This window comes from Actinomadura sp. 3N407 (genome assembly GCF_052245875.1).
Classification (GTDB): Bacteria; Actinomycetota; Actinomycetes; order Streptosporangiales; family Streptosporangiaceae; genus Spirillospora.
Window position 1 is genome coordinate 164524 of the sequence record NZ_JBQQBP010000016.1, and the last position, 52926, is coordinate 217449.

Below are 52926 nucleotides of genomic sequence, written 5' to 3' on the forward strand. Positions count from 1 at the left end.
GCTGACGACGGCGCTGCACGAGTCGGACTTCGTGCTGACCGACATCGACCCCGACTACGTGGTGCTGGGCGAGACCCGCACCTACAGCTTCTCCCAGATCACCCGGGCGATCCGGCTGATCGAGGCCGGCGCGCGGTTCGTGGCGACCAACCCCGACCCGGTCGGCCCGTCCCCGGAGGGGTCGCTGCCCGCGTGCGGCGCGGTCGCCGCCATGATCACCCGCGCGACGGGCGTGGAGCCCTACTTCATCGGCAAGCCCAACCCGCTGATGATGCGGACGGCGCTGAACAGGGTCGGCGGGCACAGCGAGAGCACCGCGATGGTCGGCGACCGCATGGACACCGACATCGTCGCCGGCGTCGAGGCCGGTCTGGAGACGATCCTGGTGCTGACCGGCGTGACCCGCAAGGACGAGATCGCCCGGTTCCCGTTCCGCCCGAACCGCGTCGTGCCCTCGATCGCCGACCTCATCGACCTGGTCTGACCCGGCGGCGGGCGGGTCAGCCGAGGGCGCCGAGGGCGGTCATCAGGCCCAGGGCGTCGGAGACGACCCAGTACTCGGCGAACCGGCGGTCCCGCGCGCGGAAGATGTCCTGGCCGCGGAACGACACCGGTGTGCCGGGCGCGGCGGTGGCGCCGGGGACACCGCCGCGGTAGGCGCCGTGGAAGCTCCATGCGGCGGCGACCATGCCGTCGCCGACGACGGGACCGGCGTCCAGCGCGGTGCGGACGCCGGTGAAGTACTCGTGGGAGCGGCGGACCTGGTCGGCGGCCTCCTGCGGGCCGTGGACCTCCAGGTTCGGCCAGTGCCCGGTGAAGTCCGGGGTGAGGATCTGCGCGGCCACGTCGAAGTCGCCGCCCCACACCTCGAACAGCCACCGGCGGTACAGTTCCTCCAGCGTGTCCGTCACGTCACGCTGCGTGCCCGCGGCGGGCCGGTGTCAAACGGCCCGCGCCGGACCGGCCGCGCCGGACGGCCCGGCACCGCCTACACTCGGTGCCGACCATGCGCATGATCAGGCAGGCGGGCTCCCGCGAGCTGGAGATCCGCAAGTCCCGTTTCGTCTGCACCCTCGCCCGCGCCGCCGGCGAGGCCGAGGCGGCGGCGTTCCTGGCCCGGCACCGGCGGGCGCACCGCGACGCCACCCACAACTGCACCGCCTACGTGGTCGGCGAGCACGGCGAGATCGCCAAGAGCAGCGACGACGGCGAACCGGCCGGGACGGCGGGCATCCCGATGCTGGAGGTGCTGACGCGGCGCGGGCTGACCGGCACCGTCGCGGTCGTCACCCGCTACTTCGGCGGCGTCAAGCTCGGCGCGGGCGGCCTGGCCCGCGCCTACGCGCAGGCCGTCGCCGGCACCGTCGACGCGGTCGGGGTGGTGGAGCTGCGCCCGGTGGTGACGGTCACCGTGGGCGTCGACCACGCGCTCGCGGGCCGGTTCCTCGGCGACCTGCACGGCCGCGGCGTGCGGCCCGGCGACGTCCGCTACGGGGAGGGCGTGGAGGCCGACGTCACCGTCCCGGTCCCGGACCTGGACGACTTCGAGGCGTGGGCCGCGCAGGTCACCGCCGGGCGCGCGTCGCTGCGGCGCGGCGCGCCCGGATACGTCGAGGTTCCGGTCTCCCCGTAGCGGGCCGGGCCGCCGGGTCAGCCGGCGAGGTGTTCGGCGAGCGCGGACTCGCTGCGCCGCTCGGCGGTCGCCACGATCGGCGAGCGGCAAGACACGCTGTCTCGGCAGAGACGCACGGTGTCGGAAACTTGTGACAGTGGTGTAGCGTTCCGCGCGATGACCAGGAGCATGATCCTGCGCGACCATGTGCGTGCGGGGATTCTCGATGTGGCCGCCACGGTGCTGGCCGAGCGGGGCGAGTCGGCGAGCATGACCGACATCGCGCAGGCCGCCGGGGTGGCGCGGGCGACACTGTACCGCTACTTCCCCAACCGGGAGGCGCTGCTGTACGCGCTGTACGAGGCGGCGCTGTCGGAGCTGACCGAGCGGCTCGCCGACGCGCGGCTGGACGCGGTGCCGATCGAGGAGGCCGTGGCCCGGATGACGCGCGCGACGATCGCGGCGACGAGCCGGTACCGGGCGCTCGGGCTGTTCGACTCCTCGCCCAGGGAGGCGCGGCGCGTCGAGCGGCAGCTCGCGGTTCCGCTGCGGGCGGTGTTCGAGCGCGGCGCCGCCTGCGGGGCCTTCCGCCGCGACCTGCCCGTCCACACGCTGGCCGAGCTGTACTTCAGCCTGCTGGAGGGCGTGGTGTCGCGGGTCATCCGGCACCGGCTGAGCGTGGAGGAGGCCAGCGCGTCGGCCACCACGCTGTTCCTGTCGGGCGCGCTCGCCCCGCCGCCGTCCCCCTGAGCCACCCGGCGGGCCGGGCGGGGCGGGTCAGGGGGTGCGGGCGCGGAGGCGGCGGAGCATGCGGGCGTCGGTGAAGCCGACGGCGCGGGCGGCGGCGTCGGCGGTGGCGCCCTGGCCGATGAGGTGCCCGGCGCGTTCCAGCCGCAGTTCCTGCTGGTACCGCAGCGGGGTCAGCCCGGTGGCGGCGGTGAAGCGGCGGGTGAGGGTGCGTTCGCTGACGCCCGCCGCGGCGGCCAGGGCCGCCAGCGGCAGGGGGCGGGTGTAGCCGGCGTCGATGAGGTCCTGGGCGCGGTGGACGGCGTCGCTGAGGTGGCCGCGGTGCCGGAGCATGATCCCGGCCTGGGGTTCGTCGCCGTTGCGGCGCGCGTACACGACCATGGCGCGGGCGGCGCGGGCGGCGGCGCCGGGGCCGTGCCGGGCGGCCAGCAGGTGCAGCGCCAGGTCGATGCCGCTGGCGATGCCGGCGGAGGTGACGACGCGGCCGTCGGTGACGTACAGGACGTCGGGGACGACGGTGGCGCGGGGGTGGCGGCGGGCCAGGGCGTCCTGCAGCTCGTGGTGGGTGGTGCAGCGGCGGCCGTCCAGGAGCCCGGCGTGGGCGAGGGCGAACGCGCCGGCGCAGACGCTGGCGACCAGCCCGCCGGCGGCGTGGTGGGCGGCCAGCAGGCGGGCGGCGCCGCGCGAGACGGGCGGGGCGTGCGGCCCGCCGCGGCCCCACCGCCATCCGGGGACCATGACGATGTCGCCGGCGGTCAGGCGCGGCCAGGCGGCGGGGGCCCGCAGGGGCAGGCCCTGGGCGGTGACGACGCCCAGCGTCCCGGCGTCTTCGGTCCCGGTGCCCTCCGCGTGCGCGTCTCCCGGCTCGGCGCCGGGGTGGTCGGCGATGTAGGACAGCCGGTAGGGCAGGCCGTCGTCGGCGGCGGTGGAGAACACCTGGGCGGGCCCGGCCAGGTCGAGCAGGTGCACTCCGGGGACGAGCAGGAAGGCGATCCGGGTCACGATCCGGTCAGCTTACAGCGCCCACCGCGCCGGGGGCGAGGTCGTCGAGGGAGGCGATGTCGGCGAACCGTCCGGCCAGGGCGTACTCGGTGCGGGCGATGATCTGGTCGACGGGCAGGGTGGCGGGGTCGGCCAGGACGTCGGCCAGGGGCCGCCCGGGCGGGGCGTCGCGGTGGGGGATGGGGAAGGTCGCGGTGGCGTCGGTGACGAAGGTGACCCGGTAGCCGAGGTCGGCGGCCAGGCGCGCGGTGGTCTCGCAGCACTGCTCGGTCTGGATGCCGCAGATGACCAGTTCCCGGACGCCGTGCTCGGTGAGCAGCCGCTGCAGCGCGGTGGTGGTGAAGGCGTTGCGGGAGGTCTTGGTCAGGACGGGCTCGCCCGCGGCCGGGGTGAGGCCGTCCATGAGGCGGACGTGGCCGAGGTCGGGGTCGAACGCGCCGCCGGTGCCGGGCTCGGCGTGCAGGATCCACACGACCAGGTCGCCGGCGGCGCGGGCGGCCGCGGCGAGGCGGGCGGCGCGGGCGTCGATGTCGGGGGCCGACACGGCCCGCCAGTTCGGGCGGCGGCGGAAGGACTCCTGGACGTCGATGACGAGGAGTGCCCGGCTGATGCCGGTGTCGTGGTTCATGTCCGTGATGCTGCCCGGGCGCGGCGGCGTCCGGCAGGCATCATCGCGGCGCGATGCGGAACGATCCGGTCACCGGACCCCACCTCGCGGAAAGGATCTTGGATGGGGGAGGGAGGGGCGGTTCTGGCCGGGCATCCCGGTATGGCGGGCCCCCGGGCGGCGGGGTCCGCACGGTTCGCGGGGGACCGGTGCGCGGGGCTCAGGGGGGATGCGGCATGGGCGGGCACGACGCGGGCGGGGGCGGCGCCGGGGAGCCGGGGGTGACCCTCGGGGTCGAGGAGGAGTTCCTGCTGGTCGACCCGCGGTCGGGGGTGTGCGTCCCGCACGCGGAACGGGTCCTGGCGGGGGCGGAACCGCACCCGTGGCGCGCGTCGGGCGCCGCGTTCCACGCCGAGCTGCTCACCTCGCAGGTGGAGGCGGCGACCGGGGTGTGCCGGGACCTCGCGGACCTGCGGGCGCAGCTGCGCGGCGGGCGGGCGCGGCTCGCCGGCGCCGCGCGCGCGGCCGGCGCGCGGCTGGTGTCGGCGGGGACGCCGGTGCTGGACGGGCGGCCGCCGCCGGTGGCGGCCGGCGACCGGTTCGCCGCGATCACGGCGGCGTACGGGGAGGTCGTGGAGGACTATCAGGCGTGCGGCTGCCACGTCCACGTGGGCGTCGCGGACCGGGAGACGGCGGTGGCGGTGGTGAACCATCTGCGGCCGTGGCTGGCGGTGCTGGTGGCGCTGTCGGCGAACTCCCCGTTCGACCACGGCCGCGCCAGCCGCTACGCCTGCCGCCGGATCGTGGAGATGACGCGGTTCCCGGGCGCGGGGACACCGCCGTTCTCGGCGTCGGCGGCCGAGTACGACGGGCGCGTCGCGGCGCTGGTGGAGGCGGGCGTCCTGGTCGACGAGGCGATGAGTTTCTGGCTGGCGCGGCCGTCGCCGCGGTGGCCGACGGTGGAGGTGCGCGCGGCGGACGCGGCGGCGACCGCCGACGAGGCGGTGCTGCAGGCGGCGCTGGTGCGGGGGCTGGTCGGCGCGGCGCTGCGGGACCTGGCCGGCGGGCGGGAGGCCCCGCCCGTGGACGGGCAGGTGTGCGCGGCGGCGCTGTGGAACGCGGCGCGGCACGGGATGGACGGCCCCGCGCTGGACCCGTTCACCCGGCGGGCGGTGCCGGCGTGGCGGCGGGGCGAGGACCTGCTCGCCCGCGTCGGCCCGGCGCTGGCCGGGACCGGGGACCTGGACACCGTGTTCACGCTGGTGGAGGGCGTCCGCCGCGCCGGGACGGGCGCCGACCGGCAGCGCCGCGCGGCCGGGCGGGGCGGCCCCCGCGCCGCGGTGGACCTGCTGGCCCGGCAGACCGAGTCCGGCGGGCTCGCGGGCGGCGCCCCGGACGTCCCGGCGGACGGGCCGGGCCGGGCCGCCGGAGCGGCACCGGGGGAGGAACCGGGCGTATGGGACGCGTGTGAGCGGGTACCGCTGCTGGACATCCCCCGCACCACGGAGGACACATGACCGTTCTGCAATCCCCCGGGCACGTCCCTCAACCGGCGCCTCAGCGGCCCCCTCGGGCGCCCCTCCGACCGGCGCGCCAGGCGGTGCCGGTGCTGCCCGCCGCGCGCGGGCCCCTGTCGCGGGCGGTCGTGGAGGCACTGGCGGCCGGCCCGCCGCCCGGCCCCGCGCGGGGCCGGGCACCGGCCGCGCACGCGGTGCGGCGGGCCGGGTCCGCCGACCCGTACGGCGAGGATCTGCAGCTGGCGCTGCACACCTGTTTCGAGCTGCACTACCGCGGGTTCGCCGGGGTGGACCCGGACTGGGAGTGGGATCCGGGGCTGCTGCGGCTGCGCGGGGTGATGGAGCGGGCCTTCCTGGCGGCGCTGCGCCGGGACACGGCGGGACGCCCCGGCGGGACCGGCGTGCAGGACGCGCTGGCGGAGCTGCTGACCGAGCCGGTCGGCGCACGCGGCGTCACCCACCATCTGCGCGACGACGGGCAGTGGTGGCAGCTGCTGGAGCACGCGGCGCTCCGGTCGGTGTACCACCTGAAGGAGGCCGACCCGCACGCGTGGGTCGTGCCCAGGCTGCGGGGCCGCGCCAAGACGGCGCTGGCCGCGGTGGAGCACGACGAGTTCGGCGGCGGCCGCCCGGAGATGATCCACCAGGGCCTGTACGCCGACCTGCTGGACGATCTGGGCCTGGACCCCTCCTACGGCGCGTACGTGGACGCGGCGCCGGCGGTGATGCTGGCGACGGTGAACATGATGTCGCTGTTCGGGCTGCGGCGGTCGCTGCGGGGCGCGCTGGTCGGCCATTTCGCCGCCGCGGAGATCACCACGGCGCCGTCCGCGCGGCGGATGGCGCGGGCGCTGGAGCGGCTGGGGGCCGGGCCGCGGGCCGTCCTGTTCTACACCGAGCACATCGAGGCCGACGCCGTCCACGAGCAGGTCCTGCGCCACGACGTGATCGGCGGGCTGCTGGAGGACGAGCCCGGCCTGGCGGGGGACGTGGTGCTGGGGGTGCGCGCGACGGGCCTGCTGGAGGACCGCCTGGCCGCGCATCTGCTGGGGTCCTGGTCCGGGCGGCCGCCGCGGTCGTCGCTGCGCCGTCCGCTGCCGGGCTCGCCGGGCGGTTCCGTGGCCGCGGACGAGAGGGGCCGGTGATGCTGCTGCTCAGGCCGCCGGGCGTGTACCGCCCGCAGTCCGACACGCGGCTGCTGGCGGGAGCGCTGCGCAGCGCGCGGATCCCCGCGGGCGCGCGGGTGCTGGAACTGGGCACCGGGACGGGCGCGGTGGCGATGACCGCCGCGCGGAACGGCTGCGAGGTCGTGGCGGTCGACGTGTCGGCGCAGGCGGTGCTGGCGGCGCGGGTGAACGCGCTCGTGCGGGGCCTGCCGGTCCGGGTGCTGCGCGGCGACCTGTTCGCGCCGGTGGCGGGCGAGGTGTTCGACGTGATCGTCGCCAACCCCCCGTACGTGGCGGGCGACGCCGACCCCGCGTCGGCGCGGGGGCGGGCCCGCGCGTGGGAGGCGGGGCCGGGCGGCCGCGTGCTGCTGGACCGGATCTGCGCCGCGGCGCCGCGGCACCTGACGCCGTCGGGGACGCTGCTGGTGGTGCATTCGGCGCTGAACGGGGTGGCGGCGACGCTGGTGGCGCTGCGGCGCGCCGGGATGCGGGCGTCGGTGGTGGCGCGGCGGCGCGAACCGCTGGGCCCGGTGATGCGCGGACGGGCCGCCGAACTGCGGGCGCGGGGGCTGCTGCGTCCCGGGCAGCATTACGAGGACCTCGTGGTGGTGCGCGCCGACCGGGTCGAGGGCGTTGCGCGGCACGCGGCGTGCGCGGAAAGCGACGGACACGACGGGCACGACGGGCACGAGGGACTGCGGGAACGTGGGGGCCATGGCCGCCGCGCGGCCTGACCGCGCCGCCGCCGGGCGGCCTGAGCAGGCGGCGCCGCCAGACGGAGGCGGGCGGGACCGGCGGCGGGTCAGGATGGTGCCGGGCGGGCCGGTGCTGGTGGAGGGCCCGGTCGAGGTGGTCCTGCAGGACGGGAGGACGGTCGTGTCGGACCGTTTCCTGGTGGCGCTGTGCATGTGCCGGCGCAGCCGCGCCTACCCGTTCTGCGACACCAGCCACCGCCGCCGCGTCCGCGCGGACGATCCAGACAGGCCGAATGAGTCGGACAGGCCGGACGGTCCGGACGGTGAGCGTCCACGTGGCGGCGACGGAGGGCGCGGGGAGGGCCGCTGAGCGATCCCCCGGGTCCTCCCGTTCCTCCCGGCTCTCCCGGTCCGTCCGTTGCTCCCGGTCCTCTGGGTCGCCGCTCCGGTCGCCTGCGGCCCCGGCGGGCCGGTTCAGCCGCCGAGGCTTTCGAGGGCGACGTCCAGGCGCTGGGCGAGGCGTTCGATCTGCTCCTCGTTGGCGCCGGTGTCGAGTTCGGCGATCACCGCGTCCCGGGTGGTGATGACCAGCGTCTCCTCGGGCCCGCCGTCGCGGGACGGGTCGGCCGGGACGACGGTGGCCTTGCCGGCGACGACGACGAGCGCGGCGTCGCGGTCGGCGGAGGCCAGCAGAGCGTGCAGGTGGTCGGGAGTGATCGTCGGCATGGTGACCTCCGGGTTCGTGTCCGGCGCTGGTGAATGTCCCGTGTGGGCGGATGTGCGGGCGCGGTCAGGGTTTTCGGCCGATGCCGGTGACGAACTCGCGGGCGCGCATCGGCCCACCGGTCTCGGGCGACAGCGGCGGGGTGTCGCGCCCGGCCCCGGTCCGCAGCCCTTCCAGGAACTCCTCGATGGCCTCGCGGGCGGTGTGCCGGGGCGTCCAGCCCAGCTCGTCGCGGGCCCGCGACACGTCCATGATCGGGATCTCCAGGGCCAGGTCGAACAAACCGGGGGAGGCGGGCACCAGGTGCAGGGTCCACGCGGCGGCCAGCGCGGCCCGCACGCCGCGCGCCGGGAGCCGGACGGTGCGGGCGCCGAGGATGTCGGCGAGTTCGGCGGCGTCCAGGACGGGTTCGGCGGCGATGTTGAACGCGCCGCGGGCCTTACCGGTCGCGGCGAGCCGGAACGCCTCACCGGCGTCGGCCGAGTGAAGCGCCTGCAGCCGCAGCCCGGGCAGGTCCGGGACGGCGGGGACGAGGTCGCGACGGGCGAGCCGGCCGGGCAGCAGCGGCCCGGCGAACAGGCGCCGCTGCTCCGACGCGGTCTGGCGTTCGAAGATGAACCCGGGCCGGATCCGCACGACACGGCACCCGGGGTTGCGGGCCTCGAACACGTCCAGGAGCCGCTCGACGTAGGCCTTCTCGCGGCTGTAGGCGGCGCCGGGCCAGCCGTGCGTGGGCCAGGACTCGTCGACGGCCCGGTCCTTGGGGCCGGGGGAGTAGGCGCCGACCGACGAGGAGTACACCAGGTTGGGCACACCGGCCTCGGCGGCGGCGTCGAACACGCGGGAGCTGCCGACCACGTTGGCGTCCCACGTCACCGCCGGGCGGTGGGTGGGCTGGAACAGCCAGGCCAGGTGCACCACGACGTCGGCGCCGCGCATCAGCGGGACCAGGTCGCTGTCGGTGACGTCGGCCTCGGCCCACTCGACCTTGCCGGTATCGGCGCCGGTCCCGGCCGGGTCGGCGTCGCGGCCGGGTTCGCGGCGGGCCAGGCCGGTGATGGCGGTGACGTCCGGGTCCGCGGCGAGGGCGCGGACGGTGCTGGTGCCGATGTTGCCGGTGGCGCCGGTGACGACGACGCGCATGGCGGCCTCCCCCCTGGTCGGCCGTCCCTGCGGGGCCGTTCCCGCAGGTGGACGGGACCGCCCCATTCCCGCCCCGGGCCGATCTATGCCGCCGCGCCGGTCCCGCCCGCCCCGGGGGCGGGTCAGGCGGGACGCGGGTCGCCCGGGCGGCAGTGCAGGCACGGCCGGTACCCGGCGGCCTCCGCGGCGGCCAGGTCACCGAACCCGCGCCGGTGCCCCGGCGTGATCCGGCGCGCGTCGGCGCAGGTGGGGTAGCACACGATCCCGGTGGTGTCGCTGCCGACCAGCCGCACGCCGCGCCGCGCCAGGTCGGTGACCTCGTCGACGTCGACGTCCTCGGCGCGCAGCAGCCGCTCCTTGGCGCCGGCGCCGAACACGTAGTCGCCGAGCGTCCCGTCCGAGCGGGTGACGCGATGGCAGGGGATCAGCAGCGGGACGGGGTTGCGGCCCAGCGCCGACCCGACCGCGCGGACCGCCCTGGGCCGCCCGGCCCGCCGCGCCACCCACGCGTACGGGCGGATCTGCCCGCGCGGGATCTGCGCGGCGGCGCGCAGCACGGCGGCCTCGAACTCGCTGAGGCCGCGCAGGTCCAGCCGCAGGCCGCCCAGCCGCCCGGTGCGCAGCGCGGGCACCAGCCCGGCGGGCGGCGCGGCGGCGGGCAGCAGCGGCCGCCCGAACCGGGCACGGAACGCGGCGGCGAACTCCCGCTCGTCCATGCCGGCGCGCAGGTAGGCGACGCCGTGGTCGGTGAAGGCGACCTGCAGGCCGGGCGGCGGGCCGGGCAGCGGCCCGGGGACGTGGACGCGGCGGGCCGCGATGCGGTCCAGCAGGTCCGGGGGCGCGTCGGCGGCCAGCCCGGCCAGTTCGGCCGCCAGCCCGCCCGGGCCGGGTGCCTCGCCGGTGGGGTCGTTGCGGGTCATCTGGTGCCCCCCTTCTCCTGCTGCGGATCATGTTCTGCGGGGTCCGGGCCCGCGCCGCCGCGGAGTTCGCGGAGGCGGGCCAGGCCCCGGGAGATGTGCGATTTGACGGTGCCCTCGGGCATGCCGAGGACGGCGGCGATCTCGGCGACGGGCAGGTCGGTGACGTGCCGCAGCACGACGGCGGCGCGCTGGTCACCCGACAGCCGCGCCAGCAGCGCCCCGAGCTCACGCCCGGTCTCGCGGCGCGCCGCGGCGTCCTCCACGCCCTCCCCGGGGTCGGGCGGGTCGGGGACGTCGTCGATCGGGCCCGGCGGCGGACGCCGCGCCGCCGACCGCAGGCTGTTGCGCCACACGTTGGTCAGGATCGTCAGCAGCCACGCCCGCGGCCGCAGCCCGGCGATCCGTTCCTCCCCGTAGCCGCACAGCGCCCGGTAGGCGCGCAGGAACGCCTCCGCGGACAGATCCTCGGCCTCGGCCCACCGCCCGCACAGCCGCAGCGCGGTGGAGAACACCGCCCCCCGGTACGCCTCGTACAGGACCGCGAACCCGTCGTCCAGATCACGCGACAGCGCCGCGACGACCCGTGCGCCCGCCGCGTCGCCGGTGCCCGCGGCGCCGCCCGGGGGAGGGGAGAGAGCTTCGTCCGTAACCGTCACATCCGTTCAACACCGCCGCGTCCCGCCCGGTTGCGGTCCCGCGCCGGGCCCGGCGGCCGTGAGGCCGTTCAGCCGAGCCATCCGGGACGGATCATGCCCGTCTCGTAGGCCAGCACCACCAGCTGCGCCCTGTCCCGCGCCCCCAGCTTGGCCAGGATGCGGCTCACGTGGGTCTTGGCGGTCGCGGGCGACAGCACCAGCCGCCCGGCGATCTCGTCGTTGGACAGCCCGGCCGCGACCAGCCCCAGCACCTCGCGCTCCCGGTCGGTGAGGGAGTTCAGCTCCACGGCGGGCGGCGGCGCGGTGATCCGGGACGCGAACTCGGCGATGAGCCGCCGCGTCACGGTCGGCGCCAGCAGCGCGTCGCCGCGCGCCACGACCCGCACCCCGTGGATCAGCTCGGGCGGCTCGGTGTCCTTGACCAGGAACCCGCTGGCCCCGGCCTTGATCGCGCCGTAGACATAGTCGTCCAGGTCGAACGTCGTCAAGATCACGACCCGGACGGCGTCGAGCCGCGGGTCGGTGATGATGCGGCGGGTGGCCTCCAGCCCGTCCAGGACGGGCATCCGGATGTCCATCAGCACCACGTCGGGCCGCAGCTCCGACGCCTTGCGCACCGCCTGGTCCCCGTCCCCGGCCTCGGCGACGATCTCGATGTCGTCCTCGCCCTCCAGGATCGACCGGAAACCCGCCCGCACCAGCGTCTGGTCGTCGGCCAGCATCACCCGGATCACGCGATCCCCTCCCTCTGCTCCCGCTCATCGTCCCCATCGTCACGGCCGTCCAGCGGCAGCCGCGCCCACACCCGGAACCCGCCCGCCGTCCCCGCCCCCGCCGCCCCCGCCGAACCCGCCGTCTCCGTCCGCGTCGACCTGCCGCAGCACGCCCAGCACCCCGCGCAGCTCCCGCAGCGTCTCCTTGCTCGCGGACTTGATCGCCTCCAGCGCCGCGTACGCGCGGTCCGGATCGTCACGGCGGTACAGCGCCGCCCCCGCCTGCACGTTGATCAGCGAGATCTGGTGCGCCAGCACGTCGTGCAGCTCCCGCGCGATCCGCAGCCGCTCGGCGATCGCGCGGCGCCGCGCCTCGGCCTCCCGGTCCCGCTCGGCCTCGGCGGCGCGCCGCTCGGCCGCCTCGGCCCGGTCGCGACGGCTGCGCACGTACTGCCCCACGGCCACGGTGACCAGCAGCACGAGCGACAGCGACGCCACACCCCGCGCGTCCACGATCGCCTCGGGGTCGCCGCCGCCACCGCCCCGGAACAGCGACGCGCCCAGGAACCCGGCGTTCACCACGATCACCGCGCCCAGCGACACCACCAGCCGGCACTCCACCGCCGCGGTGAACAGCGCCACCCACAGCACCAGCCCGACCGGCCCGTCCGGATACCCCATCGGGTAGTACAGCGGCGGCGTGACCACCCCGATCACCAGCACCGCCACCGGATGCCGCCGCCGCGCCGCCAGCGCGAGCGTGGACACCACGATCAGCGCGACCCCGCCCGGCCACAGCGCACGGTCCCCGGGCTTGCCGGCCGACACGGTCAGCACCAGCGTCACCGCCATCGCGGCGACCGCCAGGACGGCGTCGGCGGCCTGGCCGCGCGGCCACCACGGCGCACGGACCGCCGCGCGGGCCGCGCGCACGGCACCGCGCACCCGGCGGGGAGGGGTCGCTGTCACGGGCCAACCGTAGTTCAGCCGCGCCCCCTCCCACACCACACCCCAAGATCATCGCAGCGGCGGCCGATCGCCGCGGCCCCCGCCCGCACCCCTGACTTTCGTCAGTAACACCGCAGTTCACCGGCTTGTAGCGTGGAGCGCGTGAACGACACGGCGTCCCCACGCCCCGCCTCCCGCCCCGCCACCGGCCCGCGGCGCGCCGGTGCCGCGGCGGCGGCCCGGGCCCGCGCCGCCGGCGCCGCCGCCGCGCGGACCGCCCGGCCCGGGACGCTGCGCGAGGCCGTCCGCCGCCCGCACCGGCCCGCGCTGGTCAAGGACGTCCTGCTGTACGCGGCCCTGGCCTTCCCCATCACCGTCGACATGATCTCGCCGCTGCAGCCCACGCTGGCGTCGTGGTGGCTGCTGGTCGGCGGCCTCGCGGTCCTGGCCGCCGCCATCGCGGTGTGCCGCACCTGGCCCACGGCGGCCCTGCTCACCTCCATCGCGCTGATCCTGCTGCACGGCAACTTCGTGTTCGCCATGCCGGTGCTGTCCTACCTGACCGGCAGGCGGACCACCCGCGCGCAGCCGCTGCTGTGGGTGTTCACCACCGTGTTCGTGGCCGGGACGGCCCTGTCCGTCGCCCGCGGCCTGGCCGTCACCGCCTGGTTCCCCTCCACGGTCTGGCTGGTGCTGCTGGGCGTCCTGCCCTGGCTGGTCGGCCGCTACTGGCGCCAGTACCAGGAACTCCTGCACGCCGGATGGGAACGCGCCGAACACCTGGAACACGAGCAGCGCATCATCGCCGAACGCGAACGGCTCCGCGAACGCGCCCGCATCGCCCAGGACATGCACGACTCCCTCGGCCACGAACTCGCCCTCATCGCCGTCCGCGCCGGCGCCCTGCAGGTCGCGCCCGGCCTGGACGACCGGCACCGCGACGCCGCCGCGCAACTGCGCGCCGGCGCGGCCGAGGCCACCGAACACCTCCGCGAGATCATCGGCGTGCTCCGCGAGGACACCGCCCCCGGCGTCCCCTTCCCGGACGAGACCGCCCCCGGCGAGCCCGGCCTCGCGGAGAGCGGCCTCTGGGAGGGCGGGCCGGACGGGACCGCGCCGGTCCGGCCCGCCCGCGAGAGCATCCCCGACCTCGTCGAACGCGCCCGCGCCTCCGGCGTCCCCGTCCGCCTCACCGGCACCGCCGCGGACCTGCCGGACCTGCCGCCGATGGTCGCGCTCGCCGCCCACCGCGTCGTCCAGGAGGCCGTCACCAACGCCGCCAAGCACGCACCCGGCGCCGCCGTCACCGTGCACCTGACCCACCCCGAACCCCGCGAAACCGCCGAGCCGGGGGAGCGGGCCGGGCCGCGCGGCGCGGTGACGGTCACGGTCACCAACGACGCCCCGCCCGGAGGGCCGCCGCTGCTGCCCTCCGGCGGCCGCGGCCTGACCGGCCTCACCGAACGGGTCCGCCTCCTCGGCGGCACCCTGCACGCGGGCCCCACCCCCGCGGGCGGCTTCGAGGTCACCGCCGACCTGCCCCGGACCCCGCCCACCGGCCGCCCCATCGGCCGCCCCACCGGCCCGCCCGCCACCGTCACCACCGCGCCCAGGCCCGCCTCCAGGCCCGCGTCCACGGCCGCGACGGCACTGCGCGCCGCCCTCGGCCTCACCGTCCCCCCGCCGGGGGAGTGGCCCTCCGAATCGGCCCGCCACCTGGCCCGCGAACGCCGCCAGGTCCGCCGCGGCCTCATCACCGCGATCGCCGTCCCCGCCGCGCTCATGACCGCCATCGGCGCCCTCATGGCCGGCTACTACATCTACGCCACCCTCAACTCCGTCCTGCCACCCGCCGACTACGCCGCACTGCGCGTCGGCACCCCCCAGGACCGCGTCCGGGACACCCTCCCGCCGATGGAGACGATGGGCGCCGGAATCGTCCGCGACACCGTCCCCGAACCCGCCCACGCCGACTGCCGCTACTACCGGCCCGACGCCGACCTGCTCGGCATCTCCCGCATCTACCGCCTCTGCTTCACCGGCGGCCGGCTCACCGAAAAAAACGCCTACGACACCGGCCGGCTCAGCAACCAGCACCGCCAACGACAGGAGAACCCGTGATCCGGGCACTGCTCGCCGACGACGAGGCCATGATCCGCGCCGGCGTCCGGGCGATCCTGACCGCCGACCCCGGCATCGACGTCGTCGCCGAGGCCGCCGACGGGCACGAGGCCGTCGAACTCACCCTCCGGCACCGCCCCGACGTCACCCTCCTGGACATCCGCATGCCCCGCCTCGACGGCCTCGCCGCCGCCGCCGAACTGCGCCGCGCCGCCCCCGCCACCGGCGTCATCATGCTCACCACGTTCGGCGAGGACGAATACATCGCCCGGGCCCTGTCCGGCGGCGCCAGCGGCTTCCTCCTCAAATCCGGCGACCCCCGCGAACTCATCGCCGGCGTCCGCGCCGTCGCCGGCGGCGCCGCCTACCTGTCCCCGAAGGTCGCCCACCGCGTCATCACCGAACTCGGCGGCGGCCGCCTGTCCGGCGGCGCCCGCGCCCGCCGCCGCACCGCCGGCCTCACCCCCCGCGAACGCGACGTCCTGGCCCTGCTGGGCGCCGGGCTGTCCAACGCCGAGATCGCCGCCCGCCTCCACGTCGTCGAAGGCACCGTCAAGGCCTACGTCAGCGCGATCCTGACCCGCCTGGACGTTCGCAACCGCGTCCAGGCCGCCGTCATCGCCTACGAGGCCGGCCTCGTCGACGCCACCGACGACACCCCCTGACACCCCTGCAGGGCAGGGGCGGGACGGTCAGTGATGGACACCGAAATTGAACGACGCCGTACCCAGACGCGCGTTCACCGCCAGCCACAACGGCAGCAGCTGCTCCACCGCACGCGCCGTCGACAGCGGCCCCAGATCCACGATCCGCTCCGCCGCCCAGCCCAGATCACCCAGCAGCCCGCCCGTCACCTTCTTGGCGTCCTCATCGTCACCCGACACGAACACCTGATGCCCGCCCGGCACCGACGACGGCGCCACCATCACCGTGTTGTTCATCGTGTTCAGCGTCTTCACCACCCGCGCCCCCGGAAACGCCCGCTGAATCCGCTCCGCCAGGCTCAGCCCGTCCGGCGCCAGCACCACCGGCGGGAACCCACCGGAGAAATCCAGCGGGTTCGCCACGTCCACCAGCGTCCTGCCCGCCAGATCCCCCGCCGCGCCCAGCGCCTCCAGCGACACCGCACCGTTGGTGGCGTTCACCACCACCTCCGCGTCACGGCACACACCCGCGAAATCGCCGTGCCGGCCGCCGTGCGCCGCCGCCCACTCCACGGCCCGCCGGTTGTCCACCGTCCGCGACCCGAGCCCCACATCGTGCCCGGCGCCCGCCAGCGCGCCCGCCAGAGCCCGCCCCACATCGCCCGTGCCCAGAACCGCGATCCTCATCCCGCCCCCGCAATCCGCTCAACGCCCCGTACAGGCGCCCGTACGGCCCATCGTCGGTGCCCGCGCGGCAGCCCGTCCAATAGCCGCTGTGATAACCGGCGGCTATGACCCCGCACCGCCACCACACGACCCCGCACACGACGACGGGCCGCCCCGCAGCGGCGCCCAGAAGAACACCACCCGGGACGGCCCGCCCCGACAACGAACACGGCCGACTCCACCCCCGGCTAAGGCAGCCGACCACCCCTGCGGGTCACACCGCCCATCACGTCCGGCATCGTCACCGACGCCTCGTCCACCGGCCGCGCCGCACCCTCCGCACGCCCCGCCACCGGCTCCACCCCCACACGCGGACCCGGCACGACCGGCGCCGCAGACTGCGCGGCACCGACGTCCACACCCGGACCACCGGCCGCCACCGGCCCCGCCCCCAGCAACACCGCACCCAACGTCACACCCCGCAGCGAATCCACCACCGGACGCAACACCGCCACCAGCACCAGCGCCACCACCGGAGCCGCCACCACACCCAGCACGAAACCCGCCGCCACATCATGCGGATAATGCACGCCCACGAACACCCGCGAGAACGCCATCAGCGCCGCCAGCGGCAGCACCAGCGGCGCCATCGCCCGCCACGCCACCACGATCGCCGCAGCCGACGCCGCCGCGATCGTCGCGTGATTACTCGGGAACGACCAGTCACCCGGCGACGGGCACGCCGCGATGTGCACCGCCCCCCGCACCGCCCGGCACGGCCGCTCCTCCTCGATGAAGGTCTTGGAAACCTCACTCACCAGATACGCCGCCACCACCGCGAACGGCGCCGCCAGCGCCAGCCCCATCGCCCGCGCGTTCCCCGCCCGGGCCCGCCACCAGCCCGCCACGAACAACACCGCGAACAGCAGCAGCCCCGCGTCCGTCCCCACCTCCGCCGCCGTATGCACCCACGACGGAGTGCCCTCCGCGAACTCGGTGATGTCCCGGTACAGATCGGCGCTGAATTCCGGCGCTCCCATGCTCTCCCTCACGATCGAAGACGGCCCGGCCCGACACCCTTGAGACACCGCGCGTTCCGCCGAAGTTCACCCTATGGCCACACGCCCGTGAACTCCGCCGCTTCCGCCGATCACACGCCCCGCATCGGACCCACCCGCTCCGCCCGCCCGGCCCGCTCCGCGTCGCGCCCGTCCGGCGGTGACCCCTGCGCTCCCGCACGGCGCCGCCCCCGCACGAACCGGATCCCCTCGACCACCGCCGTCACCGACAACGCCAGCCCGATCCCCACCGCCACGCCCTTCAACGGATCATGCTCGAACGCCACCCCGCCGACATAACCCAGCACCGCCCCGTACAACCCCCACGACACCGCCGCCACCGCCGCGAACAACGAGAACGACCGAAGCCGGAACCCCACAGCCCCCATCGTCAGCGTCACCGCCGTCCGCCCACCCGGCACATACCGCGCCACCACCAAGATCAGCCCACCGCGCTCGGCCATCGTCCGCCGCGCCCACCCGAACGCCGCATACCGCCGCGTCCCCGGCCGCAGCCCCCGCATCAGCCGCCCACCCGACCCGCGCCCCAGCAGAAACGACACGTGATCCCCGACGAACGCCCCCAACGCCGCCACGACCACCACCAGCACCAGATCCGGCCGCCCCGACGCCGCATACACCCCCGCCGTGATCACCATGCTCTCGCTCGGCACCACCGGGAAGAACGCGTCCAACGCCGCCACCGCGAACAGCGCCAGATAAAACCACGGCGACGTCACCGCCGTGTCCACCACACCCATGACCGCATCCATGTCCATGAACCCGACGCTAGAAAAACACCACCCGCCCGCGAATCCGCCGGACGACCACCACCACCCCCGACCTTCGACAGGGTCCCCACCACGTCCTGCGAACGATGTACACCCGGTTCCTCACCACGAAGGACGCCCCGCACAACCCTGGACACACGCCACCGACAAGGGGAACCGACCATGGACCAGCAACCCGCCCACGACCGGATCCGCGCCTCCGACCACGACCGCGACACCACCGAATACGGCCGCCGACTCGAACAAGCCCTCACCGCCACCACCCACGGCGACCTGCACCGCCTCACCGCCGACCTGCCCGCCCCGACACGCGGACCCGGCACGGCCAGCGCCGCAGACCGCACGCCACCGAACGCGCCCCAGCGGCACCGCGGCCCGGAACGCTCCCGGAAAACGACTCGCGTCCACCGCCGCCCGTCCACCACACTGCACACCTTGTGGGACACCTGCACATCTTCGACATGGACGGCACCCTCCTGACCGGCACCACCGCCAACCTCGAAGTCGCCCGGCACCTCGGCACCCTCACCGAACTCCACGACCTCGAGGCCCGCTTCGCCGACGGCACCCTCGACACCCGCGGCTTCTCCCGCGAAATACACCGCCTCTGGCGCGACCTCACCCCCGCCATCGTCGCCACCGCCTACACCGCCGCCACCTGGCTCACCGGCATCGCCGACGTCTGCGCCGACATCCGCGCCCGCGGCGAACACTCCGCCGTCATCACCATGTCGCCCGACTTCTTCGCCCACCACCTCCTCGACCTCGGCTTCGACGACGTCATCGCCTCCCGCTTCCCCCCGATGCCCTTCACCGGCACCCTCGACCCCGCCGGCATCCTCACCCCCGCCGACAAGGTCAACATCACCGAGGAACTACGCACCCGCCACGGCCTCACCCCCGCACAATGCACCGCCTACGGCGACTCCATGTCCGACGCGCCCCTGTTCCGCCACCTCACCAACACCGTCGCCGTCAACGCCGACCACCACCTCGCCGACCTCGCCGCCATCGACTACCGCGGCACCGACCTCACCGAGGCCTACACCCTCGCCCGCACCCTCCAACCCACCTGACCACCAGGGGAGGGGAGACCACGCCGCATGAGAGGCGACGACCAGCGGCACTGATCAACGGTCGCGGTGACCGGCCCACCGGCGACCCGGGCCCCGGCGACGGCCGCGACGGCATGGACGGCGGCAACGCCCGGCCGGACGCGCCCTCACCCGCCCCGGCGGCCCTCCACCGACCCCAGCAGCGGATGCACCCGCATCGCCGCCTCCAACTCACCGGGCAACTCATCCCGGTAACGCCCCAGCGTCGACAGATCCGCATGCCCCAGCACCCGCCGCACCGCGTCCATGTCCGTCGCCGCCGCCAGCAGATGCGTCGCCGTCGTATGCCGCAGCCCATGCGGCGTCACACTCCGCCGCCGCCCCGGCTCCACCCGCGCGAGGACCCGATCGATCACCGCCTGCACATCACCGCGCGCCAGCCGCCGCCCCCGCCACGACAACAGCAACGCCTTCGGCTCGCGCCCCCGGTCCAGCAGCCCCCGCCCCTCCGCCAGATACGCGTCCAGCACCTCCACCACCAGACCGGGCAGCGGCACATCCCGCGTCCGCCCGCCCTTACCGAAGATCCGCCAATACCGCGTCCCCCCGTTGACGAAGAAGTCCTCCGCGTTCGCCGCCGTCAGCTCCGACACCCGGGGACCCACCGCCGCCAGCAGCAACACGATCAGCCCGTCCCGCAACTCCGTCCGCTGATCCACCCGCCGCCCCGGCACCACCGGCCCCGCATCCGCCAGCCCCCGCGCCGCCCCCAGCAACCCCTCCGCCTGCTCCACCGTCAACGCCCGCCGCTGCGCCCGCAACCCACCCCGCTGCCGGGGACGCACCGTCACCGCCTGCATCGGATTCAGCTGCACCCACCCCGCCACCAGCGCATACTTGAAGAACGCCGACACCGACCGCCGGAAACGCGCCTGCGAGGCCGCACTCTGCACCGCACCACCCCGCGGCTCCGCGCCCCCCGGCTCCACCGCGCCCCGCCGCCGCCCGTCAGGCTTACGCGCGAACCCCAGCAGCACCTCATCGACGTCCTCGCCCGTCAGATCGTCCAGAACCCGGTCCCCGCCCGCCAGCGCCGCGAACGTCACCACGTCCCGCACGTACACCTCCGCCGTCTTCGGCGTCAGCGCACCCGTCGAGGTCTTCGCACGCACCATCTCCCCGTAACGGTCGACGCTCTCGGCAACGGTCAGGCGCTGAACATCAGAGGGACGCACGCACCGGACGCTACCTCCCGCCACCGACAGAACCCGCCGTAAGATCGACCACGATGACGGACAGGGCGCTCTTCGAGCAGGTCGGCGAGATAATCCGAGGATCCACCCCACCCGGCCTCGGAACCCCGCACGTCCAGGTACGCCACAACGGCGTCAAAGCCTGGTTCGGCGACCCCGCACCCCAGCGCGAACACTACGAAGCGCAGATCATCCCCGCCGACATCGCCCCGGGCACCCGCACCCAGGCCATCGAGATCGGATTCCACGCCGAACACCGCGACGAACCCGACAACGAGGCCGCCCTCGCCCGCCTCCTCACCACCGAGACCGCCTGGCGCGCCGAACTCGGCGACGACCCCGTCACCGGCGTCTTCCTCGGCCGCGGCACCTGGCGCCGCATCTCCGAAACCTGGCCCGACCCCGACCTCGGCGAACCCGACGTCCCCTTCGACATCGGCGTCCGCCTCGTCGACTACATCCGCGCCCTCGAACCCCACCGACGCCACCGGGTATGACCACGGCACAGGCCGCCGAACAGGGGAGAGGCCGGTGCTCATCGGAACGTCGGGGTGGCAGTACGCCGACTGGCGCGGCGTCCTCTACCCGCCCGGCCTGCCGCAGCGACGCTGGCTGCCGCACTACGGCGACGTCTTCACCACCGTGGAGAACAACAACGCCTTCTACCGCCTGCCCACCCGCGAGACCTTCGAACTGTGGCGCGCCGCCACCCCGCCCGGGTTCGTCATGGCGGTCAAGGCCAGCCGCTACCTCACCCACATGAAACGCCTCAACGACCCCGCCGAACCCCTCGCGCGCCTCATGAACGCCGCCGCCGGCCTCGGCCCCAAGCTGGGCCCCGTCCTGCTGCAGCTCCCGCCGACCCTGCGCGCCGAACCCGGCCGCCTCACCGCCTGCCTGCGCGAGTTTCCCGACGGTGTCCGCGTCGCCGTCGAACCCCGCCACCCCTCATGGTGGACCGACGAGACCCGCCGCGTCCTGGAACACCACGGCGCCGCCCTGACCTGGACCGACCGGCTCGGCCACCCCCAGACACCCCTCTGGCGGACCACCGACTGGCTCTACCTGCGCCTCCACGAGGGCCCGGCGGAGCCTTGGCCCCACTACGACGACGCAACCCTCCGGACCTGGGCGGACGAACTCGCCGCCACGGACGACGCCTACGTCTACTTCAACAACGACCCCGGCGGCGCCGCCGTCCGCAACGCCCTCCGCTTCGCCGACCTCACCGCCCGGCCGTGAACCGGGGGAGAGGGGTCAGCCGCGCGGCGCGTACATGATCACGGCCACTCCGGCCAGGCAGATCAGCGCCCCGGCGATGTCCCAGCGGTCGGGACGGAAACCGTCCACGACCACGCCCCAGGCCAGGGAGCCCGCCACGAACACGCCGCCGTAGGCCGCAAGGATCCGCCCGAAGTCGGGGGAGGGCTGGAACGTGGCCGCGAACCCGTAGGCGCCCAATGCGAGGACCCCGGCGGCGATCCACAGTGGTCCGCGCTGCTCCCGCCATCCCTGCCACACCAGCCACGCTCCGCCGATCTCGGCCAGCGCGGCCAGCACGAACAATCCGACGGACCGAAGCACGCTCATGCGCCTCACCCTACGAACCGGGCCGGCGGGCCCGGACGCGAGGCACACGCGCGAACACGCCAATTCGTATAAACCACGCATACCGGACAGAAGCTGAATTCTGTCCGGTTAGACGATCCTTTCCGCCGCGGGCGCGCATTCGCTCACGACGCCCGGCGGTCAATACTCGGACCGTGCCCGATCTTCTCCGTCCGCCGCGCCTCGTGCGGCCGACCACGAGAGTCCGCGAGTCGTTCCTGGCCGGGGAGTGGGCGGACCATCTGGCCAGCGGCGACCCCGCCGCCTGGCTGGAGCCCGCCGGCAGGGACTTCGAGACGTTCGTCGCCGAGCGCCGCCGCGTCCAGCGCCGATGGGGCGTCCCGTGCACGACCTTCTGGTACGTGTCCGGCCGGCATTATCTCGGCACGCTGCTCGTGCGGCACCGCCTGACGCCCGAGCTCGCCGAGGTCGGCGGCCACGTCGGCTACCACGTCGTCCCGGCTTGGCGGCGGCAGGGTCACGCCTCGCGGATGCTGGCCGCCGGGCTCGTGGAATGCCGCCGTCTCTGCCTGGAACGCGTCCTGCTGACGTGCGCCGCCGGCAACGAGCCGTCGCGCCGCGTGATCCTTTCGAACGGCGGCGTCCACGACGGCCGGGCCCGCGGCGAAGACCGTTTCTGGATCGACCTCGGCGAAGCCGACACCGCGAACCGCGCACATGACACGTGAACGAGGCGTTTTCCCGGCCGATTCGCCCCGCTTCCAGCCGGCCCAATCGTTGGTCGATAATGTACATTATGTTAAGTAAGGATGGCCTCAGTGCCCCGCGCCCGCGCCGCCTGGTCCCGAGATCGTCCGCAAGCAGACCGACGCTTGCGGCGCCGGCCTTCGCCTGTCCGCCGCTCGTAACGCCGCTCGGCTTGCCGGCAAGAGCCCCGGCTCCACACCAGCGGATCACTGACGATGACTGGGCGCTCAGCGACGAGACGCGTTCGTCCCATGGCGACACGGCGCTGACTTCGGTTCGGCGCGGGAACCGGTGTCGCGTCCGGTGCGATCGTGTGATGATCGTGTGCGGACATCTGAGGTGGGGCGGTGTGGCTTCCGTGATTCCCGAGGGTTTCGTTCGTGCGCTGGACGGTTTCGAGTCGGTGCTCGCCGCGACGCCGCCGGACAGGTGGCTGTCGCCGTCGCCGTGTGAGGGCTGGTGCGCGATCGACGTCGCCGGGCACGTCACCGCGGGGCTGCTGGTGGTCGAGTTGCGCGCCGCCGGTCGGCCGCTCCCCCGGGACGATCCGGACTGGCGCGAGGTGGCGGGTGAGGATCCGTTGGCGTCCTGGCGCGAGGTGCGGGCCCGGATGACGGCCGAGCTGGTGCCCGATGCGCTGGCGCGCCGGATCCGGATGGCCGTCGGGCTGGAGATGACGGTGCGCGAGTGGCTGGAGCAGTATCCGCTGGAGTTGCTGGTCCACACGTGGGATCTGGCGCAGGCCACCGGGCAGTCGGTGGTGTTCGACGCGGATCTGGTGGGTCCGGCGCTGGAGACGGCGCGGCGGATGGCGCCGGCTGGCCGTGAGCGGGGAATGCTCGGTGCCGAGCGTCCCCTCCCGGACGGCGCCAGTGATCAGGCGCGGCTGCTGGCGTTGTTCGGCCGTGATCCTTTCGGCGGCTGACGTCCCGGCCGCTCCCCCGGCCCGTGGAATCGGGGGTGCGGTGGGCTGGGCGATGTGGTTATGGTGCGGGTATGGCCCGACGACATTGATCTTCGCCTGAGGCGGGGCTCGCGCGCAGGCTGTATGTCTACGCGTTCCTCGAGGATTTCGTTCTTCTGTACCCGGTGTACGCGGTGCTGTTCGCCGACACCGGGTTGTCTCCTGCTGCGATTTCTTCGCTGTTCGTGATCTGGTCGGTCACGACGTTCTTGCTGGAGTTGCCGTCCGGTTTGTGGGCGGATGTGTTCTCGCGCCGGTTGCTGCTGGTGGCCGCTCCTCTGCTGGCGGGTGCGGGTTTCGGGCTGTGGGTGGCGTTTCCTTCGTATCCGGCGTTCGCCGCGGGTTTCGTGTTGTGGGGTGTGGGGTCGGCGCTGCGTTCGGGGTCGAAACAGGCGCTGGTGTACGAGGAGCTGGAGCGTGCGGGCGCGGCGGGGGCGTATTCGCGGTTGATCGGGCGGTCGGAGGCGGTGTCGCTGCTGGCGGTGGTGGCGGCGTCGGCGGTGGCGGCTCCGGTGCTGGCGGGTGGGGGTTACCGGGCGGCGGGTGTCGCGAGTGTGGCGGTGTGCGTGCTGTGTGCGGTGGCGGGGTGGTTCCTGCCGGAGTCGCGGGGTGCCGGTCGCCGCGGGGGCGGGGACGGGGCGTCGCTGGCTTCGGTGGTCGGTGAGGGGTGGGCGCAGGTGCGCGGGGAGCCGGCGGTGCGGTGGGCGCTGGTTCTGGTGATGGTGGTGGAGGGTGTGACGGCGCTGGATGAGTATGTGCCGTTGCTGGTGCGGTCGACGGGGGTGGCGGCTGTGTCGGTGCCGTTGCTGGTGCTGGTGGTGACGGTGGGCGATGCGGTGGGCGGTTGGTTGTCGGGGCGTGGGGTCCGGTGGCTGTCGCCGGTGCTGGCGGCGGGTGCGGTGTGCTTGGCGGTCGGGTCGTTGAGCGGGCGGCCGGGCGGGGTGGTGCTGGTGGCGGTGGCGTTCGGGGTGTTCCGGTGGACGATGGCGGCGGCGGACGCGCGGTTGCAGGAGCGGATCGGTGATGGGGCGCGGGCGACGGTGACGTCGGTGGCGGGGTTCGGTGCGGAGGTGGTGGCGGTGCTGGTGTTCGCGGGGTGGGCGCTGGGTTCGCGGTGGGGTGGTGCTGGGGTGCTGATGGGGTTGGCGGCGGTGCCGTACGTGGTGGTGGCTGTCGTTCTGGGGTTGTCGGTGCGGCGTGGTCGTGTACATCGCGAGATGTAGGGGCGGGGTGGGGGCTGCGCGAAAGGTGCAGGGCGGTTGAACGCCTGGGCCTGATTCGCGGGTGGGGTGTGCGCGCGGAGGATCGTGGGGTCGTTTCGGACCGATTCTTGGGGCGTGCTCATGGGTGTGGACCCGTTGATGTTGGCGCGGGTGCAGTTCGCGTTGACGGCCGGTACCCATTTCCTGTTCGTGGCGTTGACGTTGGGGCTGGCGACGCTGGTGGCGTTGACGCAGGCGCGGGCGACGGTGTCGGGCAGTGCGGTGCATGCGCGGATGGTGCGGTTCTGGGGGCAGCTGTATGTCGTGAACTACGCGGTGGGGATCGTCACGGGGCTGGTGATGGAGTTCCAGTTCGGGTTGAACTGGGCGGGGATGTCGCGGGTGACGGGCGGTGTGTTCGGGGCGCCGCTGGCGCTGGAGACGATCGTGGCGTTCTTCGTGGAGTCGACGTTCCTGGGGTTGTGGATCTTCGGGTGGGATCGGCTGAACCGGTGGGTGCATCTGGCGCTGATCTGGGTGGTGACGCTGACGGCGTATCTGTCGGCGTACTTCGTGCTGGTGGCGAATGGGTGGCTGCAGCGTCCGGTGGGGTTCGAGATGGTGGACGGTACGGCGCGGCTGACGGATGCGGGGGCGTTGCTGACCAATCCGACGGCGGTGCTGGCGTTCTTCCATGTGCTGTTCGGCGGGTTGCTGACGGCGGGGTTCTTCATGGCGGGGGTGAGCGGTTATCACCTGTTGCGGCGGACGGCGGAGGTGGAGTTCTTCCGGCGGTCGATGCGGATCGGGTTGCTGACGGTGATCTTGTCGGTGATGCCGGTGGTGATGTTCGGCGGGGCGCAGTTCACGTATGTGCAGCCGACGAAGCTGGGTGGGGACGACGCGCCGGCGGTGGTGGCGGACTTCACGGCCCGGTTCGGGCCGGATGAGTACATGGCGCCGGGGCTGGCGAGGGTCGGCGAGGGTGTGATGACGGGCATGTGGTCGCTGATGGTCTTGGTGGCGCTCGTGGCCCTGGTGAAGTTCCCGTTCGGCGGGTGGCTGGTGCGGGGGCGGGTGTTCCACGTGGTGATGATCGTGGCGGTGCCGCTGCCGTATGTGGCGATGGTGTCGGGGTGGGTGTTCCGTGAGGTGGGGCGGCAGCCGTGGATGGTGTACGGGGTGCTGAAGACGCGGGACGCGCTGTCGCAGGGCGTGGGGTCGGGGACGATCACGGTGTCGTTCATGGCGTTCACGGTGCTGTTCGCGTTGCTGTTCGCGGTGAACGCGTGGCTGTTGGTGCGGTTCGCGCGGCGGGGGCCGGAGGGGTCGGGTCTTGGTGCCTCTCCCCCGGCGGAGCCGGCCGCGCCGGTGATGAGCCCGACTTTCTGAACGGAGTTTGGTGATGGAGTCTCTTGCTGTGGTGTTGCTGGCGGTGTTCTCCGCCGGGTATCTGGTGCTGGCCGGTGCGGACATCGGGGTGGGGATGCTGCTGCCGTGGCTGGGGCGGGATCAGCGGGAGCGGCGGCTGGTGATCGCGTCGTTCGCGCCGTTCTTCCTGGGCAACGAGGTGTGGCTGGTGGCGTCGGCGGGGCTGGTCGCGGGTGCGTTCCCGGGGCTGGAGCACGATCTGCTGGAGGAGCTGTATCCGCTGGTGGCGGTGCTGCTGATCGGGTGGGTCGTGCGGGATATGGGGTTGTGGCTGCGGGGCCGGGTGGACGCGGTGTCGTGGCGCGGCGGTTGTGATGCGGCGATCGTGGCGGGGAGCTGGGCGTTGGCGCTGGCGTGGGGTTCGGTGCTGGGTTCGGTGCTGGGGGGTGGCGGTTTGAACGCCGGGAGTGTGCTGGGTCTGCCGTTGGCGGTGGTGTTCGCGTGGCATGGTGCGGGGTTCGCGCGGTGGCGGCTGCCGGTGGGTCTTCTGGCGGCGCGTGCCGGGCGGGTGCCGTCGCGGTATGCGGTGTCGGCGGTGGTGATGGCGGCGGCGCCGGTGGTGGCGGGTGTGCGGCTGCCGTGGTCGGAGGCGGTGGCCGAGGGGGCGGGGCTGACGATGACGGCGGTGACGACGGTGGTGGTGCTGCCGTTGCTGCTGGGGTCGCAGGCGCTGGTGTGGTGGACGTTCCGTGGGCGGGTCGACTCGCCCTCGTACCTGTAGCCGGGCGCCCGGGGATCGGGGGCTGGGGTGAAGGGTGTGGAGCGGCGTCTGCTGGGGTGTCTCCCCCGGCGGGTGACGGTGGTGCTGGGGGTGCTGGCGGCGGGGCAGGGTGTCCTGCTGGTGGTGCAGGCCGAGCTGCTGGTGCGGGCGGTGGCGGGGCTGGACGCGGGTCCGCTGCCGTGGCTGGTGGGTGCGGTGGCGGGGCGGGCGGCGCTGGCGTGGGCGGTGTCGCTGGTGGCGGGTCGTGCGGCGGCGCGGGTGAAGCGGGATCTGCGGGGGGCGTTGCTGGGCGGGCCGGTGCCGGGTGATGCGGGGTCGCGGGTGACGTTGCTGACGCGGGGGCTGGACGGGGTCGATCCGTTCTTCACCGGTTATGTGCCGCAGCTGCTGGCGGCGTGTGTGATCCCGGTGGTGGTGCTGGGGCGGCTGGTTGCGGCGGATTGGGCGTCGGCGCTGGTGGTGGCGGTGACGGTGCCGCTGGTTCCGGTGTTCGGGGCGCTGGTGGGGATGCGGACGGCGGCGCTGACGGGGCGGCAGTGGGGGCTGCTGCACCGGCTGGGCGGGCATTTCCGGGATGTTCTGGCGGGGCTTTCGACGCTGCGGGCGTTCGGGCGGACGGGTCATCAGTCGGTGGTGGTGCGGGAGCTGGCGGACGGGCATCGGCGGGCGAGTGTGCGGGCTTTGCGGGTGGCGTTCTTGTCGTCGCTGGTGCTGGAGCTGGTGTGCGCGTTGTCGGTGGCTTTGGTGGCGGTGCCGGTGGGGTTGCGGCTGCTGGCCGGGGAGATGGCGTTGTCGGCGGGGTTGCTGGTGCTGGTGCTGACGCCGGAGGTGTATCTGCCGTTGCGGGCGCTGGGTCAGCGGTTCCATGCGTGTGCGGAGGGTGTGGCGGCGGCCGAGGAGGTGTTCGCGGTGCTGGACGCGCCGGCGGTGGGGCCGGGGGGCCGGGCGGTCGTTGCGGGGGGTGCGCCGGAGATCGTGTTGCGGGATGTGACGGTGCGGTATCCGGGGTCGCGGGAGGCGGCGCTGGCGGGTGTGTCGTTGCGGGTGGCGCCGGGTGAGCGGGTGGCGGTGGCGGGTCCGTCGGGGGCGGGCAAGTCGACGTTGCTGCGGGTGCTGGCGGGTCTGGTGGTTCCCGAGTCGGGGCGGGTGCTGGTCGACGGCGTGGATCTGGCGGAGCTGGACGTGGAGGCGTGGCGGGCGCGGCTGGGGTGGGTGCCGCAGCGTCCGCATCTGTTCGCGGCGTCGGTGGCCGACAATGTCCGGCTGGGTGATCCGGGTGCGGGTGATGAGCGGGTGGTGGAGGCGGCGCGGGCGGCGGCGGCCGCGGAGTTCGTGGAGGGGTTGCCGGAGGGTTTCGCGACGGTGCTGGGTGAGGGGGGTGCGGGGTTGTCGGCGGGGCAGCGGCAGCGTCTGGCGATCGCGCGGGCGTATCTGTCGGGTGGTCCGGTGATGTTGCTGGACGAGCCGACGGCGCGGCTGGATCTGCACAGTGAGCGGGTCCTGGTGGATGCGGCGGCGCGGCTGCTGGAGGGGCGGACGGCGGTGCTGGTGGCGCATCGTCCGGCGCTGCTGGGGGTGGCGGACCGGGTGGTGCGGCTGGACGGTGGCCGGGTCGCGGGCGGGGCGTGCGGGGAGGCGGCGTGAGAGGCGTGTGGGGTGCGGTGCGTCCGCATGTGGTGCGGCTGGCGGGTGCGGGGCTGGCGGGTGCGGCGGCGGAGCTGTGCGGGCTGGGGTTGATCGCGGCGGCGGCGTGGCTGGTGGCGCGGGCGGCGCAGCGGCCGGAGCTGGCGGCGTTGTCGCTGGCGATCGTGGCGGTGCGGGGGTTCGCGCTGGCGAAGGGGTCGCTGCGGTATGTGGAGCGGCTGGCGGGGCATGACGCGGTGTTGCGGGCGCTGGCGGAGCTGCGGGGGCGGGTGTTCGACGCATTGGCGGCGGCGGGTCCGGGGTCGGTGCCGCGGGGCCCGGACCGGGCGGACCGGACGGACGGGACCGGTGGGCGTGCGGGGCGCGGGGTGCGCGACGGTGATGCGCTGACGCGGATGGTGTCGGATGTCGACGCCGTCCAGGATCTTCTGCTGCGGTGTGTTCTGCCGGCGGTGGCGGCGGTGGCGTGCGGTGCGGCGGGTGTGGTGGTGTGCGCGGTGGTGCTGCCGTCGTCGGCGGTGGTGCTGGCCGGGGGTCTGCTGCTGGCGGGGGTGGTGCTGCCGGTGGCGGCGTCGGTGGCGGGCGGGCGGGCGGCGGCGCGGGCGGCGGCCGGGCGTGAGGTGCTGGCGGTGCGGGCGCTGGACGTGCTGGAGGGTGCGGCGGATCTGGCGATGTTCGGTGCGTCGGGCCGGTTCGCGGCGCGGGCAGGGGACGCGGCGGAGCGGCTGGAGCGTGCGGAGCGGTCCGGGGCGCGGGTGTCGGCGATGGTGGCGGCGGCGGGTTTCGTGGTGCAGGGCGTGACGGTCGCGGCGGTCATCTGGGTGGGGTTGCGCGGGGGTCTGGACGAGGTGGGTGTGGCGGTGTCGGCGTTGACGGCGCTGGTCGCGGTGGAGTCGGTGCTGCCGCTGGCGTCGGCGGCGCAGCGGCTGCGGGAGGTGGTGCCGGCGGTGCGGCGGGTCGACGCGCTGCTGGCCGCTCCCCCGGCGGCGGGGCCGCGGCGTCCGGTGGGGGTGCCGCGCGGGCCGCTGGATGTGGAGCTGCTCGGTGTCCGCGTCGCGTATGAGGGCGGGGGTGTCGCGTTGGACGGGGTGGATCTGCGGGTGGAGCGGGGCCGCCGGGTCGCGGTGGTGGGGGCGAGCGGGGCGGGCAAGAGCACGCTGCTGGCGGCGGTGTCGGGTGAGGTGCCGGTGGTGTCGGGCGCGGTGGTGCTGGGCGGGCATGTCCTGGGGCGTTACGCGCCCGGTGATGTGCGGGCGGCGGTGCGGGGGCTGGCGCAGGACGCGCACGTGTTCGCCGCGACGGTCCGGGCGAATCTGCTGCTGGCGCGGCCGGACGCGACCGAGGCGCAGCTGGGGGCCGCGGCGGCGCGGGCGCGGTTCGCCGAGGTGGTGGAGGCGTTGCCGGAGGGGTGGGACACCGTGGTCGGTGCGGGCGGGCGGGGCCTGTCGGGCGGGCAGCGGCAGCGGCTGCTGCTGGCGCGGGCGCTGCTGGCCGATCCGCCGGTGCTGGTGCTGGACGAGCCGGCCGAGGCGCTGGATCCGGCGATGGCGGACGCGCTGACGCGGGATCTGCTGGAGTCGCCGGGCGGGGGGACGCTGCTGCTGGTGACGCACCGGCTGGCGGCGCTGGGCGCGGCCGACGAGGTGGTGGTGCTGGACCGGGGGCGGGTGGTGCAGCGCGGCGGGCACGGTGAGCTGCTCGCGGTGCCGGGCGCGTACCGGGACCTGTGGGAGGCCGAGCTGCTGGCGGCGTGACCGTCCCGGGTGCGGTTGGGGCGGGTTCAGGTGAGGTGGTGCAGGGCCCGTCCGATGGCGGTGACGCCTTCGGTGATGTCGGAGGCGGGGACGGCGGCGTAGCCGAGGACGAGGCCGGGCCGGGTGGGCCGCTGGGCGTGCCAGGACAGCGGCTGGGTCTTGACGCCGTGGTGCAGGGCCGCCGCGGCGAGGTCGGTGTCGCGGAACGCGGCGTCGAAGGTGACGGTGAGGTGCAGGCCGGCGGCGGTGCCGTGGACGGCGGCGCCGGGCAGGTGCGCGTCGATCGCGGCGATCATGGTGTCGCGGCGGCGGCGGTGGCGGCGCCGCAGCTGCCGCAGGCCGCGTTCCATCTCCCCCGAGTCCATCAGTTCGGCGAGGACGAGCTGGGGCAGGGCGGCGTTGCCGAGGTCGGCGAGGCGTTTCTCGGCGACGATGGCGTCCAGGTGGGCGGGCGGCGGCAGCAGCCAGCCGGTCCGCAGTGCGGGGGCCAGCAGCTTGGACACGCTGCCGGTGTGGAAGGTGCGGTCGGTGAGCAGGGAGCGCAGCGCGGGGGCGGGGGGCCGGTCGTAGCGGTGTTCGGCGTCGTAGTCGTCCTCGATGACCAGGCCGCCGGCGGCGGCCCAGCGCATGAGTTCGCGGCGGCGGGGTCCGGTGAGGACGGCGCCGGTCGGGAACTGGTGGGCGGGGGTGAGCAGGACGGCGGGGGCGCCGGTGCCGTGGAGGCGGTCGACGCGGACGCCGGCGGCGTCGACGGGGACGGGCGGGGTGGCCAGTCCCCAGTGCCGCAGGTGCTGGCGGACGCCGAGGGAGCCGGGGTCCTCGACGGCGACGGCGCCGATGCCGTCGCGGGCCAGGACGCGGGCGATGAGGCCGAGGGCCTGTGCGGTGCCGGCGACGATGACGATCTCGGCGGGGTCGGCGCGGACGCCGCGGTTGCGGGCGAGCCAGGCGGCGGCCGCGGTGCGCAGCGGGAGGGCGCCGCGGGGGTCGCCGTAGCCGAGGGCGGGTGCGGGCAGGTCGCGCAGGACGGCGCGTTCGGCGCGCTGCCAGGCCGCGCGGGGGAATGCCGACAGGTCGGGGACGCCGGGTGACAGGTCGATGCGGGCGGGTGCGGCGCGCAGGACGTCGAACACGTCGGCGCCGGGGTCGGCGGGGAACGGGTCGCGGGGCGGGGCGTCGTCGTGCCGGGTGCCGGGCGGGGCGGCGGCGGGCGGGGCGGTGAGCGGGGCGGCGACGACGACGGTGCCGGCGCGGCCGCGTCCGGCGATGTGGCCGTCGTCGACCAGGCGCTGGTAGGCCTCGGTGACCACGCCGCGTGAGACGCGCAGCTCCGCGGCCAGGAGGCGGGTGGCGGGCAGGCGGGCGCCGACGGGCAGGCGGCCGTCGCCGATCGCCTCGCGCAGGCGGCGGGCGAGCCAGTCCGCCAGCCCGCCCGGCGGCGCGTCGGCCGGGTCGAGCTGGAGGAAGTCCGACCCCCGCGTTATGGACCGGTCGGGTTCGTCGGCATTGGACCTGTTCATCAGACCATTGTGGGGGCCACGGTGATCTCATGGAGACGACGACGGCGACCGGGCCCGGTGACCACACGCCCGGCGAGTACCCGCACGGTGACCTCATGCACGGTGACTACGTGCACGGATACTCCGGGCGTGAGGCGCGGCGCCTCGGCGACCAGGCCGACACGCTCGCCGGTCTGCTGCACGACGGCACGTCCTACCCGGCCGGGAGCCGGGTGCTGGAGGCCGGCTGCGGGGTCGGCGCGCAGACGGTGCATCTGGTGTCGCGCTCCCCCGGGGCGCGGCTGACCGCCGTCGACGTGTCGCGCGGCTCCCTGGACCAGGCCCGCGCCCGCGTCGCCGCGTCCGTCCCGGGCGCACGTGTCGAGTGGACGCACGCCGACCTGCACGATCTGCCGTTCGGCGACGGCGAGTTCGATCACCTGTTCGTGTGCTTCGTCCTGGAGCACCTGCCCGACCCGGGCGCCGCGCTGGTGGCGCTGCGGCGGGTGCTGCGGCCGGGCGGGACCCTCACCGTGATCGAGGGCGACCACGGGTCGGCGTTCCTGCATCCCGACAGCGCCCACGCCCGCGCCGTCATCGCCCACCTGGTCGCGCTGCAGGCCGCCGCGGGCGGCGACGCCCTCATCGGGCGGCGCCTGCGGCCGCTGCTGGCCGCCGCCGGATACGGCGGCGTCGCCGTCTCCCCCAGGACCGTGTACGCCGACGTGGCCCGTCCCGCGCTGGCGCGGGGGTTCACCCGCGACACCTTCACCGCGATGGTCGAGGCGGTCGGTGACGAGGCCGTCGCGGCCGGGCTGTCCACGCCGGGCGACTGGGACCGCGGCGTCGCCGACCTGCACCGCGCCGCCGGGCCGGACGGGACGTTCTGCTACACGTTCTTCAAGGCGGTCGCCGTCAACCCGCCGCCCGGGTGAGCCGCTCCGGCGGTCAGTCCTCGGGCAGGAGCGGGCCCAGGGGGCCGAGGTCGAGGTTGAGGTCGTGGTCGTCGAGGCCGAAGTGGTCCTTGAGGCGGGTCATCGCCTCGTCCAGCCGCATCAGCGCCAGACCGAGCGCCTCGATCTGGTCGTCGGACAGGTCGCCGCCCTCGGCGCGGCGCAGCGCCTGGCGTTCCATCAGCTGGCGGATCAGCTCGACCAGGGTGAGCACGAGCTTCACCAGGTCGCGTTCCACGGTCTCGGGGTCGGACCGCAGCCGCTGCATCGTCCGGGACGAGCGCTCCCGCGGCCCCATCTCGCGGTCCGGTTCGCGGCCGGGCGAGTGGCCGGGCCGGTGGGCGGGGGCTGCGCGGACGGGGGTGTGGGGGGACGAGCCGGCGGTGCGGCCCGCCAGGATGTCGTCGGTGAAGGGATCCCCGGCGGAGGGGTCGCGCACCGACACCTCCCCGGTCACCGGCTCACGGTCACGGCCGGAGCCGCCGCCGCCGGTGCCGTCGGGGTCTGGTCGGGTCACGGCAGGTCCTCCTCGGGCAGCAGTTCGTCGCGGACGCTGGTGACCAGCGCCCGCAGCGACACCTGCACCAGGTCGACGCCCGCGATCGAGATCACCAGGTCCCCGGCGATGACGACGCCGCCGGCCAGCAGCCGGTCGAGCAGGTCGACCAGCGCGATCCGCTCCATCGGCGCGTCGCCGGCGTGGTCCAGGACGGCCGTCACCGGGGCGTGTCCCCCGGCTCGGGCGCGGGCGTGGTGTCGGCGGTGTCGATGAACGAGTACGGCGGCCACGGCCCCGTCACCTCCACCTCGATGCCCGCCATCCGCTCGGCGGCCGCGCGCGTCACCGCAAGGAACCCCTCGACCTGCTCCTCGTCCAGCAGGTAGGCGACGTTGAGGATCTGGGTGCCGGGGCGGCCCGACAAGCCCGGGTCCTGCGGCGGGTGGTGCCGGGACGCCACGGCGTGGTCGGCGAGTTCGGCGTGCACGGCGCCGGCCTGCTCGCCCGCCCGGCGCGCCGCGTCGGCGCGGCGGCGGCGCTCGTCCTGCCGGCGCCGCAGGTACGCCGTTCCCACCCCCCCGGAGGAACCGGCGGAGGGGCCGGCGGGCTTGGGGCCGGTGAGGGGCTCGGCCCTGGGCACGAGCCCCCCACCGGGATCCGGGGGGGCCTGGCCGCCCGCGGGCGGGTCGCCGGCGTCGCCGCGCGGTGTCTCGGGGTCCGCGTAGGCTTTCACGCCCCACTCCGAGCGGCCGGTGATGCGGTCCAGCGCGGCGCCGAACCGGTCGCCCTGCGCCGCCAGGACCTCGGCGACGCGGGCGTCGTCGCGGTAGAGGGTGGCGATGCGCACCGGGGCGGTCGGCGCGGCGTGCGCGGCGCGGTCGACCACGTCGTGGTGGGCGCGGGCGGTGGCCTCCAGCCACGCCAGGTCCTCCAGGTTGGCGCGCAGCGCCGCTTCGCCGTACTCCTCCAGCCTGACGGTGCTGACCAGGGCGGTCAGCCCGCCGGCGACCACGCCGCGGACCCGTGCGCCCGCCACCCCGGCGGCGTCGCCGAGCACGGCGGGGTCCAGGTCGCGCGCCACCCCGTACAGGTAGACGGCGGTGTCGCCGGTGAACCGGGTGTCGGTCATGTTCTGGGCTCCTTCCCCCGCCCCGGACGGGCGGCCAGCGCGTCACCGGCCGCGTCGCCGGCGCGTTGATCTGCGCCGCCTGCGGTGCCGCCGCCGGCCTCCAGGGCGGCCAGCCGCTCGCGCAGCCGCCGGTTCTCCTCCAGCAGGGCGCGGTCGCCGCCGGTCCCGTCCTCCGCCCGCCCGTCGGCCTGCCGGGCCTTGGACGACAGCGACGGGTCGTGCTCCCACCAGTCGATGCCCATCTCCTTGGCCCGGTCCACCGACGCCACCAGCAGCCGCAGCTTGATCGTCAGAAGCTCGATGTCGAGCAGGTTGACCCGGATGTCCCCGACGATCACGATGCCCTTGTCGAGGATGCGTTCCAGCAGGTCGGCCAGGTTGGCCGAGGTCTTCTCACCGGCCGTCGACCGTGCGGGCGACCGGGTCCCGGTCCAGGAGATCTCACTCAATGCTCTAGTCCCTCTCCACTCGTCCGCGGGGGTAGCGGCGGGCGCGGCGGTAGCCGGTCAGGTCCCCGTCCGCGTCCACCTCGGTCTCGTAGATCGCGAGGATGTCGGCGGAGTCGGGGATGCGGCGGGTCTCCACGACCTCCACCAGCACGCGCCACCCGTCCTCGCCGGTGCGCTCCACCCCCACCACGCATTCGGCGCTGCGGCCGGTCATCGCGGTGACGTGCTCGGCCGCCCGCTTGGCGGCCTCGGACGCGGACATCATCACGGGCCCCCTAGCCGCCGGCCTGCTCGCGGCGGGCCTGCTCGCGGGCACGGCCCTCGTTCAGCCGGCGGATCAGCTCCTCCTCCCGCTCGGCGGCCTCGTCCTCGGTGATCTCACCGGCGGCGGCCTCGTCGGCGATCTGCTGCATCTGCGCGGCGATCCGCCCCGGGTCGTACAGCTGCGCCTCGGCCTGCTCGGTCAGCGTCTCGGCCAGCCACATCACGCCGCGCACGGGCGCCAGCGGCAGCGTCACCAGCCCGGTGAACAGCCCCATCGCCTACTCCTCCGGGACGAAGTCGTAGGGCGGCAGCGGCCCGATCAGCCGGACCTTGACGCGGTCGGCGTGGTCGCGGGCCAGCTCGTCGACGGCCCGCTCGAACTCGGCTCGCCGGTCGGCGCGGACCAGGAACGAGGCGTCCAGGACGTCCTCCTCGCGGACGGGCGTCTTGGCGGCGACGGCCTCGGCCGCCGGGGCGGCGCCGTCCAGCAGCGTCCGCCCGTCGGCCTCGCGGAGCCGCTCCATCGACTGCGCGATCAGCTCGCCGAGCCGGATGCGGTCGTAGTAGACGGCGTCGGCGACGTCGGGCGGGACCTCGCGCAGCCGCCGCGACAGCTCGGCGATCTCCGGTTCGGCCGCCATGATCTCGCGGAGCACCGCGTCCTGGACGTAGGTGGCCTTCAGGCGCAGCTCGATCTTGCCGTCCAGCTGGTCCAGGACGTGCCCGAACCGCTCGGAGTTGCCGGCCAGCAGTTCCTTCTCCACGGCGGCGCGGTCGGCCAGCGCCGCGCCGAACCGGAACGGCAGCACCACGGTCCCGGCGTCGACGAGCGCGTTCAGGACCCGCTGGTGCGCCACCAGGTCGGCGCGTTCGCCGAGCGCCCGGTCGCGCGGCAGGTCGCTGACGATCGCGGCGCACACGCCGCCGTCCTCGACCAGGGCGACCGGCAGGTCGTCCAGGCCGTTCACGTCGCCGGGCAGGGCCGTGCCCGAGCGGGTCACCCCGTACACGTACTGCGGGGCTCCCCCGGGGCCCGGGCCGCCGGGGGGTTGCGGCGTGGTCATGACTCCTCGTCCTCCTTCTTGCGGGACGAGCGGCGCCGCGCGGGCTGCTTGTCGTCGTCCTCCTCGGACTCGTCGCCGCCGAAGGTCTCCTTCAGCCGTTCCTGGGCGCCTTCCAGGGCGCCGCGGGTCTTCTTCTTGGCGCCCGACTCCTGCATGCCCTCCACGAACTGAGGCAGCCCCTGTGAGGTGCCGTCGTGGGCGATGTCGAGGCGGTTCACGGCCTCGGCGAAGCGCAGGTAGGTGTCGACGCTGGCGACGACGATCCGCACGTCCACGGTGAGGATCTCGATGCCCACCAGCGAGACCCGGGCGTACAGGTCGATGACCAGGCCCTTTTCCAGGATCAGGTCGACGACGTCGGCGAGGCTGCTGCTGGACCCGCCGCGCTGGACGTAGTTGCTGCCCGAGGTCTGCTGGGCGATCGGCCCAGTCATGTCATCCACTCCCTGTGGGTGTAGGGGGTTTGGTGTGAATTGGGGGGTTTTGGCGGTTGTACACGTGACCCCTGTACCCGCACTGATCTCCCTAAACTGGCCTCCTCGTTTCGGTCACCCGCCGGCCAAGGAGCACCAAGCGCCCCCGGAGGGCCGTGGTCGGCCCCTCCGGGGGCGCTTCCGGGCCGCGCCGGGAGGGTCAGCGTTTCCGCGCCGTGAGCCGCCCGACGACGACGCCCGCGACACCGGCCACCACCACCGGGACGGCGCGCAGCATCCGCGCCAGCGTCATCAGCCTGGCCAGCCCCGCCACCCGGCCGGGCAGCGCCGCCACCCGGCCGCCGGCCTGCGCCGCGCCCTTCGCGCCCTGGGATGCGGCCGCGCCGCCCTTGGCCGCTCCTCCGGCGGGCTTGCGCGCGGAGCCCGCGGCGGCCTTGCCGGCCCTGCCCGCACCGGACGCGCCCGCCTTCCTGCCCGCCGTGCCGGTCCTGCCTGCGGACCCGGCGGGCCCGGCCGCGTTCCGGCTCGCCTTTCCGGGCCCGTCACCGGGCACCGAGGGGGTGTTCATCAGTGGTCCTTCCATCGGGGGTGTACCGCCCGGGACCTCGCCCCGGGACGTGCCGGCCTCAGCCGCCGCGCAGCCGCGGCAGCACCTCACCGGCGTAGAAGTCGAAGAAGCCGTCCTGCTCCGGCCCGATCTGCGTCACGAACACGTCGTCGTACCCGGCGTCGACGTAGGCGCGCAGCGCCGCCGCGTGCACCCGCGGGTCGGGTCCGCAGGGCACCCGCTCGGCCACCATGTCCTCGGTCACCAGCTCCGTCAGCTGCCGGAACTGCCGCGGCAGCGGCAGCAGCTGGTTCGCCTCGCCCGGCAGGAAGTCGCTGGCCCACAGCCGCAGCGCCGTCCGGCGCGCCTCCGCCTCATCGGGTCCCCAGCACGCCTTCAGCCCGCCCTGCACCGGATTGCCCTCGCCGCCGCCGTGCCGGAACTCCCTCACCAGCTCCTCGTCGGGCATCATGCAGATGAACCCGTCGGCGATCCGCCCCGCCAGCTTCGCCGCCTTGCCCCCGAAACCCGACATGAAGATCGGCGGCGGCTCGTCCGGAAGCGTGTACAGCCGCGCGGTGTCCACCCGGTAGTGCTCGCCGCGGTGGGTGACCAGCCCGCCGGTGAACAGCCGCCGCATCAGGCCCACGGCCTCCTCCAGCATGTCCAGCCGCTCGGCGGCGACCGGCCACCGCGAATCGACGATGTGCTCGTTGAGGAACTCCCCCGTCCCGACGCCCAGGGTGAACCGGCCGCCGGCCAGCACCGCGCTCGTCGCCGCGGCCTGCGCGATCACCACCGGATGGGTCCGCACCAGCGGGCACGTCACCGCCGTCCCGATCGGCAGCGACGTCGCCTGCGACACCGCCCCGATCACCGACCACACGAACGGCGACTGCCCCTGCTCGTCCAGCCACGGATGGAAATGATCGGAGATCCACAGCGCCTCGAACCCCGCCCGCTCGGCCATCCGCGCCTGCCGCACCAGCTCCCCCGGCCCGTGCTCCTCGGCCGACAGGAAGTACCCGAACCTGGTCACCGACACCTCCCCTGCCCGTTGCGGGCGCGCTGGACGGGGCCTGCAACCGGCGCCCTACCCGGACCGGCCGCGGCAAACATCCCCGCCCGCCGCCGGCGGCGACGGTTGGAACCGTCCGTCCGGGTATGCCGACGGCCATGCCCGCCCACACGCGCATGCCCGCCCACACGCGCACGCCCCGCCCCCGCCCCCGCGCGCCCGGCCGGGCCGCCCGCCGCGCCGCCGGGCCGCTGGCCTGGTGGGCCGTCCTGCTGGCGCTCTACCTCGCGCTCGCGTCCACCCTGTCCCTCACCCAGATCACCGTCGGCGCCGCCGCGGCCGCCGCCGGTGCCGCCGCCGCGGCCGCCGCCGGCCCCGCCCTGTTCACCTCCGGCGGCTCCGGCGAACCCGCCGCCGGACGCGCCCCCCGCCGGCGCCCCGCCACGCCCGCCCGGCTGCTGCCGGCACTGGCCCGGCTGCCCGGCCAGGTCGTGGCCGACACCGCCCGCATCATCGTCCGCGGCGCCGCCGGCGGGGACTGGACGCCGCTGGCCGTCGCGCCCGGACGCGCCGACCGCGGCACCGCCACCCTGCTGATCTCGGCCGCACCCGGCACCTACGTCGGCGGCGTCGACCCCGAACGCGAACTGCTGCGCGTGCACCGCCTGGTCCCCGACCCCTCCCCCTACGAGCGGAGCCTGCGCCGCGCCGGGCTCGTCGCCGACCCCGCCCGGGAGCGGTCATGACGCCCGACGTGGCCGGCACCGCGCTGCCCGCCCTCGCGCTCATGATCGGGGCGCTGCTGCCGGCGCTGCCGGCCATGCTGCGCGGCACCCCCGCCGGGCGGCTCGCCGGGCTCATCGTCACCGGCCCGCTGGTCACCCTCGTGCTGGTGCTGCTGGCCGCCGCCTACGGCCGGCCCGCCTACCTGGACGTGGCGCTGGTGCTGGCGCTGCTGTCGTTCTCCGGATCCCTGGTGTTCGCCCGGTTCCTGAGCCGGACGCTGTGACCGCGAAGGGCACGCGATGAACCTGGACCTGCTCGCCGACGTGCTGACCTGGGCCGGCGCCGCCGTCGCGGTCGCGTCCGCGCTGCGGCTGCCGTTCACCCGCGGCGCCGCCGCCCGGCTGCACGCCGTCGCGCCCGTCACCATCCTGGCCGCGCCGCTGCTGATCGCCGGGACGGCGCTGCGGCCCTGGTCGTCCTGGCACGACGTCGCCGAACTCGCCGTCATCGCGGTGCTGCTCGCCGCCACCGGCCCCCCGGCCGTGGTCACCGCCGGGGAGGCCGTCGAACGCGCCGCCGGAAGAACGGAGTGACCCCGCCGTGCACGTCCCGCCGCCGAGCGCCGCGTTCGCGACGGAGCCGATGAACGCGCTGTCGGGTCCGCTCGCGGACGCGCTGATCGTCACCGCGCTCGTGCTGTCGGCGTCGATGGCGACCGCGGTCGTGCTGACCCGCAGCGCCGTCCGGCAGGCGATCGTGCTGTCGGGCTTCGGGATGGTGCTCGGGCTGCTGTTCCTCATCCTGCAGGCGCCCGGCGTCGCGATGTCCGAACTCGCCGTCCAGACGGTGCTGGTGCCGCTGATGGTGGTGCTGGCCCTGCACGCCACCCGCCGCTACCGCGGCGACGGCGGCGAGGCGGGCGCCACCGGCGGCGGCGACGAGGGCGAGCGCGCCCCCGGCGCCGGCGCCGGAGACGACGGGAGCGGCACCGGCCGCGGCGGGGGCGGCCGGAGGCGGGGGGCGCGCGAGTGAACGACCGCGCCCGCATCGCGCTGTTCGCCGCCGGCGCCGCCGGCACCGCCGCGGTCCTGGCCGCCGGGGCGCTCGGCCTGCCCGGCTTCGGCGGCCCCGCCCACCCCCACGGCGACCGGTCCGCCCGGCACGCGGTGGACCAGGGCACCCCGAACGCCGTCGCGTCGGTCACCTTCGACCAGCGCGTCCTCGACACCGCCGGCCAGGTGCTGATCCTGCTGGCCGCCGCCGTCGGCGCCGTCGTGCTGCTGCGCCTGGTCGGCGGGGAGGCCGAGGACGAGGCCGCCCGGCACCGGCACGGGCCCGCCGAGGTGCCCGACGCGCTGCGCGTCACCGGCTACCTGCTGCTGCCCGTCACCCTGCTCGTCGGCGTCTACGTCGTCGCGCACGGCCACCAGTCCCCCGGCGGCGGATTCCAGGGCGGCGTCATCCTCGGCACCGCCCTGCACCTGCTGTACCTGGCCGGGGACTACCCGGCGCTGCAGCGGCTGCGGTCCATCCCGCTGCTGGAGTCCGGCGCGGGGCTCGGCGCCGCCGCGTTCACCGTCCTGGCGCTGGCGGCGGCCGGGCAGGCCGCCACCGGGCGCGTCCCCGCCCTCAACGGCGCGGTCGGCCTCGAACTGGGATGCGCGCTGGTGCTGCTGGTCGGCAAGTTCTTCGAGCAGGCCCTCCTGGTCCACGGCACCGGCCGCTCCGGGGGGCCGCCGTGAGCCTGCTGCCCTACCTGACCGCCGGCTGGATCACGCTCGTCGGCCTGTACGGGATCGTCACCAGCCGCGACCTCATCCACGCCGTGGTGTGCCTGTCGGTCACCCAGTCCGGCACCTACGTGCTGCTGGTGGCCATCGGCTACCGGTACGGCGCCACCGCGCCGTCCTTCGGCGACCGCCCGCCGCCGCCCGCCGGGAGGCCCGTCACCGACCCCGTCGTGCAGGCCGTCGCGGCGACCGACATCGTCGTCGGCGCCGCCGTCACCGCCCTGCTGCTGGCGCTGGCGGTCCAGGTCGCCAAGCGCCGCGGCACCCTGGACCCCCGCGAGATGCGGTCCCTCGAACAATGATCCTGCAGGTCACGATCGCGCTGCCGGTCCTCGCCGCGGCGCTGCTGGCCGCCGCCGGGCGGTGGCTGCCGCGCGCCGCCGCCGACGTCACCGCGCTCACCACCGCGGCGGCCGTCACCGCGCTGACCGCCCTCACCCTGCTGCGCGCCCCCCACCGCCCGCAGGTCGCCTGGCTCGGCGGCTGGGGACCGGGCACCGGCGTCGGCGTCCCCCTGGCCGCCGACACCCCCGCCGCCGCACTCTCCTGCGTCACCGCCGTGCTGACCCTGGCGGCGCTGGCCTTCTCCTGGCGGTACTTCACCGACGTCCACGCGATCTTCCACGCCCTGATCCTGCTGTTCCTGGCGTCGATGTGCGCGTTCACCTACAGCGGCGACCTGCTCGACGCGTTCGTGTTCTTCCAGCTGATGAGCATCGTCGCGGTCGTCCTGACCGGATACCGGCCCGAGGACCCCTCCAGCGTCCACGGCGCCATCAACTTCGGGATCGTCCAGTCCATCGGCGCCTACCTCACCCTCGCCGGCATCGCGCTGGTGTACGGGCGCACCGGCGAGCTGGTGATGGCCTCCGCCGGACGCGCCCTGCACGCGCCGGGCGCCGGCCTCGGCGGCGGGCACGCCGACGCGCTGATCACCGCCTCGTTCGTGCTGATCTGCACCGGCTACCTGGTCAAGGCCGCCGCCGTGCCGTTCCACTTCTGGCTCGCCGACGCCCACGCCGTCGCCCCGACCCCCGTCTGCGTCCTGTTCTCCGGCATCATGGTCGAACTCGGCGTCTACGGGGTCGCGCGGACCTACTGGGCGGTGTTCGCCGGGCTGGTCCCGCTGACCGCCATCGCGGTGCTGGGCTCGGCCGCGGCGGCGCTGGGCGCGGTGATGTGCGTCCTGCAGCACCACATCAAGCGGCTGCTTGCCTACGCCACCATCAGCCAGACCGGGCTGCTGCTGGTCGGCGTCGCCGCCGGCACCCCCGGGGGGCTCGCCGGCACCGCCTACTACCTGGCCGGGCACGCCGGGGCCAAAGGCGCGCTGTTCCTGGCCGCCGGGGCCCTGCTCAACCGGCACGAGACCGCCGACGCCCGCGACCTGCGCGGCCGCGGCCGCGGCATGCCCGTCTCCGGCGCCACGTTCCTCATCGGCGCGCTGTGCCTGGCCGGGCTGCCGCCGTCCGGCCTGTACGCCGGGCGGGCGGTCACCGGGCACGCCGCCCTGGACCTCGGCTGGTGGTGGTTCCCGCCGCTGTCGATCGCCGCGTCCGCGCTCACCGCCGGCGCCGTCCTGCGCGTGTGGCTCGTGGTGTTCCGCGGCACCCCCGCCGACACCGGCCCCGCACCGTCCCGTCCGCCCGCCGGCGGGCAGAGCGGGCAGGGCGGCCGCGAGGACCGCGAGACCACCGCCACACTGCGGTCCATCCCCTGGATCATGCTCGCCCCCGCCGTCGCCCTGCTCGCCGCCGGGCTGGCGTCCGGGCTGCTGCCCGGCGGGCCCGTCGCCGACGCCGCCCACGTCTTCGCCAACCGCGACGCCTACGCCGGTCTCGTCCTGGACGGCCACCTCACCCGCCCGGACGCGCCGCCCGCCGACCCCTGGACCGCGTCCGGCCTCGGCGGCGCCGCCGCCACGCTGCTGCTCACCCTGGCCATCGCCGCACCCGCCGCCCGCCGCGCCACCGGACGGGCCCGCACCGGACGGGCCCGCACCGGGCGCACCGCGGTGCGCCTGGCCGGACGCGCCGGCGCCGCGGCCTCCGCCCGCCTGCACGCCCTGCACTCGGGCCACATCGGCGACTACGCCGCCTGGCTGACCGCCGGCGTCGCCGTCCTGGGCCTGCTCACCACCCGCTTCTGAACGCGGCCGCGCCCGCCGGCCGGTTGATCGCAGGGCCGCGGCAGGCCACGCTATGAGGTCCACCGCCGGGCCGCCCGGCCACGACCACCGCGCAGAGCCGCACCGGACCGCAACCGCCGCACCCGCGGCGCCGGGGAGGAGGGAGCGTGACCCGCCGTCACTCCCGTGCCCGCACCGCCCTCATCGCCGCCGCCGTCACCGTCCTGCTCGCCGCGGTCGCGGCCGTCGTCCTCTCCTCCCCGCCCCGCCCGCCCGGCGCCGCGCCGCCCGCCCGCATCCTGTCCGCCTACGAGACCGCCGCCCCCGGCAACACCATCGACCGCGACTGCGGCTACAGCGCCCCGCTTCCCGGCCGGCCCCGCCGCAGCCTCTGGCTGTTCTGCGACACGGTCTGGAAGGGCGCCCGCTCCGGGCTGTGGCTCGGCACCACCGCCGCCACCGGCGCCGCCGACCCCGGCCGCGTCCCCGCCGCCCTCACCGAACTGCCCACGCCCGCCACGCCACCGGCCGCGCCGCCCGCCCCGTCACCCGCCGGACCCTCCGCGGGGCGGCCCGCCGGGCCGTCACCGTCCGACCGGGCACGGCCCCCGCAGGGCATGCTCGGCGCGCAGCCCGGACTCGTCCTGCCCGACGGCCGCCCCTGCCACCTCCCCGGCACCGCCTACAGCGCCTCCTGGGCCTCCGGCGCCGCCAGACCGCCCGGCACCGCCACCCTCCTGATCGCCTACACCGACGTGTGCGTGCACGGCACCACCATCAGCACCCAGGGATTCGGCCTGGTCACCTACCGGCCCGCCGGCCACGCCCTCACCGGCCGCACCCGGCTGTTCACCTCCCCCTCCGGGCTGCCGGTCCAGCACAACCTCGGCTCACCGGTGTTCGCCCGCGGCCACCTGTACCTGTTCGCCTCGGTGTGCGACACCTCCGCGTTCGGCGTCTGCCACGGCGGGCGCGTCACCCTCGCCCGCGTCCGCGCCGACCCCGCCGCCTGGCGCGACCCCGCCGCCTACCGGTACTGGACGCCCGGCGGCTGGACCCCCGACGCCGCCCAGGCCCGCACCGTCGTGCACGGCGCCGCGCCCTACCTGGTCCACGTCGCCGACTACAGCTCCCTCGGCAAGGGCCTGGTCATGGTCGAGCAGCGCGGCCTGGACGGCCGTTACCGGCTCTGGCGCGCCCCCGCCCCGCAAGGCCCCTGGACCCGCGCCGCGGACGGCACCGTCCCCTGCTCGGGCGGATCGGGCCTGGACCAGTGCCGCGCCCTCATCGGCCACCCCGGCCTCAGCACCCGCGGCGCGCTGCTGCTGTCCTACTACAACCCCGCCGACCACCACATCACCGCCCGCGCCGTCCCCTGGTGACGGGCGGGCGGCCGGGCCTCAGGTGCTCCACAGGCGCCGCTTGCGGTAGCGGGGCTCCCACGCCACCCGGTTGCGCTCCCGCACCGGCGCCGGCAGCGCCGTCAGGAACCGGCTCCGCTCGATCGGCGCGATCCCGTCCACGACCCACGGGACGAACAGCGGCGTGCCCGCCTCGCACCGGCCGGCGGCCTCGTCGGCGACCTCCCGCCACTCCCCGGGACCCAGCACCGACTCCGCCAGCGGCAGCGCCGTCATCTCCTCGTGCCGCAGATGCGCCTCCACGGCCCCGCGCAGCTCCCGCACCGCCGCCGGCAGGTCCCCGCCGTCGCGCAGCACCGCGTCGACCCGCCCGATCAGCGGCCCGATCCGGGCGTGCTCGGCGCGCATCTCCTCCAGCACCGCCCGCTCCGCGCGGCGGCCCGCGACCGCCCGCTCCACCCGCGGCCACAGCACGCGGTCCTCCAGGTCGTGATGCCCGCGGAGCTGGTCCTTGAGGTTCTCCCAGCCCGCGCGGACGTGCGCGGCCCCGCCCTTGCCGGCCGCCGCTGCCGCCGCGAGCCGGTCCAGATCCCGGCGGAACGCGTCGTGGGCGGCGTACAGGAGGGTGTGGCAGGTCACGTCCCGCGGCTGGATCGCGAATGTCTCCATACTGATAGGAGCACCCGCACGCCCCCGGATGTGACGTCCCGGCGGCCGGAGAGACACACCTCACACCCCCCGCCGGGCCCCCCGGGGTCACGGGCCGCGCAGCAGGTCGCGCGCCGCCTCGGCGAAGGCGCGGACACGGGCGCTGTCACCGCCCGCACGCCACAGCAGCCCCCACTCCACGGGCGGCGCGTCCCCCAGCGGGACGTAGGCGACGTCGGGCCGCGCGTGGTAGCGGCGGACATGCGCGCCCACGCGGAACACGCCCTGGCCCGCACCGACCAGCGTCAGGGTCTCCTGCAACGTCGCGCCCGGCGCCAGCACCTCCACCCGGGCCAGATCCGCCACCGGCACCGACGTGCGGCGCGCGAACGGGTGCCCCGACGGCACCGCCAGCATCGCCGCCTCCCGCAGCAGCACCGGCCCGGCCGCGACGCCCGGCTCCCGCACCGGCAGCGCCCCCAGGCACACCTCCACCTCGCCGTCGCGCAGCCACGCCGCGACGTCACCGGCCCGCACCTCCCGGATCCGCACCCGGCAGCCCGGCTCACGCGCGTGCAGCAGCTCGGCGGCGCCGGCCACCAGCTGCCCCGCCGCCGCGCCGGTGAACCCGGCGGCCAGCGTGCCGGTGACGCCCCGGCCCTCCCGCACCGCCCGCTCCACCGCCGCGCCGATCCGCTCCCACGCCGGCCCGACCTCGGCCGCCAGCCGCCGCCCCGCCGGGGTCGGCTCCACCCGCCGGGACGTCCGGTCGAACAGCCGGACCCCCACCCGCCGCTCCAGCCTGCGGATCGTCTGGCTCACCCGGGCCGTCGACACGTGCAGCCGCTCCGCCGTCCGGCCGAAGTGCAGTTCCTCGGCCAGCGTCAGGAACGCCTCGATCTCGTGCCGCTCCAGCACCGCCCGCCCCCAATCGTTAAGCCTGGCTTCACGATCCTTGCACGGGACCGCGTTGATCGCCACAGCGTCCGCCGCGACGCTGGACCTGTCCGAAAACCGTCCGGCCTGCACGGGAGCATGTCATGTACGTCACCCGCCACCATGCGCTGTCCCCCGGCGCCGAGTCCCCCGGCGCCGGCGCCGCCGAGCTGCGGGACCGCACCGAGATCATCGACGCGCTGTACCGGTTCGGGCTCGGCCAGGACCTCAAGGACCCCGGCCTGCTGGCCTCCGCCTTCGCCGCCGACGCCGAGCTCGACTTCCGCCCCGCGGCCGCCGCGTGGGGCGCCGAGCCGCCGCCGATGTCGGGACGCGACACCATCGTCGCCACCATCCTCGGCGGGTTCGAGGGCCGCGTCGACACCACCCACCAGGTCACCAACCCCCGCGTCCACGTCCAGCCCGGCGGCGCCTCCGCGCGGCTGACCGCGCTGGTGGAGGCCCAGCACCTGCTCACCGCCGACCGCGGCGTCCACGCCCTGCTGAAGAACCTCTACGACACCGAACTCGTCCGCGACGGCAGCCGGTGGGTGATGCGCGGCGTCGTCATCGACAACGTCTGGTTCACCGGCGACCCCGCCGCGATCTTCGGCTGACCCCGGCGCCCGCGGGCCGTCCCGGGGCGGTCAGGCGCGGGCGGCCGCGGCCTCGATGCCGTCCAGGACCAGGGCCAGCCCGCCCTCGAACGCCTCCCGCGCCGCCCGCTCCAGGTACGGGACGCGCTCCTCCCCCGCGCCGCCGGCCACGTCCTCGCCCGCGCCCGCCGCGGCGTCCCCCTCGCCGCGTGCGGTGGCGTCCTGGGCCTGCAGCCAGGTCACCAGCGGGAAACGGTCCGCGAAGCCGGGCGCCAGCTCCCGCAGCGCCTCCGCGCGCCCGTGCCACCACAGATCCTCCGGCAGTCCCGTCGCCCGCACCGCCTGCCGCGACTCGGCCAGGGTCCGCGCCGCGCCCCGCACCACGCTCGACAGCGCCGACACCGCTCTCCCGACCTGCGGCGCCGGCAGGCCGGTCGCGGCCAGGACGCCCAGCAGCGCCTCCAGCGCCCGGTACTCGCCCGGCCCCAGCACCGGCCGCGCCTGCGACACCTGCAGCATCCACGGATGCCGCAGGTAGAACGCCCAGGTGTCCTCGGCCCACGCCGCCAGCGCCGCCCGCCAGCCCGCCGGGACGTCGTAGCGGCCCGGCAGCTCGCCCAGCGCCCGGTCGTACATCAGGTCGATCAGCTCGCCCTTGCCGGGGACGTAGGTGTACAGGGCCATCGCCGTGCGGCCCAGCCGCTCGCCGACCGCGCGCATCGACAGCGCCGCCATCCCCTCGGCGTCCGCGACGGCGATCGCGGTGTCCACGATCACCTCCACGCTCAGCCCCGGGCGCGGCCCGGGCCGCGCCCGCCGGCGCGCCCCGGGCCCGGGGCCGTCCGGCCGCTCCGGCTCCGGCGCGCGCCACAGCAGGTCCATCGAGCGGCGGGCGTCGCCCTGGCCGGCGAACACGACCAAACCACAACTCCTTATGCCATAAACTAATGTGCCGAGGACGATGATCTCCCCGTATTTCTTTATGGCCTAAACTATCAAGTGAGCGAGGAAGCCCGCATGTCCCTCCCTTCGACGACCGCACCGGCGACCGCAGGTCCGGGCGGCCGCCCGGCCGCCGACGCCCACGACGTCATCGAGGTCCGCGGCGCACGGGAGAACAACCTCGCCGGCATCGACGTGGACGTCCCCAAGCGGCGCCTGACGGTGTTCACCGGGGTGTCCGGCTCGGGCAAGTCGTCGCTGGTGTTCGGCACCATCGCGGCCGAGTCGCGGCGGCTGATCAACGAGACCTACACCGCGTTCGTGCAGGGTTTCATGCCGAGCGTCGGCCGCCCCGACGTCGACACGCTGCGCAATCTCAGCGCCGCGATCGTCGTCGACCAGGAGCCGATGGGCGCCAACTCCCGCTCCACGGTCGGGACCGCCACCGACGCCCACGCCATGCTGCGGATCATCTTCAGCCGGCTCGGCGAGCCGCACGCCGGCACCTCCTCGGCGTTCAGCTTCAACAACGCCGAGGGCATGTGCCCCGAATGCGAGGGCCTCGGCCGCGCCACCCAGATCGACCTCGGCGAGCTCGTCGACCGGGACCTGTCGCTGGACGAGGGCGCCATCACCGTCCCCGGCTTCGGCGTCGGGTCCTGGTACTGGAAGGTCATCGCCGAGTCCGGCCTGGTCGACCCCGCCGTCAAGCTGCGCGACTACACCGCGCGGCAGTGGGACGACCTGCTCCACAAACCCGCCACCAAGATCAAGAGCGGTGGGTTCAACACCACCTACGAGGGGCTGCTGGTCAAGGTGCGGCGCCTCTACCTCGGCAAGGACACCGAGTCGCTGCAGCCGCACATCCGCGCGTTCGTCGAACGCGCGGTCGCCTTCAGCGCCTGCCGCGCCTGCGGCGGCGCCCGCCTGAACCCCGCCGCGCTCGCCAGCCGGATCGGCGGGCGCAACATCGCCGACTGCGCCGCCATGCAGATCAGCGACCTGGCCGCGTTCGTCCGCGGCATCGCCGACCCGTCGGTGGCGCCGCTGCGCGCCACCCTGCAGGACACCCTGGACTCCCTGGTCGAGATCGGCCTGGGCTACCTCAGCCTGGACCGCGAGTCCACCACCCTGTCGGGCGGCGAGGCCCAGCGCGTGAAGATGGTCCGCCACCTGGGCTCCAGCCTCACCGACGTCACCTACGTCTTCGACGAGCCCACCGCCGGGCTGCACCCCCACGACATCGCCCGCATGAACGACCTGCTGCTGCGGCTGCGCGACAAGGGCAACACCGTCCTGGTCGTCGAGCACAAGCCCGAGACCATCGCGATCGCCGACCACATCGTCGACCTCGGACCCGGCGCCGGGGCCGCCGGCGGGAAGGTCTGCTTCACCGGCGACCTCGCCGGGCTGCGCGCCTCCGGCACCCGCACCGGCCGCCACCTCGGCCACCGCGCCCGGCTGCGCGACACGGCCCGCGAGCCGTCCGGGCACCTGCCGATCAAGGGCGCGGACCTGCACAACCTCAAGAACGTCGACGTCGAGGTCCCCCTCGGCGTCCTCACCGTCGTCACCGGCGTCGCCGGATCGGGCAAGAGCTCCCTCATCCACGGGTCACTGCCCGGGCGCGACGGCGTCGTCGTGGTCGACCAGGCCCCCATCCGCGGGTCCCGCCGCAGCAACCCCGCCACCTACACCGGCCTGCTGGACGCGATCCGCACCGCGTTCGCCAGGGCCAACGGCGTCAAGCCGGCCCTGTTCAGCGCCAACTCCGAGGGCGCCTGCCCCGCCTGCAAGGGCATCGGCCTGGTCTACACCGACCTGGCGATGATGGCCGGCGTCGCCTCGGTGTGCGAGGAGTGCGAGGGACGCCGCTACACCGCCGAGGTCCTCGGCCACACCCTGCGCGGCAAGGACATCAGCCAGGTCCTGGCCATGCCCGTCGCCGAGGCCCGCGAGTTCTTCACCACCGGCCAGGCCCGCGCCGTCCTGGACCGGCTCGCCGACGTCGGCCTCGGCTACCTCGGCCTCGGCCAGCCCCTCACCACCCTGTCCGGCGGCGAGCGCCAGCGCCTCAAGCTCGCCCTCCACATGGCCGGCAAGGCCGCCGCCTACGTCCTGGACGAGCCCACCACCGGGCTGCACCTCGCCGACGTCGACCAGCTCCTCGCGCTGCTGGACCGCCTCGTCGACGACGGCAACACCGTCATCGTCATCGAGCATCACCAGGCCGTCATGGCGCACGCCGACTGGATCATCGACCTCGGCCCCGGCGCGGGCGCCGACGGCGGCGAGGTCGTGTTCACCGGCACGCCCGCCGACCTGGTCGCCGGCGCCGCCACGCTCACCGCCCGCCACCTGCGCGACTACACCGCCGGCGGCTGAGCACCCGCCGCCCTCCCCGCCCTCCCGCCCCGGTGCGCGGTACGCGGGCCGGGCGGGGTCAGGGGCGGGGCCAGGGGCGTCCCGCGAGGCGCTCGATGTCGGTGTTGAACCGCCGCAGGAACGCGGCGAAGGCCGCGACGTCCTCGGGCGTCCAGTCGGCCAGCACCTTGTCCAGGCCCCGGACGCTCCGGTCGCGCTCCTCGTCGAGGAGGCGCTCGCCCTCGCCGGTGATGCGGAACTTGCGGGCGATGCCGGCGCCGGGGTCGGCGATGCGCTCGACCAGGCCGGCGCGCAGCATGGCGGCGGTCTGCCGGTTCAGGGTGGAGGGGTCCAGCCCGAACGCCTCGCTGAGCTGCCCGATCGACATCGGGCCCTCCAGGCGGATGCGGCTGAGCCGGATGTAGGCGCTGCGGTCCATGTGGCCGCCCTCGCGCCGGCCGCGCGGACCGGTCATGTGGCTGTGCCGCCCGAGCGGCTCGGCTCGGCGATCGCGCTGATCAGCGCGTCCATGGGCATCGGCGGGGCGCTCGGCATGCCGATCGCGGCCGCGGTCGCCGAGCACGCCAGCTGGCGGGTGCTGTTCTGGGGGCCGGCGCGCTCAGCGTGCTGATCGCCGTGCTGATCTGGGCGCCTGGTGCCCCCACGCCCCCGCGGGCCCGGGGACGCCTCGACGCCACCGGCGCGCTCGGCCTGGGAACCGCGCTGGTGTGCCTGCTGCTCGGCGTGTCCGAGGGCGCCGGCTGGGGCTGGACGAGCGGCACCACCCTCGGCCTGCTCGCCGCCGCCGCGGCCCTCCTGCCGGCGTGGGCGTGGTGGGAGCTGCGCACCGCCGAACCCCTGGTCGACCTGCGCGTCACCGCGCGGCGCCAGGTCCCGTTCACCAACCTGGCCTCGGTGCTGGTCGGATGCGCCATGTACGCGCAGGCGCTGATCGTGATGCAGCTGCCGCAGCTGCCCGAGGCCACCGGATACGGCCTCGGGCTGTCGATGCTGGCCGCCGGCCTGTGGATGGCGCCCTCCGGCCTGATGATGATGGCGGTCTCGCCGCTGGGCGCCAAGCTGTCGGCCGCCGCCGGGCCCAAGGTCACCCTGGGCGCCGGCAGCCTGGTCATCGCGCTCGGCTACGGGTCCTCGACGGTCCTGATGGGATCGACGTGGGGCCTGCTGATCGTCACCGTCGTCTGCGGCGCCGGCGTCGGGCTGGCCTACGGGGCCATGCCCGCCCTGATCATGAGCGCGGTGCCGTCGTCGGAGACCGCCTCGGCCAACGGCTTCAACACCCTCATGCGGTCCATCGGCACGACCGTGTCCGCCGCCGTCGTCGGGGCCGTCCTGGCCGAGATGACCACGAGCATGGGCGGGCACGTCCTGCCGTCCGAGGCCGGCTTCCGCGCCGCCATGCTGTTCGGCTGCGGCGTCGCGCTGCTGGCCGCGGCGGTCACCCTCGCCATCCCCGGACGCCCCGCCCGCCCGCCGGCCGAGCACGCCGCCCCCCGCAGGGCGGCCCGCCCGCTCCGCCGCCTGACCGCGCCCCCGCACGGCGCGGTCAGCCGCGGGGGCCGGCCGCGGCCAGGACCTCCAGGTAGTGCGGGTTGGTCATCACGCCGAGGATGTTGCCGAACGGGTCGACGACCGACGCGGTGACGAACCCCGTCCCCTCGCCCCGCTCGGTGATCTTCTCGTACACCGTCGCGCCCATCGACAGCAGCCGCTCCACGGCCGCCTCCAGATCGTCGACGTGCCAGAACATCACCGCGCCGCCCGGGCGGGCGTCCGCGCCGCCGGGGCGGAACCGGTTGTCGATCAGACCCAGCTCGTGCTGGTAGTCCCCGACCCGGAACTCGTAGTACCCGGCGCAGCCGTCCGGCCCCGGCACGCTGAAGTACGGCCGCATGCCCAGCAGCTCGGCGTACCAGTCCTTGGCGGCCTCCAGGTCGTCGGCCCAGAAGCTGATGGTGGCGAATCCTCGCAGCATGTCGCGCCTCCGTTCACGGGGGCCGGAGATCGGTCTCCGGCCCGGCATTCCCCACGTTAGAACCCCAATAGGTCAGCGAACGTCCTACTGGCGCGGCAGGATGGGGAACATGCGCGACCCGTCCGCACGACTGCTCCGGCTGCTGTCCCTGCTGCAGACGCCCCGCGAATGGTCGGGCACCGAACTCGCCGGCCGGCTCGGCGTCACCGCCCGCACCATCCGCCGCGACGTCGACCGGCTCCGCGAGCTCGGCTACCCCGTCCGCGCCACGCACGGCAACACCGGCGGCTACCGGCTCACCGCCGGCGCCGCGATGCCGCCGCTGCTGCTGGACGACGAGGAGGCGATCGCCATCGCGATCGGGCTGCGCACCGCCGCCGCGGGCGCCGTCACCGGCATCGAGGACACCTCGCTGCGCGCCCTGGCCAAGCTGGAACAGGTCCTGCCGCACCGACTGCGTCACCGGGTGGCCGCGCTGACCGAGGCGGCGGTGTCCCTCCCGCCGCAGGACGGCGCCCCGCCGCCCGCCGACCCCGGCGTCCTGGCCCTGCTCGCCGCCGCCTGCGTCACCCGCGAGAAGGTCCGCTTCGCCTACACCGCCGCCGGCGGCCGGGAGACGCGGCGGCTCGCGCAGCCGCACCGGCTGGTCACCGTGGGCCGCCGCTGGTACCTGGTCGCCTACGACGAGGACCGCGCGGACTGGCGCACCTTCCGCGCCGACCGGATCGCCGGGCCGCACCGCACCGGCGTGCGCGGCCCGGAACGCGACCTGCCCGGCGGCGCCGACGCCGCCGCCTGGGCCATGGACGCCCTCGCCGGCGGGTCCGGGACGATCCGGGCGCGGCTGCTGCTGCACGTCCCGATGGAAGAGGCCGCCGAGCACGTCACCGCCTGGCAGGGCGTCCTGGAACCGGTCGACGACCACTCCTGCCACCTGCACACCCACTCCGACTCGCTGCGGTTCCTGGCCTACCGCATCACCCTGCTGACCGTCGACTACACCCTGCTCGACCCGCCCGAACTCGCCGCCCACCTGGCCGCCATCGCCGGCCGCGCCACACGGGCCGTCCGCCGCTTCACCTGACCGTCCGGCGAACGGACCCGGCGGAGGCCACCGCGGTCAGCCGCTCAACCGGCCGGCCCCGCCGGAGGGGACGCCCTCCGCCCGCCCGCAGCCGGCGGACGCCCTCGGGAACCGCGGCGGGGACAGGCCGCAAGCCCCGCTCCGCGCCGGCGCCGTCACTCCAGGGACGTGTCGCCCAGCGACTCCAAGAGCGTGCGCAGCGCACCGGCGAGACGCTCGCGGTCGGCCGGGCCCAGTGCGGCCAGCAGCCGTTCCTCGTTGGCGACGTGCAGGCCCACCAGCTCGTCCGCGATGGCCAGGCCCCGCGGAGTCAGCCGGATCCGCACCGACCGCCGGTCCCCCGCGTCGCGGACCCGCTCGACCAGCCCCTTGCCCTCCAGCCGGTCGATCCGGTTGGTGATCGCCCCGGAGGTGACCATCGCGGCCTTC

General features: G+C 75.3%; 65 protein-coding genes (2 of these 65 cut by a window edge). 34 read left to right on the forward strand and 31 right to left on the reverse strand.

All coding sequences use genetic code 11. From position 1 onward, the window contains the following. Window positions 1-484, forward strand: partial view of an HAD-IIA family hydrolase gene (locus ACTWPP_RS33370; protein ID WP_443108372.1) — the 3' portion only. The gene continues 296 nt to the left of window position 1, outside the view; the window shows 484 of its 780 coding nt (coding positions 297-780); its start codon lies beyond the left edge, outside the window; it ends in the stop codon at window positions 482-484. 16 nt (window positions 485-500) lie between these two features. Here ACTWPP_RS33370 and ACTWPP_RS33375 read toward each other — a convergent pair whose 3' ends face one another. Continuing rightward, complete coding sequence (locus ACTWPP_RS33375) at window positions 501-911, reverse strand: ester cyclase (protein WP_443108373.1); 411 nt, start codon at window positions 909-911, stop codon at window positions 501-503. Between the two features lie 95 nt (window positions 912-1006). Between ACTWPP_RS33375 and ACTWPP_RS33380 the strand changes: the two genes are divergently transcribed. Together ACTWPP_RS33380 and ACTWPP_RS33385 are read left to right on the forward strand one after the other, a co-directional pair. Then, window positions 1007-1633 carry an IMPACT family protein gene (locus ACTWPP_RS33380; RefSeq protein ID WP_443108374.1) on the forward strand — a complete coding sequence of 209 codons (627 nt, stop codon included), beginning with the start codon at window positions 1007-1009 and terminating at the stop codon, window positions 1631-1633. Between the two features lie 156 nt (window positions 1634-1789). Continuing rightward, entirely contained in the window at window positions 1790-2362 is a 573-nt protein-coding gene (locus ACTWPP_RS33385; RefSeq protein WP_443108375.1) for a TetR/AcrR family transcriptional regulator, read from the forward strand. A gap of 27 nt (window positions 2363-2389) precedes the next feature. Here ACTWPP_RS33385 and ACTWPP_RS33390 read toward each other — a convergent pair whose 3' ends face one another. Next, on the reverse strand, window positions 2390-3361 hold the full coding sequence (locus tag ACTWPP_RS33390; protein ID WP_443108376.1) for a GlxA family transcriptional regulator: 972 nt from the start codon (window positions 3359-3361) through the stop codon (window positions 2390-2392). Between the two features lie 7 nt (window positions 3362-3368). Further along, window positions 3369-3989 carry a cysteine hydrolase family protein gene (locus tag ACTWPP_RS33395; protein ID WP_443108377.1) on the reverse strand — a complete coding sequence of 207 codons (621 nt, stop codon included), beginning with the start codon at window positions 3987-3989 and terminating at the stop codon, window positions 3369-3371. Window positions 3990-4204: 215 nt separating this feature from the next. Between ACTWPP_RS33395 and ACTWPP_RS33400 the strand changes: the two genes are divergently transcribed. From ACTWPP_RS33400 to ACTWPP_RS33415, 4 genes are read left to right on the forward strand one after another with little or no spacing between them, the layout of a single operon-like run. Then, entirely contained in the window at window positions 4205-5485 is a 1281-nt protein-coding gene (locus ACTWPP_RS33400; RefSeq protein ID WP_443108378.1) for a carboxylate-amine ligase, read from the forward strand. Further along, window positions 5482-6630 (forward strand): iron-containing redox enzyme family protein, encoded by a 1149-nt coding sequence (locus tag ACTWPP_RS33405; protein WP_443108379.1) that lies wholly within the window; start codon window positions 5482-5484, stop codon window positions 6628-6630. Before ACTWPP_RS33400 ends, ACTWPP_RS33405 begins: the two co-directional genes overlap by 4 nt. After that, a complete protein-coding gene (locus ACTWPP_RS33410) occupies window positions 6630-7385 on the forward strand; it encodes a HemK2/MTQ2 family protein methyltransferase (protein ID WP_443108380.1) in 756 nt (251 codons plus the stop codon). Before ACTWPP_RS33405 ends, ACTWPP_RS33410 begins: the two co-directional genes overlap by 1 nt. Continuing rightward, entirely contained in the window at window positions 7366-7716 is a 351-nt protein-coding gene (locus ACTWPP_RS33415) for a CDGSH iron-sulfur domain-containing protein (protein WP_443108381.1), read from the forward strand. The genes ACTWPP_RS33410 and ACTWPP_RS33415 overlap by 20 nt, the downstream gene beginning before the upstream one ends. A 104-nt stretch (window positions 7717-7820) precedes the next feature. On the opposite strand, the gene ACTWPP_RS33420 is transcribed toward ACTWPP_RS33415, so the two are convergent. From ACTWPP_RS33420 to ACTWPP_RS33445, 6 genes are all read right to left on the reverse strand, one after another. Next, window positions 7821-8072, reverse strand: coding sequence for a hypothetical protein (locus tag ACTWPP_RS33420; RefSeq protein ID WP_443108382.1), 252 nt, complete (start codon window positions 8070-8072; stop codon window positions 7821-7823). A gap of 64 nt (window positions 8073-8136) precedes the next feature. Then, entirely contained in the window at window positions 8137-9213 is a 1077-nt protein-coding gene (locus tag ACTWPP_RS33425) for an NAD-dependent epimerase/dehydratase family protein (RefSeq protein WP_443108383.1), read from the reverse strand. Window positions 9214-9335: 122 nt separating this feature from the next. Then, window positions 9336-10133 (reverse strand): methylated-DNA--[protein]-cysteine S-methyltransferase, encoded by a 798-nt coding sequence (locus ACTWPP_RS33430; RefSeq protein ID WP_443108384.1) that lies wholly within the window; start codon window positions 10131-10133, stop codon window positions 9336-9338. Continuing rightward, complete coding sequence (locus tag ACTWPP_RS33435; RefSeq protein ID WP_443108385.1) at window positions 10130-10789, reverse strand: RNA polymerase sigma factor; 660 nt, start codon at window positions 10787-10789, stop codon at window positions 10130-10132. The genes ACTWPP_RS33430 and ACTWPP_RS33435 overlap by 4 nt, the downstream gene beginning before the upstream one ends. A 68-nt stretch (window positions 10790-10857) precedes the next feature. Further along, a complete protein-coding gene (locus ACTWPP_RS33440; protein WP_443108386.1) occupies window positions 10858-11523 on the reverse strand; it encodes a response regulator in 666 nt (221 codons plus the stop codon). Between the two features lie 39 nt (window positions 11524-11562). Continuing rightward, the gene (locus ACTWPP_RS33445; RefSeq protein ID WP_443108387.1) at window positions 11563-12471 is read right to left on the reverse strand and encodes a histidine kinase dimerization/phosphoacceptor domain-containing protein; all 909 of its coding nucleotides are present in this window, start codon (window positions 12469-12471) and stop codon (window positions 11563-11565) included. 141 nt (window positions 12472-12612) lie between these two features. Between ACTWPP_RS33445 and ACTWPP_RS33450 the strand changes: the two genes are divergently transcribed. Beyond that, window positions 12613-14571 (forward strand): sensor histidine kinase, encoded by a 1959-nt coding sequence (locus ACTWPP_RS33450; RefSeq protein ID WP_443108388.1) that lies wholly within the window; start codon window positions 12613-12615, stop codon window positions 14569-14571. Further along, window positions 14568-15236, forward strand: coding sequence for a response regulator (locus tag ACTWPP_RS33455; RefSeq protein ID WP_443108389.1), 669 nt, complete (start codon window positions 14568-14570; stop codon window positions 15234-15236). Before ACTWPP_RS33450 ends, ACTWPP_RS33455 begins: the two co-directional genes overlap by 4 nt. 27 nt (window positions 15237-15263) lie before the next feature. On the opposite strand, the gene ACTWPP_RS33460 is transcribed toward ACTWPP_RS33455, so the two are convergent. The 3 genes from ACTWPP_RS33460 to ACTWPP_RS33470 all read right to left on the reverse strand — a co-directional run bounded on the left by ACTWPP_RS33460 (window position 15264) and on the right by ACTWPP_RS33470 (window position 17718). Next, complete coding sequence (locus ACTWPP_RS33460; protein ID WP_443108390.1) at window positions 15264-15902, reverse strand: NADPH-dependent F420 reductase; 639 nt, start codon at window positions 15900-15902, stop codon at window positions 15264-15266. A gap of 227 nt (window positions 15903-16129) precedes the next feature. Beyond that, window positions 16130-16921 carry a phosphatase PAP2 family protein gene (locus tag ACTWPP_RS33465; RefSeq protein WP_443108391.1) on the reverse strand — a complete coding sequence of 264 codons (792 nt, stop codon included), beginning with the start codon at window positions 16919-16921 and terminating at the stop codon, window positions 16130-16132. Between the two features lie 110 nt (window positions 16922-17031). Beyond that, window positions 17032-17718 carry a DedA family protein gene (locus tag ACTWPP_RS33470; RefSeq protein WP_443108392.1) on the reverse strand — a complete coding sequence of 229 codons (687 nt, stop codon included), beginning with the start codon at window positions 17716-17718 and terminating at the stop codon, window positions 17032-17034. Between the two features lie 174 nt (window positions 17719-17892). Between ACTWPP_RS33470 and ACTWPP_RS33475 the strand changes: the two genes are divergently transcribed. Continuing rightward, entirely contained in the window at window positions 17893-18210 is a 318-nt protein-coding gene (locus tag ACTWPP_RS33475) for a DUF1707 SHOCT-like domain-containing protein (protein ID WP_443108393.1), read from the forward strand. Then, the gene (locus ACTWPP_RS33480; RefSeq protein WP_443108394.1) at window positions 18192-18806 is read left to right on the forward strand and encodes an HAD family hydrolase; all 615 of its coding nucleotides are present in this window, start codon (window positions 18192-18194) and stop codon (window positions 18804-18806) included. Before ACTWPP_RS33475 ends, ACTWPP_RS33480 begins: the two co-directional genes overlap by 19 nt. Window positions 18807-18952: 146 nt before the next feature. Here ACTWPP_RS33480 and ACTWPP_RS33485 read toward each other — a convergent pair whose 3' ends face one another. Further along, window positions 18953-20020 carry a tyrosine-type recombinase/integrase gene (locus tag ACTWPP_RS33485; RefSeq protein WP_443108395.1) on the reverse strand — a complete coding sequence of 356 codons (1068 nt, stop codon included), beginning with the start codon at window positions 20018-20020 and terminating at the stop codon, window positions 18953-18955. 53 nt (window positions 20021-20073) lie between these two features. On the opposite strand from ACTWPP_RS33485, the gene ACTWPP_RS33490 reads away from it, so the two are divergent. Together ACTWPP_RS33490 and ACTWPP_RS33495 are read left to right on the forward strand one after the other, a co-directional pair. After that, a complete protein-coding gene (locus ACTWPP_RS33490) occupies window positions 20074-20535 on the forward strand; it encodes a hypothetical protein (RefSeq protein ID WP_443108396.1) in 462 nt (153 codons plus the stop codon). Window positions 20536-20569: 34 nt separating this feature from the next. Then, window positions 20570-21280: a DUF72 domain-containing protein gene (locus ACTWPP_RS33495; protein WP_443108397.1), complete on the forward strand. Its 711-nt coding sequence runs from the start codon at window positions 20570-20572 to the stop codon at window positions 21278-21280. 15 nt (window positions 21281-21295) lie between these two features. On the opposite strand, the gene ACTWPP_RS33500 is transcribed toward ACTWPP_RS33495, so the two are convergent. Beyond that, window positions 21296-21628 (reverse strand): YnfA family protein, encoded by a 333-nt coding sequence (locus tag ACTWPP_RS33500; RefSeq protein WP_443108398.1) that lies wholly within the window; start codon window positions 21626-21628, stop codon window positions 21296-21298. A gap of 173 nt (window positions 21629-21801) precedes the next feature. On the opposite strand from ACTWPP_RS33500, the gene ACTWPP_RS33505 reads away from it, so the two are divergent. From ACTWPP_RS33505 to cydC, 7 genes are all read left to right on the forward strand, one after another. Beyond that, the gene (locus ACTWPP_RS33505) at window positions 21802-22335 is read left to right on the forward strand and encodes a GNAT family N-acetyltransferase (RefSeq protein WP_443108399.1); all 534 of its coding nucleotides are present in this window, start codon (window positions 21802-21804) and stop codon (window positions 22333-22335) included. A gap of 368 nt (window positions 22336-22703) precedes the next feature. After that, window positions 22704-23279, forward strand: a complete 576-nt coding sequence (locus tag ACTWPP_RS33510; RefSeq protein ID WP_443108400.1) for a TIGR03086 family metal-binding protein — start codon at window positions 22704-22706, stop codon at window positions 23277-23279. A 119-nt stretch (window positions 23280-23398) separates the two neighbouring features. Next, window positions 23399-24541 (forward strand): MFS transporter, encoded by a 1143-nt coding sequence (locus ACTWPP_RS33515; protein ID WP_443108447.1) that lies wholly within the window; start codon window positions 23399-23401, stop codon window positions 24539-24541. 150 nt (window positions 24542-24691) lie between these two features. Continuing rightward, entirely contained in the window at window positions 24692-25912 is a 1221-nt protein-coding gene (locus tag ACTWPP_RS33520) for a cytochrome ubiquinol oxidase subunit I (protein ID WP_443108401.1), read from the forward strand. A 13-nt stretch (window positions 25913-25925) separates the two neighbouring features. Beyond that, entirely contained in the window at window positions 25926-26672 is a 747-nt protein-coding gene (locus ACTWPP_RS33525; RefSeq protein ID WP_443108402.1) for a cytochrome d ubiquinol oxidase subunit II, read from the forward strand. A gap of 36 nt (window positions 26673-26708) precedes the next feature. Continuing rightward, on the forward strand, window positions 26709-28316 hold the full coding sequence (gene cydD / locus ACTWPP_RS33530; RefSeq protein WP_443108403.1) for a thiol reductant ABC exporter subunit CydD: 1608 nt from the start codon (window positions 26709-26711) through the stop codon (window positions 28314-28316). After that, the gene (gene cydC / locus ACTWPP_RS33535) at window positions 28313-30070 is read left to right on the forward strand and encodes a thiol reductant ABC exporter subunit CydC (RefSeq protein WP_443108404.1); all 1758 of its coding nucleotides are present in this window, start codon (window positions 28313-28315) and stop codon (window positions 30068-30070) included. The genes cydD and cydC overlap by 4 nt, the downstream gene beginning before the upstream one ends. Before the next feature lie 26 nt (window positions 30071-30096). On the opposite strand, the gene pdxR is transcribed toward cydC, so the two are convergent. Then, window positions 30097-31590, reverse strand: coding sequence for a MocR-like pyridoxine biosynthesis transcription factor PdxR (gene pdxR, locus ACTWPP_RS33540; RefSeq protein ID WP_443108405.1), 1494 nt, complete (start codon window positions 31588-31590; stop codon window positions 30097-30099). A 29-nt stretch (window positions 31591-31619) separates the two neighbouring features. Here pdxR and ACTWPP_RS33545 point away from each other — a divergent pair, with 29 nt between their 5' ends. Further along, window positions 31620-32504: a methyltransferase domain-containing protein gene (locus ACTWPP_RS33545; protein WP_443108406.1), complete on the forward strand. Its 885-nt coding sequence runs from the start codon at window positions 31620-31622 to the stop codon at window positions 32502-32504. A gap of 13 nt (window positions 32505-32517) precedes the next feature. Here ACTWPP_RS33545 and ACTWPP_RS33550 read toward each other — a convergent pair whose 3' ends face one another. From ACTWPP_RS33550 to ACTWPP_RS33595, 10 genes are all read right to left on the reverse strand, one after another. Next, window positions 32518-33039 (reverse strand): gas vesicle protein K, encoded by a 522-nt coding sequence (locus ACTWPP_RS33550; protein ID WP_443108407.1) that lies wholly within the window; start codon window positions 33037-33039, stop codon window positions 32518-32520. Next, on the reverse strand, window positions 33036-33242 hold the full coding sequence (locus tag ACTWPP_RS33555) for a gas vesicle protein (RefSeq protein WP_443108408.1): 207 nt from the start codon (window positions 33240-33242) through the stop codon (window positions 33036-33038). The genes ACTWPP_RS33550 and ACTWPP_RS33555 overlap by 4 nt, the downstream gene beginning before the upstream one ends. Beyond that, entirely contained in the window at window positions 33239-34150 is a 912-nt protein-coding gene (locus tag ACTWPP_RS33560) for a GvpL/GvpF family gas vesicle protein (RefSeq protein WP_443108409.1), read from the reverse strand. Before ACTWPP_RS33560 ends, ACTWPP_RS33555 begins: the two co-directional genes overlap by 4 nt. After that, complete coding sequence (locus ACTWPP_RS33565; protein ID WP_443108410.1) at window positions 34147-34599, reverse strand: gas vesicle protein; 453 nt, start codon at window positions 34597-34599, stop codon at window positions 34147-34149. The genes ACTWPP_RS33560 and ACTWPP_RS33565 overlap by 4 nt, the downstream gene beginning before the upstream one ends. Window positions 34600-34603: 4 nt before the next feature. Then, on the reverse strand, window positions 34604-34864 hold the full coding sequence (gvpO, locus tag ACTWPP_RS33570; RefSeq protein ID WP_443108411.1) for a gas vesicle protein GvpO: 261 nt from the start codon (window positions 34862-34864) through the stop codon (window positions 34604-34606). 10 nt (window positions 34865-34874) lie between these two features. After that, window positions 34875-35138: a gas vesicle protein GvpG gene (locus tag ACTWPP_RS33575; protein ID WP_443108412.1), complete on the reverse strand. Its 264-nt coding sequence runs from the start codon at window positions 35136-35138 to the stop codon at window positions 34875-34877. A gap of 3 nt (window positions 35139-35141) precedes the next feature. Then, window positions 35142-35927, reverse strand: a complete 786-nt coding sequence (locus ACTWPP_RS33580) for a GvpL/GvpF family gas vesicle protein (RefSeq protein WP_443108413.1) — start codon at window positions 35925-35927, stop codon at window positions 35142-35144. Further along, window positions 35924-36361, reverse strand: a complete 438-nt coding sequence (gene gvpJ / locus ACTWPP_RS33585; protein ID WP_443108414.1) for a gas vesicle protein GvpJ — start codon at window positions 36359-36361, stop codon at window positions 35924-35926. The genes ACTWPP_RS33580 and gvpJ overlap by 4 nt, the downstream gene beginning before the upstream one ends. A gap of 199 nt (window positions 36362-36560) precedes the next feature. Next, entirely contained in the window at window positions 36561-36929 is a 369-nt protein-coding gene (locus tag ACTWPP_RS33590) for a hypothetical protein (protein ID WP_443108415.1), read from the reverse strand. A gap of 58 nt (window positions 36930-36987) precedes the next feature. Then, window positions 36988-37947 carry an LLM class F420-dependent oxidoreductase gene (locus tag ACTWPP_RS33595; RefSeq protein WP_443108416.1) on the reverse strand — a complete coding sequence of 320 codons (960 nt, stop codon included), beginning with the start codon at window positions 37945-37947 and terminating at the stop codon, window positions 36988-36990. A 137-nt stretch (window positions 37948-38084) separates the two neighbouring features. Between ACTWPP_RS33595 and ACTWPP_RS33600 the strand changes: the two genes are divergently transcribed. From ACTWPP_RS33600 to ACTWPP_RS33635, 8 genes are all read left to right on the forward strand, one after another. Continuing rightward, window positions 38085-38672 carry a hypothetical protein gene (locus tag ACTWPP_RS33600; protein ID WP_443108417.1) on the forward strand — a complete coding sequence of 196 codons (588 nt, stop codon included), beginning with the start codon at window positions 38085-38087 and terminating at the stop codon, window positions 38670-38672. Continuing rightward, window positions 38669-38935, forward strand: a complete 267-nt coding sequence (locus ACTWPP_RS33605; RefSeq protein WP_443108418.1) for a monovalent cation/H+ antiporter complex subunit F — start codon at window positions 38669-38671, stop codon at window positions 38933-38935. The genes ACTWPP_RS33600 and ACTWPP_RS33605 overlap by 4 nt, the downstream gene beginning before the upstream one ends. Window positions 38936-38951: 16 nt before the next feature. Beyond that, a complete protein-coding gene (locus tag ACTWPP_RS33610; RefSeq protein ID WP_443108419.1) occupies window positions 38952-39245 on the forward strand; it encodes a monovalent cation/H(+) antiporter subunit G in 294 nt (97 codons plus the stop codon). Window positions 39246-39252: 7 nt separating this feature from the next. Next, complete coding sequence (locus tag ACTWPP_RS33615) at window positions 39253-39684, forward strand: Na(+)/H(+) antiporter subunit B (RefSeq protein ID WP_443108420.1); 432 nt, start codon at window positions 39253-39255, stop codon at window positions 39682-39684. Beyond that, the gene (locus ACTWPP_RS33620) at window positions 39681-40394 is read left to right on the forward strand and encodes an MnhB domain-containing protein (protein WP_443108421.1); all 714 of its coding nucleotides are present in this window, start codon (window positions 39681-39683) and stop codon (window positions 40392-40394) included. Before ACTWPP_RS33615 ends, ACTWPP_RS33620 begins: the two co-directional genes overlap by 4 nt. Next, on the forward strand, window positions 40391-40744 hold the full coding sequence (locus ACTWPP_RS33625) for an NADH-quinone oxidoreductase subunit K (RefSeq protein WP_443108422.1): 354 nt from the start codon (window positions 40391-40393) through the stop codon (window positions 40742-40744). The genes ACTWPP_RS33620 and ACTWPP_RS33625 overlap by 4 nt, the downstream gene beginning before the upstream one ends. After that, a complete protein-coding gene (locus tag ACTWPP_RS33630) occupies window positions 40741-42591 on the forward strand; it encodes a complex I subunit 5 family protein (RefSeq protein ID WP_443108423.1) in 1851 nt (616 codons plus the stop codon). The genes ACTWPP_RS33625 and ACTWPP_RS33630 overlap by 4 nt, the downstream gene beginning before the upstream one ends. 146 nt (window positions 42592-42737) lie before the next feature. Further along, the gene (locus ACTWPP_RS33635) at window positions 42738-43952 is read left to right on the forward strand and encodes a hypothetical protein (RefSeq protein WP_443108424.1); all 1215 of its coding nucleotides are present in this window, start codon (window positions 42738-42740) and stop codon (window positions 43950-43952) included. Between the two features lie 18 nt (window positions 43953-43970). Here the strand turns inward: ACTWPP_RS33635 and ACTWPP_RS33640 are convergent, their stop codons facing one another. Beyond that, window positions 43971-44600 carry a hemerythrin domain-containing protein gene (locus ACTWPP_RS33640; RefSeq protein WP_443108425.1) on the reverse strand — a complete coding sequence of 210 codons (630 nt, stop codon included), beginning with the start codon at window positions 44598-44600 and terminating at the stop codon, window positions 43971-43973. 87 nt (window positions 44601-44687) lie between these two features. Continuing rightward, window positions 44688-45497, reverse strand: coding sequence for a LysR family transcriptional regulator (locus tag ACTWPP_RS33645; protein ID WP_443108426.1), 810 nt, complete (start codon window positions 45495-45497; stop codon window positions 44688-44690). 122 nt (window positions 45498-45619) lie between these two features. Between ACTWPP_RS33645 and ACTWPP_RS33650 the strand changes: the two genes are divergently transcribed. After that, entirely contained in the window at window positions 45620-46132 is a 513-nt protein-coding gene (locus ACTWPP_RS33650; protein WP_443108427.1) for a nuclear transport factor 2 family protein, read from the forward strand. Window positions 46133-46162: 30 nt separating this feature from the next. On the opposite strand, the gene ACTWPP_RS33655 is transcribed toward ACTWPP_RS33650, so the two are convergent. Next, complete coding sequence (locus ACTWPP_RS33655; protein ID WP_443108428.1) at window positions 46163-47032, reverse strand: TetR/AcrR family transcriptional regulator; 870 nt, start codon at window positions 47030-47032, stop codon at window positions 46163-46165. Window positions 47033-47128: 96 nt separating this feature from the next. Between ACTWPP_RS33655 and ACTWPP_RS33660 the strand changes: the two genes are divergently transcribed. Further along, entirely contained in the window at window positions 47129-49438 is a 2310-nt protein-coding gene (locus tag ACTWPP_RS33660) for an ATP-binding cassette domain-containing protein (RefSeq protein WP_443108429.1), read from the forward strand. A 58-nt stretch (window positions 49439-49496) separates the two neighbouring features. On the opposite strand, the gene ACTWPP_RS33665 is transcribed toward ACTWPP_RS33660, so the two are convergent. Beyond that, window positions 49497-49892, reverse strand: coding sequence for a MarR family winged helix-turn-helix transcriptional regulator (locus tag ACTWPP_RS33665; RefSeq protein WP_443108430.1), 396 nt, complete (start codon window positions 49890-49892; stop codon window positions 49497-49499). Here ACTWPP_RS33665 and ACTWPP_RS33670 point away from each other — a divergent pair, their 5' ends adjacent. Together ACTWPP_RS33670 and ACTWPP_RS33675 are read left to right on the forward strand one after the other, a co-directional pair. Further along, complete coding sequence (locus ACTWPP_RS33670) at window positions 49893-50048, forward strand: MFS transporter (RefSeq protein ID WP_443108431.1); 156 nt, start codon at window positions 49893-49895, stop codon at window positions 50046-50048. It begins immediately after the preceding gene. Then, window positions 50042-51082: an MFS transporter gene (locus ACTWPP_RS33675; RefSeq protein ID WP_443108432.1), complete on the forward strand. Its 1041-nt coding sequence runs from the start codon at window positions 50042-50044 to the stop codon at window positions 51080-51082. Before ACTWPP_RS33670 ends, ACTWPP_RS33675 begins: the two co-directional genes overlap by 7 nt. Here ACTWPP_RS33675 and ACTWPP_RS33680 read toward each other — a convergent pair. Continuing rightward, window positions 50985-51413 carry a VOC family protein gene (locus ACTWPP_RS33680; RefSeq protein WP_443108433.1) on the reverse strand — a complete coding sequence of 143 codons (429 nt, stop codon included), beginning with the start codon at window positions 51411-51413 and terminating at the stop codon, window positions 50985-50987. The two genes, ACTWPP_RS33675 and ACTWPP_RS33680, sit on opposite strands and share 98 nt — an antisense overlap. A gap of 109 nt (window positions 51414-51522) precedes the next feature. Here ACTWPP_RS33680 and ACTWPP_RS33685 point away from each other — a divergent pair, with 109 nt between their 5' ends. Next, window positions 51523-52497, forward strand: a complete 975-nt coding sequence (locus ACTWPP_RS33685; RefSeq protein WP_443108434.1) for a helix-turn-helix transcriptional regulator — start codon at window positions 51523-51525, stop codon at window positions 52495-52497. Between the two features lie 155 nt (window positions 52498-52652). Here the strand turns inward: ACTWPP_RS33685 and ACTWPP_RS33690 are convergent, their stop codons facing one another. After that, window positions 52653-52926 carry the 3' portion of a MarR family winged helix-turn-helix transcriptional regulator gene (locus tag ACTWPP_RS33690; RefSeq protein ID WP_443108435.1) on the reverse strand. 227 nt of this gene lie beyond the right edge of the window, so 274 of the gene's 501 nt are visible here — the last part of the coding sequence; its start codon lies beyond the right edge, outside the window — the gene reads right to left on this strand; it ends in the stop codon at window positions 52653-52655.

Excerpts from the sequence above, each read along its gene's own strand:
- ACTWPP_RS33525 (WP_443108402.1), top strand. The coding sequence starts at position 25,926 with ATGGAGTCTCTTGCTGTGGTGTTGCTGGCGGTGTTCTCCGCCGGGTAT.
- ACTWPP_RS33660 (WP_443108429.1), top strand. The coding sequence starts at position 47,129 with ATGTCCCTCCCTTCGACGACCGCACCGGCGACCGCAGGTCCGGGCGGC.
- ACTWPP_RS33410 (WP_443108380.1), top strand. The coding sequence starts at position 6,630 with ATGCTGCTGCTCAGGCCGCCGGGCGTGTACCGCCCGCAGTCCGACACG.
- ACTWPP_RS33680 (WP_443108433.1), bottom strand. The coding sequence starts at position 51,413 with ATGCTGCGAGGATTCGCCACCATCAGCTTCTGGGCCGACGACCTGGAG.
- ACTWPP_RS33405 (WP_443108379.1), top strand. The coding sequence starts at position 5,482 with ATGACCGTTCTGCAATCCCCCGGGCACGTCCCTCAACCGGCGCCTCAG.
- ACTWPP_RS33420 (WP_443108382.1), bottom strand. The coding sequence starts at position 8,072 with ATGCCGACGATCACTCCCGACCACCTGCACGCTCTGCTGGCCTCCGCC.
- ACTWPP_RS33605 (WP_443108418.1), top strand. The coding sequence starts at position 38,669 with ATGACGCCCGACGTGGCCGGCACCGCGCTGCCCGCCCTCGCGCTCATG.
- ACTWPP_RS33470 (WP_443108392.1), bottom strand. The coding sequence starts at position 17,718 with ATGGACATGGATGCGGTCATGGGTGTGGTGGACACGGCGGTGACGTCG.
- ACTWPP_RS33400 (WP_443108378.1), top strand. The coding sequence starts at position 4,205 with ATGGGCGGGCACGACGCGGGCGGGGGCGGCGCCGGGGAGCCGGGGGTG.
- ACTWPP_RS33425 (WP_443108383.1), bottom strand. The coding sequence starts at position 9,213 with ATGCGCGTCGTCGTCACCGGCGCCACCGGCAACATCGGCACCAGCACC.
- ACTWPP_RS33545 (WP_443108406.1), top strand. The coding sequence starts at position 31,620 with ATGGAGACGACGACGGCGACCGGGCCCGGTGACCACACGCCCGGCGAG.
- ACTWPP_RS33415 (WP_443108381.1), top strand. The coding sequence starts at position 7,366 with ATGGCCGCCGCGCGGCCTGACCGCGCCGCCGCCGGGCGGCCTGAGCAG.
- ACTWPP_RS33385 (WP_443108375.1), top strand. The coding sequence starts at position 1,790 with ATGACCAGGAGCATGATCCTGCGCGACCATGTGCGTGCGGGGATTCTC.
- ACTWPP_RS33610 (WP_443108419.1), top strand. The coding sequence starts at position 38,952 with ATGAACCTGGACCTGCTCGCCGACGTGCTGACCTGGGCCGGCGCCGCC.
- ACTWPP_RS33490 (WP_443108396.1), top strand. The coding sequence starts at position 20,074 with ATGACGGACAGGGCGCTCTTCGAGCAGGTCGGCGAGATAATCCGAGGA.
- ACTWPP_RS33430 (WP_443108384.1), bottom strand. The coding sequence starts at position 10,133 with ATGACCCGCAACGACCCCACCGGCGAGGCACCCGGCCCGGGCGGGCTG.
- ACTWPP_RS33665 (WP_443108430.1), bottom strand. The coding sequence starts at position 49,892 with ATGACCGGTCCGCGCGGCCGGCGCGAGGGCGGCCACATGGACCGCAGC.
- ACTWPP_RS33575 (WP_443108412.1), bottom strand. The coding sequence starts at position 35,138 with ATGGGGCTGTTCACCGGGCTGGTGACGCTGCCGCTGGCGCCCGTGCGC.
- ACTWPP_RS33630 (WP_443108423.1), top strand. The coding sequence starts at position 40,741 with ATGATCCTGCAGGTCACGATCGCGCTGCCGGTCCTCGCCGCGGCGCTG.
- ACTWPP_RS33480 (WP_443108394.1), top strand. The coding sequence starts at position 18,192 with ATGGACGGCACCCTCCTGACCGGCACCACCGCCAACCTCGAAGTCGCC.
- ACTWPP_RS33460 (WP_443108390.1), bottom strand. The coding sequence starts at position 15,902 with ATGAGGATCGCGGTTCTGGGCACGGGCGATGTGGGGCGGGCTCTGGCG.
- ACTWPP_RS33685 (WP_443108434.1), top strand. The coding sequence starts at position 51,523 with ATGCGCGACCCGTCCGCACGACTGCTCCGGCTGCTGTCCCTGCTGCAG.
- ACTWPP_RS33395 (WP_443108377.1), bottom strand. The coding sequence starts at position 3,989 with ATGAACCACGACACCGGCATCAGCCGGGCACTCCTCGTCATCGACGTC.
- pdxR (WP_443108405.1), bottom strand. The coding sequence starts at position 31,590 with ATGAACAGGTCCAATGCCGACGAACCCGACCGGTCCATAACGCGGGGG.
- gvpO (WP_443108411.1), bottom strand. The coding sequence starts at position 34,864 with ATGATGTCCGCGTCCGAGGCCGCCAAGCGGGCGGCCGAGCACGTCACC.
- ACTWPP_RS33500 (WP_443108398.1), bottom strand. The coding sequence starts at position 21,628 with ATGAGCGTGCTTCGGTCCGTCGGATTGTTCGTGCTGGCCGCGCTGGCC.
- ACTWPP_RS33465 (WP_443108391.1), bottom strand. The coding sequence starts at position 16,921 with ATGGGAGCGCCGGAATTCAGCGCCGATCTGTACCGGGACATCACCGAG.
- ACTWPP_RS33650 (WP_443108427.1), top strand. The coding sequence starts at position 45,620 with ATGTACGTCACCCGCCACCATGCGCTGTCCCCCGGCGCCGAGTCCCCC.
- ACTWPP_RS33560 (WP_443108409.1), bottom strand. The coding sequence starts at position 34,150 with ATGACCGACACCCGGTTCACCGGCGACACCGCCGTCTACCTGTACGGG.
- ACTWPP_RS33640 (WP_443108425.1), bottom strand. The coding sequence starts at position 44,600 with ATGGAGACATTCGCGATCCAGCCGCGGGACGTGACCTGCCACACCCTC.
- ACTWPP_RS33590 (WP_443108415.1), bottom strand. The coding sequence starts at position 36,929 with ATGAACACCCCCTCGGTGCCCGGTGACGGGCCCGGAAAGGCGAGCCGG.
- gvpJ (WP_443108414.1), bottom strand. The coding sequence starts at position 36,361 with ATGACTGGGCCGATCGCCCAGCAGACCTCGGGCAGCAACTACGTCCAG.
- ACTWPP_RS33475 (WP_443108393.1), top strand. The coding sequence starts at position 17,893 with ATGGACCAGCAACCCGCCCACGACCGGATCCGCGCCTCCGACCACGAC.
- ACTWPP_RS33380 (WP_443108374.1), top strand. The coding sequence starts at position 1,007 with ATGCGCATGATCAGGCAGGCGGGCTCCCGCGAGCTGGAGATCCGCAAG.
- ACTWPP_RS33580 (WP_443108413.1), bottom strand. The coding sequence starts at position 35,927 with ATGACCACGCCGCAACCCCCCGGCGGCCCGGGCCCCGGGGGAGCCCCG.
- ACTWPP_RS33600 (WP_443108417.1), top strand. The coding sequence starts at position 38,085 with ATGCCCGCCCACACGCGCATGCCCGCCCACACGCGCACGCCCCGCCCC.